This is a genomic window from Dehalococcoidia bacterium, assembly GCA_041653995.1.
Classification (GTDB): domain Bacteria; phylum Chloroflexota; class Dehalococcoidia; order GIF9; family UBA5629; genus CAIMUM01.
This window is the reverse complement of sequence record JBAZEK010000005.1, coordinates 1-57671: the sequence shown is the minus strand read 5'-3', so window position 1 is coordinate 57671 and position 57671 is coordinate 1. Positions and strand designations below refer to the sequence as shown.

Annotated in this window: 55 protein-coding genes and 1 tRNA gene (1 of these 56 running past the window's edge); 34 read left to right on the top strand and 22 right to left on the bottom strand. The window is 54.5% G+C overall.

The window, feature by feature from the left end; all coding sequences use genetic code 11:
- The 8 genes from WC359_12075 to WC359_12040 form a co-directional block, all read right to left on the bottom strand.
- Positions 1 to 2511, bottom strand: the 5' portion of a protein-coding gene (locus tag WC359_12075) for a hypothetical protein (protein MFA5401174.1). The gene continues 1272 nt to the left of window position 1, outside the view; 2511 of the gene's 3783 nt are visible here — the first part of the coding sequence; it begins with the start codon at positions 2509 to 2511; its stop codon lies beyond the left edge, outside the window.
- A gap of 414 nt (positions 2512 to 2925) precedes the next feature.
- The gene (locus WC359_12070) at positions 2926 to 4272 is read right to left on the bottom strand and encodes a hypothetical protein (protein ID MFA5401173.1); all 1347 of its coding nucleotides are present in this window, start codon (positions 4270 to 4272) and stop codon (positions 2926 to 2928) included.
- A 262-nt stretch (positions 4273 to 4534) separates the two neighbouring features.
- Positions 4535 to 5215, bottom strand: a complete 681-nt coding sequence (locus WC359_12065; protein MFA5401172.1) for a response regulator transcription factor — start codon at positions 5213 to 5215, stop codon at positions 4535 to 4537.
- Between the two features lie 184 nt (positions 5216 to 5399).
- Positions 5400 to 6101 (bottom strand): glycerol-3-phosphate acyltransferase, encoded by a 702-nt coding sequence (locus WC359_12060; GenBank protein MFA5401171.1) that lies wholly within the window; start codon positions 6099 to 6101, stop codon positions 5400 to 5402.
- A gap of 122 nt (positions 6102 to 6223) precedes the next feature.
- Positions 6224 to 7738 carry an Ig domain-containing protein gene (locus tag WC359_12055; GenBank protein MFA5401170.1) on the bottom strand — a complete coding sequence of 505 codons (1515 nt, stop codon included), beginning with the start codon at positions 7736 to 7738 and terminating at the stop codon, positions 6224 to 6226.
- A gap of 12 nt (positions 7739 to 7750) precedes the next feature.
- Positions 7751 to 8086 carry a DUF86 domain-containing protein gene (locus WC359_12050; protein ID MFA5401169.1) on the bottom strand — a complete coding sequence of 112 codons (336 nt, stop codon included), beginning with the start codon at positions 8084 to 8086 and terminating at the stop codon, positions 7751 to 7753.
- Between the two features lie 4 nt (positions 8087 to 8090).
- Positions 8091 to 8408: a nucleotidyltransferase family protein gene (locus WC359_12045; protein ID MFA5401168.1), complete on the bottom strand. Its 318-nt coding sequence runs from the start codon at positions 8406 to 8408 to the stop codon at positions 8091 to 8093.
- A gap of 119 nt (positions 8409 to 8527) precedes the next feature.
- On the bottom strand, positions 8528 to 11233 hold the full coding sequence (locus WC359_12040; protein ID MFA5401167.1) for a choice-of-anchor U domain-containing protein: 2706 nt from the start codon (positions 11231 to 11233) through the stop codon (positions 8528 to 8530).
- 295 nt (positions 11234 to 11528) lie between these two features.
- Here WC359_12040 and WC359_12035 point away from each other — a divergent pair, with 295 nt between their 5' ends.
- The 6 genes from WC359_12035 to WC359_12010 all read left to right on the top strand — a co-directional run bounded on the left by WC359_12035 (position 11529) and on the right by WC359_12010 (position 20104).
- Complete coding sequence (locus WC359_12035) at positions 11529 to 12449, top strand: bifunctional riboflavin kinase/FAD synthetase (GenBank protein ID MFA5401166.1); 921 nt, start codon at positions 11529 to 11531, stop codon at positions 12447 to 12449.
- Between the two features lie 75 nt (positions 12450 to 12524).
- Positions 12525 to 13736 (top strand): tyrosine--tRNA ligase, encoded by a 1212-nt coding sequence (tyrS, locus tag WC359_12030; protein MFA5401165.1) that lies wholly within the window; start codon positions 12525 to 12527, stop codon positions 13734 to 13736.
- A 248-nt stretch (positions 13737 to 13984) separates the two neighbouring features.
- A complete protein-coding gene (locus WC359_12025; protein ID MFA5401164.1) occupies positions 13985 to 15070 on the top strand; it encodes an alanine--glyoxylate aminotransferase family protein in 1086 nt (361 codons plus the stop codon).
- Positions 15071 to 15228: 158 nt separating this feature from the next.
- Positions 15229 to 16803: a phosphoglycerate dehydrogenase gene (serA, locus tag WC359_12020; protein ID MFA5401163.1), complete on the top strand. Its 1575-nt coding sequence runs from the start codon at positions 15229 to 15231 to the stop codon at positions 16801 to 16803.
- Positions 16804 to 16862: 59 nt separating this feature from the next.
- On the top strand, positions 16863 to 19226 hold the full coding sequence (locus tag WC359_12015; protein ID MFA5401162.1) for an endonuclease MutS2: 2364 nt from the start codon (positions 16863 to 16865) through the stop codon (positions 19224 to 19226).
- Between the two features lie 137 nt (positions 19227 to 19363).
- A complete protein-coding gene (locus WC359_12010) occupies positions 19364 to 20104 on the top strand; it encodes a Vms1/Ankzf1 family peptidyl-tRNA hydrolase (protein MFA5401161.1) in 741 nt (246 codons plus the stop codon).
- A 154-nt stretch (positions 20105 to 20258) separates the two neighbouring features.
- Here the strand turns inward: WC359_12010 and WC359_12005 are convergent, their stop codons facing one another.
- The 6 genes from WC359_12005 to WC359_11980 form a co-directional block, all read right to left on the bottom strand.
- On the bottom strand, positions 20259 to 21545 hold the full coding sequence (locus WC359_12005) for a DUF1015 domain-containing protein (protein MFA5401160.1): 1287 nt from the start codon (positions 21543 to 21545) through the stop codon (positions 20259 to 20261).
- A 38-nt stretch (positions 21546 to 21583) separates the two neighbouring features.
- Positions 21584 to 23773: a phosphoribosylformylglycinamidine synthase subunit PurL gene (gene purL, locus WC359_12000; GenBank protein MFA5401159.1), complete on the bottom strand. Its 2190-nt coding sequence runs from the start codon at positions 23771 to 23773 to the stop codon at positions 21584 to 21586.
- Positions 23760 to 24446, bottom strand: coding sequence for a phosphoribosylformylglycinamidine synthase subunit PurQ (gene purQ, locus WC359_11995; protein MFA5401158.1), 687 nt, complete (start codon positions 24444 to 24446; stop codon positions 23760 to 23762). The genes purL and purQ overlap by 14 nt, the downstream gene beginning before the upstream one ends.
- 134 nt (positions 24447 to 24580) lie before the next feature.
- On the bottom strand, positions 24581 to 25030 hold the full coding sequence (locus WC359_11990; protein ID MFA5401157.1) for a GatB/YqeY domain-containing protein: 450 nt from the start codon (positions 25028 to 25030) through the stop codon (positions 24581 to 24583).
- Between the two features lie 5 nt (positions 25031 to 25035).
- Positions 25036 to 25224, bottom strand: coding sequence for a 30S ribosomal protein S21 (gene rpsU, locus WC359_11985; protein ID MFA5401156.1), 189 nt, complete (start codon positions 25222 to 25224; stop codon positions 25036 to 25038).
- A 291-nt stretch (positions 25225 to 25515) separates the two neighbouring features.
- Positions 25516 to 26322: an enoyl-CoA hydratase-related protein gene (locus tag WC359_11980; protein MFA5401155.1), complete on the bottom strand. Its 807-nt coding sequence runs from the start codon at positions 26320 to 26322 to the stop codon at positions 25516 to 25518.
- Positions 26323 to 26489: 167 nt separating this feature from the next.
- On the opposite strand from WC359_11980, the gene WC359_11975 reads away from it, so the two are divergent.
- The 5 genes from WC359_11975 to WC359_11955 all read left to right on the top strand — a co-directional run bounded on the left by WC359_11975 (position 26490) and on the right by WC359_11955 (position 30093).
- Positions 26490 to 27041, top strand: a complete 552-nt coding sequence (locus tag WC359_11975) for an L-2-amino-thiazoline-4-carboxylic acid hydrolase (protein ID MFA5401154.1) — start codon at positions 26490 to 26492, stop codon at positions 27039 to 27041.
- A 55-nt stretch (positions 27042 to 27096) separates the two neighbouring features.
- Positions 27097 to 27171, top strand: a tRNA-Thr gene (locus WC359_11970).
- A gap of 618 nt (positions 27172 to 27789) precedes the next feature.
- Positions 27790 to 27999, top strand: a complete 210-nt coding sequence (locus tag WC359_11965; GenBank protein ID MFA5401153.1) for a hypothetical protein — start codon at positions 27790 to 27792, stop codon at positions 27997 to 27999.
- Positions 28000 to 28523: 524 nt separating this feature from the next.
- The gene (locus WC359_11960) at positions 28524 to 28721 is read left to right on the top strand and encodes a helix-turn-helix domain-containing protein (protein ID MFA5401152.1); all 198 of its coding nucleotides are present in this window, start codon (positions 28524 to 28526) and stop codon (positions 28719 to 28721) included.
- A gap of 13 nt (positions 28722 to 28734) precedes the next feature.
- On the top strand, positions 28735 to 30093 hold the full coding sequence (locus WC359_11955; GenBank protein ID MFA5401151.1) for a hypothetical protein: 1359 nt from the start codon (positions 28735 to 28737) through the stop codon (positions 30091 to 30093).
- A 399-nt stretch (positions 30094 to 30492) separates the two neighbouring features.
- On the opposite strand, the gene WC359_11950 is transcribed toward WC359_11955, so the two are convergent.
- On the bottom strand, positions 30493 to 32703 hold the full coding sequence (locus WC359_11950) for a hypothetical protein (protein MFA5401150.1): 2211 nt from the start codon (positions 32701 to 32703) through the stop codon (positions 30493 to 30495).
- Between the two features lie 277 nt (positions 32704 to 32980).
- Between WC359_11950 and WC359_11945 the strand changes: the two genes are divergently transcribed.
- The 12 genes from WC359_11945 (at position 32981) to WC359_11890 (ending at position 43103) form a co-directional block, all read left to right on the top strand.
- The gene (locus WC359_11945; GenBank protein MFA5401149.1) at positions 32981 to 33328 is read left to right on the top strand and encodes a hypothetical protein; all 348 of its coding nucleotides are present in this window, start codon (positions 32981 to 32983) and stop codon (positions 33326 to 33328) included.
- A 2-nt stretch (positions 33329 to 33330) separates the two neighbouring features.
- Complete coding sequence (locus WC359_11940; protein MFA5401148.1) at positions 33331 to 34689, top strand: hypothetical protein; 1359 nt, start codon at positions 33331 to 33333, stop codon at positions 34687 to 34689.
- Complete coding sequence (locus WC359_11935) at positions 34679 to 36052, top strand: phage portal protein (protein ID MFA5401147.1); 1374 nt, start codon at positions 34679 to 34681, stop codon at positions 36050 to 36052. The genes WC359_11940 and WC359_11935 overlap by 11 nt, the downstream gene beginning before the upstream one ends.
- Before the next feature lie 13 nt (positions 36053 to 36065).
- Complete coding sequence (locus tag WC359_11930; GenBank protein ID MFA5401146.1) at positions 36066 to 36536, top strand: hypothetical protein; 471 nt, start codon at positions 36066 to 36068, stop codon at positions 36534 to 36536.
- A 28-nt stretch (positions 36537 to 36564) separates the two neighbouring features.
- A complete protein-coding gene (locus tag WC359_11925; GenBank protein MFA5401145.1) occupies positions 36565 to 37479 on the top strand; it encodes a major capsid protein in 915 nt (304 codons plus the stop codon).
- Positions 37480 to 37599: 120 nt separating this feature from the next.
- Entirely contained in the window at positions 37600 to 38007 is a 408-nt protein-coding gene (locus tag WC359_11920) for a hypothetical protein (protein MFA5401144.1), read from the top strand.
- Between the two features lie 181 nt (positions 38008 to 38188).
- On the top strand, positions 38189 to 39472 hold the full coding sequence (locus tag WC359_11915) for a hypothetical protein (protein MFA5401143.1): 1284 nt from the start codon (positions 38189 to 38191) through the stop codon (positions 39470 to 39472).
- 2 nt (positions 39473 to 39474) lie between these two features.
- Positions 39475 to 39912, top strand: coding sequence for a hypothetical protein (locus WC359_11910; protein ID MFA5401142.1), 438 nt, complete (start codon positions 39475 to 39477; stop codon positions 39910 to 39912).
- A 46-nt stretch (positions 39913 to 39958) separates the two neighbouring features.
- The gene (locus WC359_11905; protein MFA5401141.1) at positions 39959 to 40780 is read left to right on the top strand and encodes a hypothetical protein; all 822 of its coding nucleotides are present in this window, start codon (positions 39959 to 39961) and stop codon (positions 40778 to 40780) included.
- Positions 40781 to 40836: 56 nt separating this feature from the next.
- Positions 40837 to 41127, top strand: coding sequence for a helix-turn-helix domain-containing protein (locus WC359_11900; GenBank protein ID MFA5401140.1), 291 nt, complete (start codon positions 40837 to 40839; stop codon positions 41125 to 41127).
- 9 nt (positions 41128 to 41136) lie between these two features.
- Positions 41137 to 41334 (top strand): hypothetical protein, encoded by a 198-nt coding sequence (locus WC359_11895; protein ID MFA5401139.1) that lies wholly within the window; start codon positions 41137 to 41139, stop codon positions 41332 to 41334.
- Positions 41331 to 43103, top strand: coding sequence for a hypothetical protein (locus WC359_11890; protein ID MFA5401138.1), 1773 nt, complete (start codon positions 41331 to 41333; stop codon positions 43101 to 43103). The genes WC359_11895 and WC359_11890 overlap by 4 nt, the downstream gene beginning before the upstream one ends.
- 71 nt (positions 43104 to 43174) lie before the next feature.
- On the opposite strand, the gene WC359_11885 is transcribed toward WC359_11890, so the two are convergent.
- A complete protein-coding gene (locus tag WC359_11885; GenBank protein MFA5401137.1) occupies positions 43175 to 43462 on the bottom strand; it encodes a hypothetical protein in 288 nt (95 codons plus the stop codon).
- Positions 43463 to 43600: 138 nt separating this feature from the next.
- On the opposite strand from WC359_11885, the gene WC359_11880 reads away from it, so the two are divergent.
- Both WC359_11880 and WC359_11875 read left to right on the top strand, forming a co-directional pair.
- Positions 43601 to 45403 (top strand): DUF2341 domain-containing protein, encoded by a 1803-nt coding sequence (locus WC359_11880; protein MFA5401136.1) that lies wholly within the window; start codon positions 43601 to 43603, stop codon positions 45401 to 45403.
- 348 nt (positions 45404 to 45751) lie between these two features.
- A complete protein-coding gene (locus tag WC359_11875; protein ID MFA5401135.1) occupies positions 45752 to 45934 on the top strand; it encodes a hypothetical protein in 183 nt (60 codons plus the stop codon).
- Positions 45935 to 46477: 543 nt separating this feature from the next.
- On the opposite strand, the gene WC359_11870 is transcribed toward WC359_11875, so the two are convergent.
- The 5 genes from WC359_11870 to WC359_11850 all read right to left on the bottom strand — a co-directional run bounded on the left by WC359_11870 (position 46478) and on the right by WC359_11850 (position 49915).
- Positions 46478 to 48007: a tetratricopeptide repeat protein gene (locus tag WC359_11870; protein ID MFA5401134.1), complete on the bottom strand. Its 1530-nt coding sequence runs from the start codon at positions 48005 to 48007 to the stop codon at positions 46478 to 46480.
- Between the two features lie 67 nt (positions 48008 to 48074).
- On the bottom strand, positions 48075 to 48275 hold the full coding sequence (locus WC359_11865) for a hypothetical protein (GenBank protein ID MFA5401133.1): 201 nt from the start codon (positions 48273 to 48275) through the stop codon (positions 48075 to 48077).
- A gap of 70 nt (positions 48276 to 48345) precedes the next feature.
- Complete coding sequence (locus tag WC359_11860; GenBank protein ID MFA5401132.1) at positions 48346 to 48993, bottom strand: hypothetical protein; 648 nt, start codon at positions 48991 to 48993, stop codon at positions 48346 to 48348.
- A 111-nt stretch (positions 48994 to 49104) separates the two neighbouring features.
- A complete protein-coding gene (locus WC359_11855) occupies positions 49105 to 49578 on the bottom strand; it encodes a MarR family transcriptional regulator (protein ID MFA5401131.1) in 474 nt (157 codons plus the stop codon).
- A gap of 91 nt (positions 49579 to 49669) precedes the next feature.
- On the bottom strand, positions 49670 to 49915 hold the full coding sequence (locus tag WC359_11850; protein MFA5401130.1) for a hypothetical protein: 246 nt from the start codon (positions 49913 to 49915) through the stop codon (positions 49670 to 49672).
- Between the two features lie 538 nt (positions 49916 to 50453).
- On the opposite strand from WC359_11850, the gene WC359_11845 reads away from it, so the two are divergent.
- Positions 50454 to 51095, top strand: a complete 642-nt coding sequence (locus tag WC359_11845) for a hypothetical protein (GenBank protein MFA5401129.1) — start codon at positions 50454 to 50456, stop codon at positions 51093 to 51095.
- Positions 51096 to 51354: 259 nt separating this feature from the next.
- On the opposite strand, the gene WC359_11840 is transcribed toward WC359_11845, so the two are convergent.
- Entirely contained in the window at positions 51355 to 51660 is a 306-nt protein-coding gene (locus tag WC359_11840; GenBank protein ID MFA5401128.1) for a hypothetical protein, read from the bottom strand.
- Between the two features lie 447 nt (positions 51661 to 52107).
- Here WC359_11840 and WC359_11835 point away from each other — a divergent pair, with 447 nt between their 5' ends.
- From WC359_11835 to WC359_11800, 8 genes are all read left to right on the top strand, one after another.
- Complete coding sequence (locus WC359_11835; GenBank protein ID MFA5401127.1) at positions 52108 to 52305, top strand: hypothetical protein; 198 nt, start codon at positions 52108 to 52110, stop codon at positions 52303 to 52305.
- Entirely contained in the window at positions 52298 to 52501 is a 204-nt protein-coding gene (locus tag WC359_11830; protein MFA5401126.1) for a hypothetical protein, read from the top strand. The genes WC359_11835 and WC359_11830 overlap by 8 nt, the downstream gene beginning before the upstream one ends.
- A 57-nt stretch (positions 52502 to 52558) precedes the next feature.
- Positions 52559 to 52933: a hypothetical protein gene (locus WC359_11825; protein MFA5401125.1), complete on the top strand. Its 375-nt coding sequence runs from the start codon at positions 52559 to 52561 to the stop codon at positions 52931 to 52933.
- Positions 52930 to 53214, top strand: a complete 285-nt coding sequence (locus tag WC359_11820) for a hypothetical protein (GenBank protein ID MFA5401124.1) — start codon at positions 52930 to 52932, stop codon at positions 53212 to 53214. The genes WC359_11825 and WC359_11820 overlap by 4 nt, the downstream gene beginning before the upstream one ends.
- 789 nt (positions 53215 to 54003) lie before the next feature.
- Positions 54004 to 54885, top strand: a complete 882-nt coding sequence (locus WC359_11815) for a site-specific DNA-methyltransferase (GenBank protein ID MFA5401123.1) — start codon at positions 54004 to 54006, stop codon at positions 54883 to 54885.
- Complete coding sequence (locus WC359_11810; protein MFA5401122.1) at positions 54875 to 56113, top strand: DEAD/DEAH box helicase; 1239 nt, start codon at positions 54875 to 54877, stop codon at positions 56111 to 56113. Before WC359_11815 ends, WC359_11810 begins: the two co-directional genes overlap by 11 nt.
- Positions 56094 to 56891 carry a hypothetical protein gene (locus WC359_11805; GenBank protein MFA5401121.1) on the top strand — a complete coding sequence of 266 codons (798 nt, stop codon included), beginning with the start codon at positions 56094 to 56096 and terminating at the stop codon, positions 56889 to 56891. Before WC359_11810 ends, WC359_11805 begins: the two co-directional genes overlap by 20 nt.
- On the top strand, positions 56891 to 57671 hold a 781-nt coding region (locus WC359_11800; GenBank protein ID MFA5401120.1), incomplete at its 3' end, for an ATP-binding protein. The genes WC359_11805 and WC359_11800, both read left to right, overlap by 1 nt.

The following is a 57671-nucleotide window of genomic DNA, read 5'->3' as shown; positions in this document are numbered from 1 at the left end:
GCCGAACTGGCCGACGATGTGCGGCGGGTTGATGGCGGGTGCAGGCCATGCCAGCAGCGGCTCGGCGGCGAAGATGTAGGCGTTGCCGTTGGCGGCTGCCATCATGTCGTTGTCGACCCACCTCTGGAACGAAGGAGCCGTGTTGCGATAGACGGTGCCCATGCCGGTGGCGGCCAGGGCGTCATCGCCGACGTAGATGAAGCTGTTGTTCTTGAAGTCCACGTCGAAAATGACATGCTCTTGACCGTGGCCGGAGATGGACTCGGAGCCGGAGGTGAAGCTCACGCCCTTATCGGCGGAGTAGGCCACCGGGTAGGATGAGACTGCGCCTGCGCCGACCAGTACTTTACCGTCGGGAACAGCCACGATGGTGTGGGTGGTCTCGAGGTTGGACTGGTAGGTGGGCAGGTTGGTGGACCAGGCGGTGCCGGTGTAGGGCAGCCTCTGGACCATGCCTGATCCGTTAACGGTGTACATGGTGGTGCTGGTCTCGAAGGCGAAGTCCTGGATGGCGAAGCGCGGTGTGACTGTCGCCCAGTAATCGCCGTAGTCCGGAGACCAGGCCATTGCCCTTGTATTCTGCGCGGCCCAGCCGACGATCTCGCCGTCAGGCTTGTCGGTGCAGGACGGGACGACCCTCAGTATGGGCAGGTCGCTCTGCGGTCCCGGAGGGCAGGTCATGAGGGAGGTCGGGCGTGCGTACACGCGCTCCCAGTAGGTGCCCAGCGGGGGAACCGCGGGCAGCGGGGCAGCCACGTTGGGATTGATGGTGGCGCGCCACACGCTGTCAAACGAGTTACAGGTGGTGAGGCCAAGATTGGTGTTGGACGAGGCCAGGTAGATGGTGGTGCAATCGGGCGCTACCGCCACGTCGTTGAACCAATCGATGGTGGTGTTGATCAGGACGAGCTGGTTCCAGGTCTCGCCGTTGTTGCGGGAGATGGCGAATGCAGACTCGTCGTTGACTACCGGGATTGCATACTGCTGGAGATACCAGGGTGTGCCGAAAGCCTCGGCAGGCTGCGAGCCGGTGGCTGCGTAGCCCAGTGAGCCGTCGGCGTTCCAGGCGACGATAGCTGCGCCATCGCCGGTCTTGGCTGCTGCGCAGGCTATGTTGGCGGCGCCGGTGGTCGGCTTAAGGGCCGGGTACCAGCACGGGATGGGACAGGTGGTCGGCGAGTCCGTGAACCAGGTGGGCACGGTCGCCGAGCAGGAGAAGCCGAAGCGCTCGCCTGCCAGCAGTTTGCCGCTGGCATAGGTGCCGAAGTATGCGATGGAGTAGATGCGCTTGTCAGCGATAGTGGTGGTGTCCATCAGGGTGTAGATGGTTGTGTCGTCGACACGATAGATACCACTGTTCAATACTATGCTGTTGACGTCAAGGCTGATGTATGCCCTGCGCAACGAGGCCGACTGTCCGGAGAAGTCGGACGGAAGCTGCAGGGATACGTTCCTCAGCACGGCATTGCCGGCGGGAGCCGGTCCCGTCGGGTTGGCTACTACGACGCCCGGGAATGTGTAGCCGTAGGCTGTAGTAGTGTTCATGTTGAGGTCGCGCATGGCTACGTTGAAGTAGGTGGCTGCGGGGACGGAGTAGACCAGCGCTACCGCGGAGTCGCCGCTGTAGGTCGGCGAGAATTTGAGGGCATAGATACCGGTGTCAATAGCAGCAGCGCCGCTCCACGGGCTGAGCTGCTGGTTCCAGGTGGTGAAACCGGTGGAAGACCTGACATACCAGGCGCCGGTGCCGGCAGCGGTGACGGTGCCGAAACCGATGTCACGCTTTCCGCCGTAGTCTATAGAGATGTCGAGACAGCGGATGGTCGTGCCTGCTCCCAGTGTGTAGGTCGCGGTTGCGAAGTCATAACCCGCAAAAGCCAGGTCCCAGTTGTTGCCGCCGTCGGAGGAGTACCAGATGTTGACGGGGCCGGTGCCCGCGGCAACGGCACCCACTGAACCAACGTCGGAGGTGACGGCCATGACTTTGGGGTCGTCAGGGGCGATGGCAACCTGGAACAGGTTGGCGCCGCCGGGGAAGTTGGGGCTGCGCACCAGGGCCAGGTCGCGGGTGATGGTGGCAGCGATGCCTGAGTTGGTGCTGTAGTAAAGGCCGGTGAAATATCCACCGTTGGGATACAGAGCCCACTCAGCAGCGGGGTTGTTATTCACACCGACCGTGGTGCTGGTCGGGGCTACGGCCGTGACTACGCCCGCGGACACACGGTCAAACCACGTGCGGTCGATGAAGGCGATGGTCATGCCGTCGTTGCCGGCGGCCATGCCGTTAATGCTGCTGCCCATGCCGTTAAAGTTACCGATGGTGACGTCCTTTTCATTAAGGATGTCGTTCTTTCCCGATACCGACATCGGGGTCGAGACGGTGTCCCACTTCATGATGCCCGGGTCCGCAGACACCGCTGACGGCGCTGCGATATTGACCGGTACCACGAAGGAGGCAACCATCAATATAGCTGCGAAAACTCCAAGAATGCTTGGAAACCTTGTTTTCATTATTCCTCCTGATTTTTTTAAACCCGGTAAGCCCACTCAGGGCTGTTTTACGGCCCCGGACTTATCCCTCCGGGAACCTCCGCGCAAAATTTTCGACCTCTTGCGGGAGGTTTTTTCCAGGCAACCCCCACCGTTACGGCGGCGGCGGCCCTGCAGGTCATTTAAAGCCGGCCTGACTACGGCTGTCCCCCTCGTGTCGGACGCTGCGCCCCGGGACCAGGGCAGATCTTTCTTATTGCCGCGGCAACGCGTACAGGAAACCGCAGCCTTTTCGGTTGCACATCACCTCCTTTAATATAAAATTCCCAATGCACAAGAGACAAGGATATACCTTGCCTTGATTTCAAGTATATCATATCGTGTCAATAGATAAAGATTGAGATTAAGATTGAGATTCAGATTCAGTCTGAGAAATCAATAGTAGTATCCCCTCACCCTCTGTATAAAGGCCCTCAACAGCAGGATGAAGATGACTATGAGGACAAGGCTGACGCCGGCCACCACCCAGAGGTTGACCAGGCCGACCTGGAAGGCGTAGGGAGAGAGCGCCCATTTGCTCTTGTTGCCCGACACGTCCAGGGCCTGCACGCGCCAGTAGTAGGTGCCCGGCTCGATATTCATGGTCACGCTGGTCTCGGTGATACCGCTGCGGCGCATGCCGGGCATGAGCGGGAAGAAGTTGAGGTTGTCGGCCACCTCAATTGTGTAGAGCACTGCGCCGCTGTCGTCCTTGGCGGCCATCCAGGTGAAGGTAACCGGCTGGCCGCCCATCACGCCGAAACGATCCGTGGTGGGGGAGATGGGGGCGGGAGATGTGGGCGGGTTGTTCTCCACCGGCAATTCCCAGTTGGCGATATTGCCCGCGCGGTCGGTGGCCACCAGCGTATGCTTGCCGGCCGATGTCTCGGGCACGGTGAAATTGTAGGTGAAGCGGCCGTTTTTATCGGATGTGGGGGAGGAGGTGACCACCGCATCGTCGTACTTGATGGAGACCTCGCTGCCGGGGGCAAAGCCGTAGCCGCTGATCGTGGCCGACTTGCCCGCCAGAGGCACGGCCGGCTCGATAACGATATAAGGAGAGATCTTGAAGCGCAGCGTGGCCTCCTGGTTGTACATCTTCTGGGCCGTGGCCTTCATCACATGCGTGCCCGCCATCAGGTCGGGAACCGGCACGCCGGCGGTGAAGCATCCCTTGCTATCCGATTCAAGCTCGAGGTCCAACGGCTCGCCGTCTATATAAAGCTGTATCTTGTCGGAGGGGGTGAAACCGCTGCCGGACACATTGGCCGTGGAGCGGGGCAGCAGCTTGTCGTCTTTGCAGACCAGGCCGGGCGTGACGTTGAATGCGAAATTAATCATCTGTGCAGCGCGGCCCGCCTTGATATAGTGGAAGTAGTTGGTGCCGTTGACGGCCTGGGGCACGCTCAGGCTGACGGTCATGGACTGTTTGAGGCGCTCGTTCCAGCCGTCGGCCAGCATGACCGCCGTGGGATCCGATCCGTCGTCATCACCGGTGGCGCTGCCGCTCATGGTGGCCGTCTTGCTGAACCAGATCTCGTAATTGCCGTCCAGCGGATAGCTGCCGCTCTCAATCAATATGGTCACCTGCGTGCCGGTGGGCCCCGAATTGGGGGTCAAAGTCGTGGTAATGCCGCACTTGCCGCCGGCGCAGCCCTGCCCCTCAACGGGCAAAGGCGCCAGCGCCGGCAAGAGGGCAATAAAAAGCGCAAATATACCTGTCAGATATAAGTATATCCTCATATTGACAATTTAAGCGGTTTGATTTCCTTTGTCAAGCGTTCAGATACGGAAGTGACATAATCCTAAGAATATTAATAGAACAAATGTACGCAAAATATGTAGGGGCGTTGCTTTAGCTGCGCCCTATCACCATTATGTCATTGCGAGCGAAGCGTGGCAATCTTGTGCATACAATTAGGGTGACAGAAGATTGCCGCGTCGCCTTCGGCTCCTCGCAATGACTCTTTCAATCATGGAATGTGTTCAGGATTTCGGATTTACCCTATAGCGATATGATTCCTCTTCTGACCGCCGTGATGACGGCCTGGGTGCGGGCGTTGGCGTCAAGCTTGCGCAGTATGGAGGTCACGTGGTTTTTAATGGTCTGCTCGCTGATATCAAGCATGCCGGCGATCTGTTTATTCAGGTAGCCCTTGGCCATATAGTTGAGTATCTGTGTCTCCCGCGGTGTGAGCGGCGAGACAAAGGTCTCTACGCCCTTGCCCCAGGAGAAGTCCTGGAATTGCTCCAGCACCTGCGCGGCCACTTTAGGCTGCGAGAGGAAGCTGTCATTGAGGGGGTATTCGCCGCGCGAGGCCCGGCGGATAATGGTGATGAGCTCCTCGGAGGAGATATCACGGCTGACGTAACCGGCGGCGCGCGCCTTGATGGCCATGAACAGGCCTTCGTCGTTGGGGGCGGGCGCTATAACGATCACGGCCACGCTGGGCACATGCTGCTTGACCACGCGCGCCAGCTCCATGCCTTCGCTGTTCAGGCTGATATCCAGCAGTACCACGTCGGGTATCTCGTTGACAACCCTGGCCAGCAGCTCGCTCTCGCTGCTGACCTCGGCAGAGATAATGATATCGTCAGCCTCTTTGAGGAAGAACTCGACGCCTTTGCGGAAAAGAGGCTGCCTGTCCGCAAGAATGACCTTAATTTTCCCTGATTGTACCGTCAATAGACTCCTTTTATAGTATCAATATTACATTATATATATAACGGCGGGCAATACGGGGAGGTTGAGATTTAGATTTAGACTTAGATTTAGATTAAGATTCAGACTCAGATTTTGTGCATTATTGGGACGACGCTGCGAATCCTTAAGTTTGCCTAAGTCTGAATCTGAGTCTTAATCTTTTGCTTTACATTTCGCTTCTGTCGAAGAGCAACCTGTTGAGGATGACCGTCCAGGGGTGCGGGCTTGCGCGCAGGTCGGCCGGCAGGCCTGCCGTCAGGCGGCGGATAAGTATGAGCGCGACAACGCCCGTGAAAACAAGCGTCATGTCGATCGGCCGGTCGAGCAGGGCCGAGCTGACCGGGCAGGAGGCGAATCCGATAATGACGGCCAGGGGAAAGACCAGGCTGGGCGACCCGCCCAGGCGAAGGCGCTCGTTGAGGTTGCTGCCGCTTTTCTTCCAGCGCAGGGCGGTGCGGATCAGGAATCCGGCCATGGCTATGGCCAGCGCGATGACGAAGATGAGAGGGACGCCGTAGGCAACGCTGAGCGTGAAATTGATGCCCACGCTGACCGTGTTGCCGCGCTCGCCGTCGAAGCGGCGGAAGACCGGCCACATCTGCCCGCACAGGGCCGCCAGGCCCGCCAGCCCGTTGACGATCAGCGGGAACCCCAGCAGGAATCCGGCCAGCACCGGCAGGATGCCCTTGAGTATGTCCAGCATAAAGCCGAGTATTCCCCAGGGGCGGCCGACGTTGTACCACAGCGCGTGATGCAGGTCGGGCTCATGCGAGAGGTCCACACCGCGCATGCGCCCGATCAAGATCATGAAGGGTGTTGCGCCCAGAAAGTACGAGGCGATGATGAGAAGTATATATAGATATAACATGAATCAGGGGAAATTATACCATATTGTAGGGGCATTACTGTAGGGGCGTAGCTTTAGCTGCGCCCGAATAAAATTTCAACGAATCGCCCGCATCGGGCGGATTTTTAAATCCGCCCCTACGTTTATCTGCGCCGTAACACAAACGCGATGCCCAGGCCGATGACCAGCAGGCCACCGGCGATGATGATCACAAGCACGGGGACGGCCATGCCGGAAGCCACATCGTTGCCTGATGCGTCCGAAACGGTGGGGGCAGGGGATGCCGCAGGTGGAGGTGCGGTGGTTGTTGCAGGGACGTCGGATGAAGCCGTTACCCTGCCCAGCAGGGCAAACGGGGAGAGGCGACCGACCATCCCGGTCACTTCACCGTTCTCCGTATCTACACTGGAGGAGATATCCGTCCATTGCAGATCATCGAGCTGTGCCAGGTAAAGATCGGATTCCCTGACATCGGCAGGCAGGGTGGAGGGGTCATACTTTAAGGTGACCGTGGCTGCCGGGCTGAAGGTGGCGCCGGCGGGTTCGAATAAATAGGCTTCGATAACTACGCCGTCTGCCGGCGGGTCAGGCGGGTCGTCGATCTGAGCAAGCGTGATCTGCCTGCTGCCGCCGGGAAGGGATACGGTGGTATTTTCCGCAAGGGTGAACACTATTTTGCCGTTGGAGCCGCTGAGGCTGACGGCTGAGGCCGTTACCCCCTCGCCGGTTGTAAACGCGGAGTTCGTGCCCAGCAGGTTGGTCGAAATCGTAGTGGAAGAGGCAGTTGTCGTAGTCGTAGTCGTGGTGGTGGTCGTCGTGGCCGGAGGCAAGTACCTGATGGCGAATATGGTGAAATGCGCCACCGGGGCGGAGACCTCTTTCGCGGCCGTATCTACGGTGGAGCTGAGCTTGAGCCAGGACGCGCCGTTCCAGCAGGCGATGTAAAGGCTGGATTCCAGGGCGCCGGCAGGCAGTGATGACTGCTCGTATTTGAACGTCATGGTCGCCGCCGGCGAGAAAGTGGCGCCGGACGGCATGAAGCTGTAGGCGCGAATGAGAGTGGAATTGTCATTGGCCGCCGGAGGTTTGGATTCCGTGGCCGCTCCCAGCTGAGTGGAGCCCTGCATATTGATAGTCGTATTGGCCGCCAGGTTGAGCCTGACGCGTCCATCCGGGCTGGCCAGCTCCCTGGCTGCAGGCAGGATGCCGGCGGCCAGTACAAAACTGCCGGTTTTGCCGAGCATCAGCGTCGATATCGTGCCGACAGTCGAAGCCGACGTGGAGGAGTTTATCGTAATCGAAATCGACATGGTGCAGTAATGTCCGGCGCTGTCGTCGGCCCGCACTATAAAGCTGTAAGTCAGGGGGGTGGAGGGGGTGCCGGATATAACGCCGGTGGCGCTGTTGAGCATCAGCCCGTCGGGAAGGGCTCCGCCGATCACGGTCCAGGTGTAGGGTTCCGTTCCGCCGCTTGCTTCAAGCGTGACAGAGTACGCCGTGCCGACTGTGCCGTCGGGCAATGTCGATGGGGAGATAACGCACGTGCCATCTGCCAGAGCGGTCTGTGTTAAACACGGCAATAAGGCGACGCAGACGACCGATGCTATCAGCACAACAGCGACGGCTGCCGACGGGATACGCTGCGTACTGTTGAACATATATCTATAATATCAGCGGTCTGAAAGTATTTTCTTGACTTGTTTTTTCAAAGGTGGTAAATCGTTTAGGACTGTTTTCCAGACTTCTGCAAGGTCAACATTTGCGTATTCATGAACAATAACGTTGCGTGTACCTACAATTGTCTGCCATGGTATATCGGGATACTTCTTACGTACAGATGACGGTACATGTTTGGAGGCCTCGCCAATTATTTCAAGACATCTTACTACTGCGTAATTTGTCATTGTATTCTCAACAAACTGCTCGAAAGTCATTCCTCTAATGAAAAGCTGGGCAGCTTCGATGTTTATAATGATATCTTTAAGATAAATCGAATAATCTTTCATATGTCTATATGTATATTAAATCCCTTGACACATAATCGCGCAGTTCATGGCGCAGATTGCGTCCGGGTATAACATCAACCTTGCGCCCCATAAGTTCCTCGAGATATATATATAGATCCGCGCGCTCGAAAAGGCTAATACCTTTGTTGAACGTGACCAGAAAATCTATATCGCTACGTTTTTTCTGGTCTCCGCGGGCGTATGAACCAAAAACGCCGATTTTATCAACATGAAACCGGCTCTGGAGCTCCGGCCTGTTCCGCCGGATGATCTCCCGTATCTCTTCCAGGCTCGAGACCCTGGTCCTGCGCTGTGTGGCCATGAGGGTATTATATCACCTTCACGGTCGCTGCAGGGGCGGATTTAGAAGTCCGCCCGCAAATGGGGTGATGCGTCCATATAAAGTTCGGGCGGACCTGAAGGTCCGCCCCTACGGTAGTCTTATATATGCCGTTGCCTGCCCCTCATATAGATAAAACCGCCTATCAGGGCGACCAGTATGAAGGTGGCGCTGATGATAAGCAGCAGGTCAGGCTGCGCCAGGTCGGCAACGGTAAAGCTTCCGGCCGGCACGCCGCCCGCAGATACGCTGTAGCTGCCGGGCTGCGAACGAGTGACCGTAAAAGTGAGGAGCGCCGTTTTGCCACTCTCGATAGTCACGTGACGGCTGGTTTCCTCGCCGCCGTTTACGAGCAGCTTTATTGTGGACGTACCGCCGGCGCCGCCCCGGTTGGCCACGACTGCGTTCACTGTCACGATGTCTCCCGGCTTAACGCTGGTTGCGGAGAGCGACGCGCTCTGCACGACGAGGTTGGGCAGAGTCACCGGAGTGGATGCGGGGGGTGGGATTGTCGAGGAGTGTGAAGTTGCGAGGGCGGTAGTCCTGACGGCGGGACCGCCCGGATCGACGATTGTGCCGTTGACCTGTCCGTCGCCATCGCCCAGACCGCCGTCTTTGATCCTGAGCACCAGGGTATTGGTGCCCGGAAAATAGCTCATAAGGGATGAGCAGTCCACAAATATGCCGTTTAGACACTTATAGTATCGCGCCCCTCCCGGGAGGTTGGCCGGTAGAGTAATCGTAATGGTGGCGGTCGCTCCCGGCGCAAGCCCGACGATCTCGAAGGAGAAATATCCGAACGGGAAGGTAAGATTTGAGCCTGTTGCGCAATCCATCAGGCCGAGGGCTCGCAACCCCGTGATGCCACCGACATCCGTGGTGAAAGTCGCATTGCCCTGTCCTGTGGACACCGGTATGGTGACGGACTTGTTGAGGCCGACTTCGTAGGCGCCGATGGTGCAGTTAACGGCCTGCGGCCGGGCCACTCCCCTCTGGTCAGTGGCAGGTGCGTTGCCGTTGTCGCCCCTGTTGAAGGCCGGGCTGTCGATGCCGACGGCGCAGGTAAAAGTCGGCCCGCCGTTATTCTGCAGCGGCCCAAGCAGGGGGTTGGCATTGACCTGGTCTCCCGCAGCATCGAAACCCAGCTCGTTCAGGCTGTCTATGTTATGCCCGACCGACTGCACGGTACCCCTGTTGAGGCAGTTGCGCGCGCCCTGCTGCACGGCGGTATTGTTGGCGACAATGGTATTGACGAAAATAGCCAGCGAGAGCCTTGAATTGAAAAGCCCGCCTCCGTAAGAGTTGACGTCGCTGCCGGTGCTGTTATTGGCGATGGTGTCGCTTTGAAATACCGTTAGTCCCAATATGGATGCTATGCCTCCGCCGGCATTGGAGACCGGCGGCAACTGGGCATCCCCGCTTACCCCGTCTTCCCCGGGATTAAATCCAGTTTCCGGCAGGGTTAAGCCCGGAGGCGGATCGGGATAGGTCAGGCTGTTGCCGCTGACGGTGCAGTTGACCAGGTTGCCGAGGCTTATCAGCATTCCTATGCCGCCGCCCAGCAGGCCGGTCCGGTTGCCACTGAATGTGCATCCGTTCAGCGAGTACAGGCTGAAGGCAGAGGACATGCCGCCGCCCCAGTTCAGCGCTGCATTATTGGCGACGGTGCAGTTGTTGAGCACAACCGGCGCTGCGGGTGGTTGGGGAAAGCCGTCCCCGTCAATTTGCTGGTCGAGGGCATAAAAACCGTCCAGGTTTTCATAGGCATAACCGTCACCCGGCACTGCGCCTGCAGAGAGCGCGTCCGGATTGCTCAGGTATTCTTCCACAAATCCTGACCCGAGTATGAAAAGGCCTCCGCCCCCGCCGCCGGCGAGATTGTTGCTTATGTTACAGGTGTTGACGGTCGCAGCGGCCTCCCCGATCTCAGTCAGCCCGTAGAATATGCCTCCGCCCCAGCGGCCGGCCAGGTTGCCGCTGACCGTGCAACCGGTCATATTGAGCGTCGTATCATAAACGGCAAAGATACCCCCGCCTATTCCCAGATCGCCTGCGGCCGTGTTATTGCTGATGGTGCACTGGTTCAGGTTGAGCGTGCATCCGAAGGCGGCTATCCCGCCGCCCAGTCCGCCTGATTCATCGTCGAAAACTCCCCTTTCCAATAAATCCGCCGGGGCACGGCGTCCTTCAGGTGCAAAGTCATCCACCCAGGTGGCTGTATTGTTGCTGACGGTGCAGCGGTTGAGCGTGACGATGTTGTCGTTGTCGATCCAGATACCGCCGCCATAGTCAATGCTGTCATTATGCGTTATAACACAATCATTAATGGTAATGGTGTTATTTAAAGCAGTTTCATCTACATAGATACCGTTCCAGTTCCCGTTCCGGATGGTCAAGCCGTAGATAAGTACGTTACCGCCATTTAAAGCATAAATGCCGATAACCTCATCTTCCGGATCAGCGGAGCCGTTTATTACGGTCGATGCGGCGCCGGCGCCCAGCAAGGTCAGGGATTTATTGATGGTAATAAAGTCCGCCTGGTTATATGTGCCGGCCGCAATGTTGACCGTCCCGGCGGCACACGCGGTGTCGATGCCGGCCTGTATGGTAAGCTTGGGCCCAACGTTGCCGGCGGTGTGGAGCGGCGAGCTGCCGTCCCAGGCGTCATCGCCCGTCGAGCCGTTCACGTACACGGTGTTCAGACAGTTATTTGCGCCGGCCGTCCCGGGCAGGGCAAGCGTGGATACAGCCGGTAATAAAAGCGCAGCTAACAGGATCAGGGAAAGCCGCTTCACGATTTCTTTCATAATACTCCTCCTGGAGACTAGCCGGTTATCCTCGCCCGACTATCTGCGCCGACATGTCAGCCGCGGTTTTGCCGACAAGTATAGCAGCGGGGAAAACCCCTGTAAACAGGGGGTTGTAAACACAGGGATTATGAAGGCATTGTGGATAAGTGTTAAAATATCGCTCGCCATATGCATGAATGCGGGCGCAGCTAAAGCAACGCCCCTGCAGATAAATATGAAAAACGTAGGGGCGGACTTTTAAGTCCGCCCGAAAAGAGCGGGCGCAGCTAAAGCAACGCCCCTGCAGATAAATATGAATATTGAAGCTGAACTGGCCAGATACAAGACCTCTTACCCCACGCTTCTGACCATAGGTGTTTTCGACGGCGTGCACCGCGGTCACCTGCATTTGCTGGGGCACCTGGTTGCCCGCGCGCAAGAGAGGGGCTGCCCCTCGGGCGTGGTCACTTTCCGCACGCATCCGGAGAAGGTGCTGGGCCGCCGGGACACCATACCCTGGATTACCACTCTGCGTGAACGCACGCGCCTGCTGCGCGCGGCCGGGGTGGATGTGGTGGTGCCGGTTACTTTTACCCGGGACGTGGCCGGACTTTCCGCGCGTGAATTCGTCCTGCTGCTGCAGAAGCATTTAAATATGGGCGGTTTGGTGCTGGGGCCTGATTTTGCGCTGGGCCATGGCCGGCAGGGCGATCCGGACTGCCTGCAGCGGATAGGAGAGGAGCTTGATTTCCGCGTCGAGGTCGTGAAGCCTGCCAGGCTGGGTGGCGAAGTGATCAGCAGCAGTTCCATCCGCAGATCGCTGGCGTCGGGTGATATAAATAAGGTGAAAGATATGCTGGGCCGCCGCTTCATTCTGGAAGGGAAGGTAGTTGCGGGGGACCGCCGCGGCCGTACCCTCGGCTTTCCAACTGCTAATATTGAGATGCAGCCGGAACAGGCCATGCCGAGGGACGGCATCTACGCAACTGTCGCAATCCGGGGACGGCAGAGGCTGGCCTCCGTGACCAATATCGGTGTGCGGCCGACTTTCGGCGGGTTGAAACGCCTGGTCGAGACGTATATATTGGACTTCGACGGCGATCTATATGGAAAGCGACTCTGTATTGAACTGGTTGCCAGGCTGAGGGACGAGATGAAGTTCAACAGCGCCGAGGAACTGAAGATTCAGATGGCCAAAGATACACTTAAAGCGAGGAGTATATTAGAGATGTAGGCGCGGACTTTTAAGTCCGCCCGAAACGGGCGCAGCTAAATCAGCTTTCCTACGTTATTAAAAGGAATATAGATTATGAAGAAACTATCGGACACCGAATTCAAACGCCTCTTCCGACGGGGTGTAAGCCAGATTATTAATGAGGAAGAGCTGCTCAAGATGATGCAGTCCGGCCGCCCGCTGCGTCTAAAGCAGGGCTTCGATCCCAGCTTCACGGACATACATATGGGCCACGTGGTTGGGCTGCGCAAGCTGCGACAGTTCCAGCAGCTCGGGCACCAGGTGGTGCTTATCGTGGGGGACTGGACCGCCCGCATCGGCGACCCCACGGGGCGATCGGCCACACGTCCCATGCTCACAGGGGATCAGGTAAAAGCCAACGCCCAGACATATATGGAACAGTTCTTCAAAATCGTGGATAAGGACAGGACCGAGGTGCGCTGGCAGAGCCCCTGGTTCGAGAAGGGTATATTCGGCCTGGAAGATATCATCCGGCTGACCTCGAAGTTTACCGTGGCGCAATTTCTGGCCCGCGAGGATTTCGCGCGCCGCTACGCCGAAGGGCACCCCATCGCTATCACCGAATTTCTTTACCCGCTTATGCAGGGCTACGACTCCGTCATGATCGAGTCTGACGTCGAGTTCGGCGGCACCGACCAGGTCTTCAACTGCATGGTGGGCCGCCAGCTCCAGGAGATGGTGGGACAGAAGCCGCAGCAGGTCTTCCTCATGCCGCTGCTGGTCGGCACCGACGGCGTGCAGAAAATGAGCAAAAGCCTGGGCAACTATATCGGTGTCACCGACCCGCCGGCCGAGATGTTCGGCAAGACCATGTCCATCAATGACAGTATGATCATACCGTACCTGGAGCTGCTGACGGATGTGCCTGACGAAGAGATCGAACATTTCAATGCGGGCATGGCCAGCGGACGTCTCAATCCCATGACGGTCAAGAAACGCCTGGCCCATGAGCTGGTCAAGGATTTCTGGAGCGCGAAGGACGCCGAAGAGGCGGCCGAGGAGTTCGCCCGCACCGTTCAGCAAAAGGAAGTCCCCGATGAGATACCGGTGCTCAAAATCGCAGGCGGATCGACTTCCCTGCTGTCAGCGGAGATATCGCGAGCCGGGCTGGCTAAAAGCCGCTCGGAGGCACGACGCCTGCTGGAGCAGAAGGCTATCGAGATCAACGGCAAAACGGTCAATGAAGACCTGGAGATGGGCAAGATCGACGACGGCAGCGTGATCAAGGTGGGTAAGAGACGGTATATAAAGGTCGTCCGCAGCTGATCCGTCATTGCGAACGAAGTGAAGCAATCTTGTCCACCTCGTCATTGCGAGCATAGCGAAGCAATCTTGTGTGGAATGTCATCTCAACAGAAGATTGCCGCGTCGCTACGCTCCTCGCAATGACATATAGTAGACTCTTGAAATAACATGATAAATGATGCTTCTTTCAATTTATATGCGCATATCTGAATTCCATTGCCCGCCCAAATAATCTATAATTTACGGACTAATCTTTTGGGAGGCCCTACATGCAGTTGAGAATTCCAGGCCCGACACCCTGCCCTGATGAGGTACTGAAAGCCGGCGGTCGCCAGATGATAAATCATCGCGGCAAGGAATTTGGCGAGATGCAGAACCGCATAACTCCTAAACTGAAACAGTGCTTTCAGACTAAAAACGACCTGTTGATCCTCACCACCTCGGGTACCGGTGGCCTGGAATCAGCTGTAGTGAATATGCTGTCGCCCGGTGACAAGGTGCTGGGTGTCTCCATCGGCATTTTCGGAGACCGCTTCGCCGAATGCGCAAAGGTATACGGCGCCGAGGTTATTCCGCTCAAGTATGAATGGGGCCAGGCCGTTAATCCCGACGATGTTAAAAAGGCCCTCAAGGACAATCCCGGCGTCAAAGCCGTGCTGGTGACACATAATGAGACATCAACCGGCACCACCAACCCGCTCAAGGACATCGCCGGAGTGGTGAAAGAAGCCGGCAAGCTCATCCTGGTAGACGCTGTCAGCAGCATGAGTTCCATCGATGTGCAGGTGGATGCCTGGAACCTGGACGTTGTGGTCTCAGGTTCACAGAAAGGATGGATGGTACCGCCCGGACTGGCCTTTGTCAGCGTCAGCCCGGAAGCCTGGAAGGCGCACTCACAGGCTAAAATGCCCAGGTTCTATTTCGATTACACGCGCGCCAGGAAGTTTATCCCGGACGGCCAGACCCCCTGGACCCCGGCTGTTTCTATCTACTTCGCCCTGGACGTTGCCCTGGATATGATGCTGAAAGAAGGGCTGCAGAACATCTTCGCCCGGCATGCCGGAGTTGCGGACAAGGCCAGGAAATGGGTCAGGTCCAAAGGCATGGAGCTGCTGGTGGCGGATGAGAAGAACGCATCCAATACCGTGACGGCAGTGAAAGTCCCCGCAGATATCGAAGTATCCAAATTCTCGGGTACTCTGCGTGACGAGTACAAGGTCGTCATCGCCGGAGGACAGGGCGGCATGAAAGGCAAGGTCTTCCGCATCGGCCACCTGGGCTTTGTTACGGAAAAGGATATGGATGAGGTGCTCGCCGCCATGGACAAGGCGCTGCCGAAGGCTAAGAAAGTATAGTGTGAAGATCGAATGTCATTGCGAGGAGCGTAGCGACGAAGCAATCTTGTACTATCATGCGGGAGCACAGGATTGCCGCGCCCTGCGGGCTCGCAATGACGAATTCATAAACGTGCGCAATGATAAGGCTGTGTAAATAATGGTAAGGAGCTGACAGCATGAAGGTACTTGTAGCTGATCCTTTAGCGCCGGAGGGCATGGAAAGCCTGAAGGCCATGACAGAGGTGGATGTCAAGCTCGGACTGAAGCCGGATGAGCTGAAGGCCATTATCTGTAATTATGACGCCATCATAGTGCGCAGCGAAACCCAGGTGACCAGCGATATCATCAAGGCCGGCAGTAAGCTGCAGATCATCGCCCGCGCCGGCGTGGGCCTCGATAACGTCGATATCAATGCTGCAACCCAGAAGGGTATAATGGTCGTCAACGCCCCCACAGGCAACACGGTGGCCGCGGCCGAACACACCATGGCGCTCATGCTGGCCCTTGCGCGCAATATCCCGCAGGCGCACAGCCAGCTCAAGGCGGGCAAGTGGAACCGCAAGGAATATACCGGCGTAGAGTTGCGCAACAAGACACTGGGCATCATAGGGCTGGGCAACGTCGGCTCCGGCGTGGCCGCCCGCGCCCAGGGTTTCGAGATGAGGCTGGTGGGGTACGATCCCTTCGCCTCGCAGGAATACTCCCAGTCGCTGGGCGTTACGCTGGTTCCACTCGAACAGATCTACAAGGAATCCGACTTTATCACGCTGCACCTGCCTCTCACTCAGCAGACCAAAGGAATGATCGGCGAAAAAGAGATAGCCGCGATGAAAAAAGGGGTGCGTATTATCAACTGCGCGCGGGGAGGCCTCATAGACGATGAGGCTTTGCTCAAGGGTATCGAAGAGGGCAAGGTGGCAGGCGCGGCCATCGATGTTTACGCCTCTGAACCCTGCACCGACAGCATCCTGTTTAAAAGCGATAAGGTCGTCGCCACACCCCACCTGGGCGCCTCGACCAGGGAGGCCCAGACCAATGTCTGTATCGACGTGGTGGACCAGATCATAGACGTCCTCAACGGCAAGCCGGCCAGGTTCGCAGTCAATGTGCCCCAGATAGCACCGGAGCTGCTGGAGATTTTAAGGCCGTATATGGATGTAGCTGCGGTGGTGGGCAAAATGGCGGGACAGCTCATGGGAGGGCAGCTCAAGGGACTCAAGATCAAGTACTCCGGCGAAATCGCCCAATACGATACCTCCGCCCTCAAGGCCTCCATTCTCAGCGGGCTTCTCGACACGGTAAGCGAGGAGCACGTCACGCTGGTCAATGCAGGCGTCATCGCGCAACAGCGCGGGCTCAAGATTTCGGAGCAGAAAGAGACCGATGTGGCCAACTACGCCAGCCTCATCTCGCTGGAGGTGGTGGCCACCGGCGGAAACGTGGACGTTGCCGGCACCGTGCTGCGTGATGAGACACATGTCGTCAGGATCAACCAGTTCTGGCTCGACATCGTGCCCACGGGCGGCTATTTCATGCTTTGCTATCACACCGACAAGCCCGGTCTGATCGGCGCGGTGGGCACAATCACCGGCAAGAATAATGTCAATATCTCCGCCATGCAGGTGGCGCGCATTACGCCCAGGGGCGAGGCGCTCATGATCCTGTCCCTGGACGAGCCGGCCGATGATCCCATCATCAAGAAGATACTGGAAGTGCCGTATATCACAGGGGTCAAGCTGGTCAAGCTGTAGGGGCGGGCGCAGCTAAAGCAACGCCCCTACAATCTGCCTGGGCATAGTATAATATCCGCATGGATATCAATAGCCTCCATATGCTGGAGTTCCCGCTTGTACTGAAAAGGCTGGCCGATCACACATCATTTGCGGCCGGCCGCGACCTGGCGCTGACACTCCAACCAACCTCCGATGCCGGTCATATTCAGCTTCTGCTCAGACAGTCCGCCGAAGCCAGGCGGCTGCTGTCGGTCAGGCCGGATTTCCACATCGGGGAGGCCCACGATGTGAGGGAGGACGCAGCCCGCGCCGGTAAAGGCGCTGCGCTCGATCCTCTGGCTTTGCTCAGGATACAGAGGACGCTGGCTGCCTGTCGCATCGCCCGCAGCGGCCTGCAAAAAATGTCGTCCGACCTGCCGGCCTTATGGGGCATGGCGCAGGATATCACAACGCTGCCGCAGCTGGAAGGCGATATAGGCAAATGCCTTTCGCCCACCGGAGAGGTGCTGGACTCGGCCTCGGCCCATCTGGCGGATGTCAGGTGGCGACTCAAGGATACGCGCAGGCAGCTGCAGGACCGGCTATCGGTAATAGTCAAGTCGAAAAGGGGCCAGGAGATGCTGCAGGAGCAGCTTGTGACCGAGCGCAACGGCCGCTACGTTCTTCCCGTTAGAGTCGAGGCAAAGAGGGAACTGAAGGGCATAGTGCACGATGTTTCAAATACCGGCGCAACGGTCTTCATCGAGCCTATGGAGACCATCGAGTCCGGCAACGAGCTCCGGCAGCTCGAGGTGGAGGAGCGGCAGGAGATCGAGCGAATATTAACGGCCCTCAGTGTTTCCGTGGGGGATGCATGCGGCGATATAGAACTTAATATCGGTATTCTGGCGCGCCTTGACCTGGCTCTGGCCAAAGCCCTGTACGCGGAAAAAACCCGGGCCATCGAGCCGGAGATCGTCAGCGGTACTGAGGAACGGTTCCTGAGGATGGTCAATGCCCGTCATCCGCTGCTCAGGGGCGAGGCTGTGCCGCTCAGTGTAGAGCTGGGCAGGGATTTCTCCGTGTTGATCATCAGCGGCCCTAACGCCGGGGGCAAGACGGTTGCGCTTAAAACCATCGGGCTGCTGGTGCTGATGGCGCAGGCGGGCCTGCCCATACCCTGTGCGGACGGAACGCGGATGCCGATCTACGACGAGGTTTACGCCGACATCGGTGACGAGCAGAGTATCGAGCAGACACTCTCAACCTTCAGCGCTCATATCAGCAATGTCGCGCGCATCGTAAAAAAATCTACGCCTGCCGGCATGGTGCTGCTGGACGAACTGGGCATCAGCACCGACCCGGGTGAAGGCGCCGCCCTGGCCCAGGCGACACTTACACATTTCGTCGACAAGGGCACGGCTGTAGTGGTGACCACCCATTACTCGGAGCTCAAAGCTTTCGCCCATCTCAACAAGGGACTGCGCAACGCCTCACTCGATTTCGATCCGGTTACCCTGATGCCGACATACCGTCTGAGCGTGGGCATACCGGGCGGCAGCAATGCGCTTAATATTGCCGCCCGCTTCGGCCTACCGGATGAGATAGTCGATCAGGCCCGCAGCATCATGTCAAAGGGCTCGCAGGAGGTTGAGGCCATGATGGTTGACCTGGCGGCCGAGCGAAAGAGGCTGGCAGAGGCCCAGCAGTCCATCGACCGGGAAAATGCCCGCGCTGCCGGGCTTTCCGCCGATCTGGAGGCTGAGATATCACGTATCCGGAGCAAAGAGCGGGAGATGGTTCGCGAGATACAGGACAACCTTAATACCGAGATCGCCGGCCTGTATCGTGAGATACGTGAGGCCGAGACCGAACTGAGGAAACAGAGGAAAAAAGAGAGTCTGGAGCGCGCGCGCAAGGCCCTGGAAAATATCACAAAACAGGCAGAGCAGCGTTCAGCGCAGCTGGACCGGAGGCTGGCTGCCATCAGCGATGACGAATCAGGTGTTGAAAAGATCGCGGTAGGAGACAGCATCCGTCTGAAAAATATGAATACACAGGCCACCGTGGTCTCGGTGGATGAGGGGCAGGACAGGTTGGAGGCGCTGGTGGGAGATATAAAACTGACGCTGCGTCTGGACGGCGTGGAAAAGATCGATGCGCCGGAGTCGGACGGCCCCGGAGGTAGGACGGAGGCCAGGCCAAGGACGACCCGCACGGCCGCGCCCGAGTTGGATCTGAGGGGGCAGAGGGCCGAAATGGTTGAATCCGCACTGGATTCCTATCTCAACGATGCATTCATGTCGCAGTTGCCTGAAGTGCGCATTATTCACGGATATGGAACGGGCGCTGTAAGAGGCGCAGTACGGGAGGCGCTGGCCACACACGCGCTGGTTAAATCGTTCAGGCCGGGTAGCCGTGGTCAGGGGGGAGATGGCGTAACCATGGTCGAATTAACGTAGGGGCGGTATTTCAAACACGCCCGTGAAACGGGCGATACGTTGATATTTTGCACGGGCGCAGCTAAAGCAACGCCCCTACGGAAAAATGTGGGGGCGGGTTTTCAAACCCGCCCGTGAAACGGGTATCGGATGAAAGTATGGCTGTAATCGAGCGCTTCGATCTGAGCCGATCACAGGCCCTGCGCTGGCTACGGGACATGTCGGAGCAGGACATCGTTTTTTCGGTATACATAAGACCGGCTGCCTCAAAGGCCGAGGTTGAAAAGGTGTTACAGCAGGCGCTGGATCGTGGCGAGATGCTGGACACACTGGTGGAGAAAGCGGCCGGGTCGACCACCGGCGCCGCTGTTTTTTATGCCATGGGCAAAGGCTGGGTTGTGCGGCCGCCCTTCCCGCTGGCCGGGGACGGCCTGCGCCGCGGCTGCGATCCCGGCCCGTTGAGGTCGACCCTGGAAAAGGACCGGAAGCTGGCATTGATACTGGTGAGGCTGGGGCGTTACGCAGTCGGTGTTTTTGAGGGCGATAAGCTGCTGGCCGGCAAGGCCGGCACAGGATTGGTGCATGCCAGACATCATAAAGGCGGATCGTCAGCCAACCGTTTCGCCAGGCACCGGGAGAAACAGATGGAGTATTTCTTTACCCGCATCGAAGAGCACACACGGGAGATACTCGGCCCGCACCTTGGCGACGTCGAATATGTGATATACGGCGGCGCCCGCGACACCCTGGCCAGGATGTGGAAGCAATGCGCTTTTTTCGAATTGCTGCGGCCCAGGACGCTGAACAGGTTGATTGATGTGCGCGAGCCCCGGCGTACGGCCTTCGATGATGCACTGAGGCTGGCCTACGGGAGCGTTATCTACGAGGTCATCGAGTAAAAAAAGTTAAAATCCTAATTTCAAAATCCTAAACTCTAAACAATATCAAAATCCTAATTTCAAACTCGAGTTTTGAAATTTGAATTTGTTTAGGATTTAAAATTTAGCTATTAGAGTTTTAATATTATTTGGAATTTGGAGCTTGGAATTTATCTTAGATCTCCCCGTCGGTGCGGAAGATGACCAGCCCGGAGGGCAGCTTGGGATAGAAGAAAGTTGACTTGCGCGGCATGCGGTCGTTAGAATCGGCTACCGCCTTGATTGTCTTTGCGGGGATGGGATCGAGCAGAATCGTAAACTGGAACTGGCCGCTGTCGACCATGCGGCAGGCGGATTCACCGCTGGGCGTATAGGCCAGATTGTCGGAATCGCCCGGCGGCAATCCCAGTAATTTCTCACAGATAATATGCTGCACTGCGCTGACGTCCAGCCTGCCGTACTCCTCAGAGCGCCTCTGTTTGAGAAAATCGTTGACCTTTATTCCGGGCAGCAGGGTCAGGCCGAGCACCTGTCCGGGCTCCAATCCGTATATGCGGATACTGCCCGCGGCCGCGGCAAGCGACACATTTCCTGCGGAAGCTTCCCTGACCTCGAAGTAATCGGACAGGCCTTTTTTAAATTTATCGATGGTTTCCTTCTGGATAGCGCGTACAAGCCTGTGGATGGGCAGTATGACGATACCGGGGTCGGAGAAGGAGACCAGCGCCATCATGACGTAGTTGTAGGCCTCGTTGCCGCTGCCGCCGGGATCAAGCTCGCGGCGGTACTCACGGTATTCCAGCGCTGTCTCATAACGGTGGTGGCCGTCGGCGATATAAATAGGTTTTGGAATTAGAAAATGGCTGACCCTCTGCACAAACTCCGGCTCGTTGACCGCCCAGAAACGGTGATAATCCGTCCCTGTTTGAAAATTATAGGTGGGAGTGGCTTTGACACGGTTAACGATCAACTGGTTGATCTTGCCGCCCGGGTCTTCGTAAAGCCCGAAGATGGGGCTGAAGTCTGCCGAGCAGGCCTTCATCAGGTCCAGCCGGTCAGCCTTGGCTTTGGCCATGGTGAATTCATGTGGGACGACTATTTTATTCTCCCAGGGCTCCAGGCGCACGCAGGCGTACAGCTCCAGCCTCTTTTTTTTCGCTTCGCCTATTTCGAAGCTGTGCTCATGGACATAATAATTAGGCACCTGGTCCTGTATGAGCACATTATCTTTCAACCAGCGGTTGAACTCATCGCGGGCGCGGGTGTACCTGTTACTTCTCTCGTTGTCGCCCTCCTGTTCAAGGCCGAACTCCAGGCGCACCATGTTATATTTATTTTTTTCATAAAGGGCCTTTTGCTCCTGGGCAGATATAACATCGTAGGGCGGGCAGATGATATTTTGCATATATTGCACCGTGGCAGGGTTGTAGCGCACGCCCCTGAATTCAGATATTTCAGCCAAACGTTTTCTCCAATATCATTGTGCCCTTAAAAATCTCATCAGATGCCGCCGCTCCATGCTTTTACAAGGTCATTGACCGGCAGGTCGGTCAACCCTCTGAGTACAAAGCGGCCGCCGCCAACGGTTCCCAGCCTTGTCGCCGGCACCCTGTGTTTGAATGCCATCTCCTCCAGTCTGCGCACCTTTCCCGGGCTGACGGAGACGACAGCGCGTGACTGCGCTTCGCCGAAGATCATTGTGTCCATGCGCCCATACGCCGGCAGATCTCCCTTAAATCCTGTGCCGCCAATTATACAACTTTCAGCCAGCGTCACAGCCAGCCCTCCGTCGGAACAGTCGTGAGCCGACCTGAGCAATCCACGGTCGATAGCCTTGATGAGAAGGTCATGAAGGTTTTTCTCTGCGCGCAGATCAATAGTCTGTGTACCCCTGACTACACCGTGGATCAATTCAAGGTATTCACTACTGCCCAGGGCCCGGTCATTCCCGAAATCTCCCAGTAAAAAGACCGCGTCTCCTTCGCTTTTGAACCCGGCTGTACAGTGGCGTTTAACGTCTTTAATCAGACCTACCATGCCCACCACCGGCGTGGGGAAGATAGCCACACCCCGGGTTTCGTTGTACAGGCTGACGTTGCCGCTGACCACCGGTGTTTTGAGCTTGCGGCAGGCTTGCGACATGCCCTCGATGCAGCGGTGCATCTGGTACATCACGTCATTTCTTTCAGGATTACCAAAGTTGAGGCAGTTGGTGATGGCCATGGGCCGGGCGCCCATGCAGGCGGTATTGCGCGCGGCTTCAGCTACAGCTATGACTCCGCCGACCAACGGATTTACATAACAATAGCGGCCGTTGCCGTCGGTCACCAGGGTATATGCTTTTATTGTTTCCTGTATGCGCAGGACAGCCGCGTCGCCGTCACCCGGTAAAACCACCGAGTTGTTGCCCACCTGGTGGTCGTACTGGCGGAATACCTGTCGCTTGCTGCAGATATTGGGTGAAGCCAGCAGGCGAAGGAGAATTTTGCCGGTGTCTGCGGGTGTTATATCTTTGATTTTCTTGAGATCGAGCTCCTGGAGGTCGTCCAGCCAGGAGGGACGTTTGGGACGGAAACGATATACAGGCGGATTGTTGAGATATTTTACGGGCGCGTGCGCGACAATCTTTCCACCATCGCGGATAGTGGCCATGCCGTCGTCCGTTACTTTACCTATAATATCCGAGTGCAGGCCCCAGCGATCAAAAAGGTCGCTGACCTTGTCCTCGCACCCTTTCTTCACGATGACGACCATGCGTTCCTGCGATTCCGACAGCATGACTTCGTAGGGCGTCATCCCCTTTTCCCGTCTGGGTACCCTTGCCACATCGATATCCAGGCCTGAATCTCCCTTGTCGGCTGCTTCAATGGCAGCGCTGGTCAATCCTGCGGCGCCGCAGTCCTGCAGACCGACGATCCATCCGGTGCGTGTTAACTCCAGGCAGGCCTCGATAAGAAGCTTTTCCATGAAGGGATTGCCCACCTGCACGGCGGAGCGGAGCTCGCGCTGCTCCTCGAAAGTCCGTGAGGCCAGTCCCGACGCCCCGTGCAGTCCGTCGCGGCCTGTATCGGCGCCCACCAGCATGACGAGATTTCCCGCTCCCGAGGCGCGCGCCCTGGTCAGGTCTTCCCGGCGTCCGATACCCAGGCAGAGGGCGTTGACCAGCGGGTTGCCGCTGTAGCACTGATCGAAATATATCTCGCCGCACACATCGGCGATGCCCAGGCAATTGCCGTAACCCGCGATACCTCCCACCACACCGCTCATCAGGTACCGGTTATGCGGATCGGACATGGGGCCGAAGCGCAGGGAGTTGGCCAGGGCAATGGGCCGCAGCCCCATGGTGAAGATGTCGCGCACGATGCCTCCCACGCCGGTGGCGGCGCCCTGGTAAGGCTCGATATAGGACGGGTGATTGTGAGACTCGATCTTGAATCCTATGACCTGGCCGTCGCCGATATCGATAACTCCGGCGTTCTCCTCCCCCGGCTTGATAAGGACGTATCTGCCGGATGTGGGGAAACGTTTCAGCAGGGCCTTGGAATGTTTGTAGCCGCAATGCTCGCTCCAGAGTGAGCCGAACATGCCGAGCTCGACCTCAGTCGGCTCGCGCTCCAGCTTGCTTACAATCAGGTTATATTCCTTGCGGCTGAGCGCAATCTCTTCCAACTGCTCTTTAGATGCCGGCAATTATGGACTCCCAGATGATATTTCCATCGGTGCTGCCCAGTATGTCCTCGCAGGATCGCTCAGGATGGGGCATCATGCCGAGCACGTTGCCCTTTTTATTGATAATGCCTGCAATATTGTTGAGCGCTCCGTTTGGATTGGCTTCCGCGGTTATCTCCCCGCCCGGTGTGCCGTAGCGGAAGGCCACGAGTCCGCCGTCCTCCAGCTCCTTGATAACGTCATCGCCGGCGTAGTAGCGGCCCTCGTAATGCGATATGGGTATTTTAAGCACCTGACCTTTTTTACATTTATTGGTGAAGGGTGTCGAGCTATTTTCGGTTTTCAGGTATGTCCACTGGCAGCGATACTGCAGATGCTCGTTCTGCCGCAGCACCCCTGGCAGAAGGTTGGCCTCGCAGAGCACCTGGAATCCGTTACAGATGCCTATAACGGGGCGACCTTTTTTGGAAAAATCGGCAACGGCCTCCATGACAGGTGAAAAACGGGCGATGGCGCCGGTGCGCAGGTAGTCACCGTAGGAAAATCCGCCGGGAAGTATGATGCAGTCGCAGCCGGCGAGGTCGGTCTCTTTATGCCAGATGTAAGCAGCATCCTGTCCGCAGATATTGTGCACCGAGTAATAGCAGTCGCGGTCGCTCCAGGTGCCGGGGAAGACAACGATGCCGAATTTCATACTTGCTTTTATTCTCGGGCGGGTTTAAAAACCCGCCCCTACGTTGATTCCGTTTTCTCAGGCGGATTTAAAAATCCGCCCCTACATAATCGAATTGTAGGGGTGTTGCTTCAGGTGCGCCCGAAGGAGATAATTCAGAGTTTGCCCAGCAGGTCGGTGACGATGCTGTTGACCTCGCCTCCGTCTGCCTTGCCTTTGACCTGCGGCATGAGCTTCTGCATGACCTTGCCTTTGTCGCCGGGGCCTTTGGCCCCCACTTCGGCTAAAACGGCCCGGACGATTGAGATAATCTCGTCACGCCCCATCTGGGCGGGCATATATTCCTGGAGAATGGCCATTTCAGCCTTCTCCTTTGCCGCCAGGTCAGCGCGGTTGCCCTTCTCGTAAGCTTCGATGCTTTCTTTGCGCTGCTTGATCTCCCTACCGATGACCTCGATGACACCACCGTCGTCCAGCTTTTTCTGCTTGGCTATCTCGGCGTAGTTCATCGATGACAGCAGGGAACGCAACACCAGCATGCGCAGCTCGTCACGGGCACGCATGGCGGTCTTAAGATCTGTGTTGAGCTTTTCCTGTAAAGACATAGAGATTACGAAGTTTTATTGCTTTTGCGGCGCTTGGTTGCCTCTTTGCGCTTGCGCTTGATGCTGGGTTTCTCGAAGAAGCCCCTGCGGCGTACCTCGCTGATTATTCCTTCCTGTTGTACTTTACGGGTGAAACGCCTCAATAGGCTCTCGAAACTTTCCCCTTCTCCTAATCTGACTTCGGGCACAAGCATTCAACTCCTTTTTTAGTTTCTGGCCGCCTTGGAGGTTAGCAAGTAGGCAACTGACAGAGAGAAATTCTAAACTCTTTAGCCCATCGTGTCAATAATGATCTCGTATTATTACGAACTTTGACACACGTCATTGCGAGGAGCGTAGCGACGCGGCAATCTTGCGAGTGATGACGGAACATCAGATTGCCACGCCCTTCGGGCCCGCAATGACGATGCGGAGGAAATATTGCTTCGCCGCCTTTCACGCCTTCGGATCGCAACGACGGCTCGCCGCAATGACATGGTTCTGTTTTATCTGCCTGTAAACCTGGGCGTCCGCTTCTCCAGGAAGCCCATCACACCTTCTTTCACGTCCTCGGACTCCATGCAGACCTGCTGCATAAAGTTCTCCACAGCCATCTGGGTCATGACCGAGTTGGATTTAAGGCCGGCGTAGGCCATGCGCTTGATCATCTCTATTGCCAGCGACGGACCTTTGGCCAGGCCCTGTGCGAATTCGAGTGCCGTATTCATGAGATGATCCGGAGGCACCACCTTGTTGACCAGGCCGATGCGTAGGGCCTCCCGGGCGTCGATCTTTTCGCCCGTCCACATCAGCTCCAGCGCCTTGCTTATTCCTACCAGGCGCGGAAGATAGTAAGATACACCGCAGTCGGGCACCAGGCCTCGCTTGACGAAAATGGCCGAAAAGGCGGCGTTCTCCGATGCTATACGTATATCGGCCGCCAGCGCCAGCGCCAGTCCGCCCCCGGCCGCCATGCCGTTGACTGCGGCTATGACAGGCTTGGTGAAATCCTCGATATGCTTGACCACCCAGCCGAAGCTGACGAACGGCGTGGTGTGCTCGGCGCGGCTGATGCCCGGCTGGTTCTTATCAGTTCCGTACGGCTGCTCGGCAAGGTCGGCGCCCGAACAGAAGGCGCGGCCCTCGCCGGTTAAAACAAGGGCTTTTATACCGTCATCGGTGTTGAGCTCACCCAGGGCTTCCGACATCTCATGCAGTATGGCCGCGTTGAGACAGTTCAGCTTGTCCGGCCGCTTGAGCGCAAGCGTGGCCACTTCATCCTTAATCTCTACCTGGATCAGTTTGTAGGGCATCTTCAACCTCCGGAGTGAATATTTAAAAATGCGGCTATAATGATAACACTACATTACGCGTTATTGCATGTATGAGCGGGCGGGTTTGAAAACCCGCCCCTACGGAAATGTAGGGGAGGACCTTCAGGTCCGCCCGTTACGGACATAGTTTAGAATGGAGGTTTAGAATGGGCGATCTTGAACGTGAAAGGAAGCAGGGATTCGATTGGGACTACATGGCCGACGTGCTGGATAAGAAGGCCGCGGCGGCCAAGTACCTGATACCGGGATTTGGATTGGGCGGGGCGCTTTTCGGATTCGTAGCCAGGGCCGTGATACAGGAGCTCGGCCAGGAGAAGGGCGAGGCGCTGCTGAAAAAGGCCATAGATGATTTCGGCAGGGCCAGGGGAAGGCGTATAGCAACCATAGTTAAAGACCAGGGGCAGCCGCTCACGCTCAAGAACTGGCTGATATACAGCGATATCGATAGCTCCAATTTCGACCCGCACCCCGACCTGGACAACGATGACCTGGTGGTCAAAGCCGGCGAGTGCACATTCTGGAACGGCTCGAGGGAGCTCGGCGTAAGGGAGTACAGCAAGATCTATTGCAAGTATGCCGACTACGCAATTCTGGACGGCTATAATCCGGACGTCAAGCTGGTGCTGCACGATCGCCACCACGTGGGACAGGCCGAGCACTGCACGTTCAGATATATCATGAAAGATGCGAACAGATGATACATTTGCGGTGATCTTGCCCGCAATCGTCTTTGCGCTGTATACTATGCTCCGTGCCAGCGTAGCTCAGTGGTAGAGCAGCTGTTTCGTAAACAGCTGGTCGTCAGTTCGACTCTGACCGCTGGCTCCATTCAAACCCCTCATTTTTGCTAACGGTTTGCTAACGGATTCATTTTCCCGTATCTCCGCCTGAAGCATGTCGTCCAGCCGGCGCATTGCCGCTTTCTGCAGTCCGCCTATCACGTGGCTGTATGTGTCCAGGGTCAGTGTCACGCTGGCATGCCCCAGCATCTCGCTTACTATCTTCGGGTGGACCCCGCCTAAAAGCATCAGGCTGGCGAACGAGTGCCGCAGATCGTGAAATCTCACATGCGGCAGCCCGGCTTTTATCAGCGCCTTACCCAGCTGGTGCGTCAGCGTGGACGGATCCACGGGCGTCCCGTCCGTTTTGCTGAATACCAGGTCGTCGTCCGACAATGGCGCACCGGTCAAAATGTATTCCGCTTCCCGTTGCGCCCGGTATTTGCGCAGGTAAAGCGCCAGCGACGGGGAGAGGTCCAGGCGGCGCCGGCTGTGCTCGCTTTTAGGCTCTTTGAATATGCAAACGCCGCGCCTTTTATAAAGCACCTGGTTTACGGATAGCGAGGCCAGCTCCAGGTCGATATCCCTCCACCTCAGCCCCAGCAATTCCGCCTGCCTTAGCCCGGTATTCACGGCTGTGAAGAATATAGGATAGCACGTGCTGTCCTTGGTTGATTCAAAAAGCCTGGCCACCTCGGACGGTATGAGCGTCCTCATCACGGATTTCCTCACGCGCGGCGGGTCCGCCAGGTCGGCCGCGTTCTGCATCAGCACACCCTGCCTCATGCCGTATTTAAGCGCCTGGAATAGGATGCGGTGGACATGCAGCACCGAGCTTGCGGATAAGCCTTTGCCGTCCTTATATAGCCCAGCGTAATAATCCTGAATCTGCTGGGGCCTCAGTTGGGTGAGCGGTATTTCCCCCAGTCCCGGCGCAAGGTGTTTTTTCACAATCGATTGATAAGCGTCATACGTTCGCAGGCTGCAGTTGGTCTTCACGTATCCTTCCAGCCAGGTGTTCAGCCAATCACCCACCGTTAGCTTGTTCGGCTTCACGAAGGTGCCCTTTTCCTTGCTGTCCAGAAGCTCCCGCATCTTGCTCTCCGCTTCCCTCTTCGTCCCCTTCACCGTGTACCATTGCTGCCGCCTTTTCCCCGTGGCCGGGTCCTTTCCGATATCTATGACGATGCTCCATGCCCCCTTTGACCTTTGCTTGATATGACCTCTCATTACTCACCCCTTATACGATTTGTATCGCCCCCGGCCTTATTAATTCGAAGCTGCTTTAAAAATGAACAGTACGTAAATCCCAGCGACCTGACAAAACCATATGGACAATTAGAACACATGTACGATTATAATATACAGTCCAATATAAATCAATACGCATAGGAGCATTAATTGAACGTTGAAAGAAGGACTATCACCGTTGAGCAGGCCGGCGTCATGCTTGGGGTCAGCCGCGCCCTGGCTTACCAGATGGCCAACAACGGCCAGCTGCCAATCATCCGTTGTGGCCACCGGCTACTTGTGCCTGTGAAGGCCTTTGAAACCATGCTTGAAGGCGTTCCGGTGTCCACTAAGCCGCAGCCGGCATGAGCGAAGGCGCCGCATGCCGAAAAAACAGAAAAAGCAGTCAACCAGGGATAAACCTGTCGCCGAAAAATTGCCTTCCGCGCCTGTCCCCGGCTTCATATGCGGCGACACCATCGGCGAGCTGGTCGTCCGCAAGGACGGCTCCAGCTGCTTCATTATCAAGCGCAAGGGCGCCATATCCACCACCCGCGAGCACCGCACCCCGCATTTCGTCCACGTCCCGCCCGCCGATTCTCTTGCCGGCTCCATAGTACACTTTGCCAGCGACTTTGCCCGCTACTGCGACCTGCAGGAGCTGTTTCAGCAGATCAAAGCCTATATCAATAAGTACCTTGAGCTTCCCCTGTCCTATGATGACATCTCCGCCCTGTATGTCCTGTTGTCCTGGGTGTACGAGTTCGCCCCCTCTCTTCCCTACCTGCGCGTGCTGGGCGATTGGGGCTCCGGCAAGACCCGCTTCCTGCAGGTAGTCGGCTCCGTCTGCTTCCGGCCCATCTTCGCCTCCGGCGCAGCAACCCCGTCACCCATCTTCCGCATCCTCGACCAGTACCGCGGCACCCTGGTGCTGGACGAGGCGGACTTCAAAGACTCCTCTCATTGGACGGATATGGTCAAGATCCTCAACAACGGCTATCGCCCGGGCTTCCCGGTCCTGCGGTCCGATAAATCCAACGGTGCATGGCGACCCCGCGGCTACCAGGTCTTCGGTCCCAAGCTCATCGCCACCCGCTTCCGCTTCGCCGATGAAGCGCTCGAAAGCCGTTGCCTGACCGCTTCTATGCTCACCCTTACCCGCCGCGATATCCCCCGCGTGCTTCCCCCTTCCTTCCAGGATGAGATCGACGGCCTCCGCTCTAAATTGCTTACCTTTCGTTTACATAATCTATTCAAGCTCAAAGGCTGCGATTTCTCCAACGATATGCTGGAGCCTGGCCTCCAGCCCCGCCTCCAGGAGATCCTCATCCCGCTCAAGGTCTTGGCGGGCAGCGATCCATATTTGTCCGATATGCTTACCTCTTTCATCCGTGGTCAGCAGGAGTCTATTTATTCACGGCGCCGTGAAAGCGGCGACGGCCGGGTCCTGGCCGCCATCATCCAGTTGCACGAAGAGGGTGCTGTATTGACCGGATCAGCAGTTTCCCAGCGCGTAAAAGAGCTTGACGATGACGCTGAAATGTCGGCCATCAAATCCGGCCTGATCGCCAAACGCCTCGGTTTCGTTAAAAGGCGCATACCCAAGGACGGCCGCCATATAGTTATCTGGGATGAGGAGATAGCGATTCGTTTAGCTGTTCAATACGGTATATCCCCACCCTCTTCCGTATCCCCGGACAACTTGTCACCCTCGTCACCCTTGTCACCCTTGGCTACATAAATGGGGTGACAGGTTGTTCTGGCCTTTTACCTTGTCACCCGACTCGTCACTCCTTATTTCGTATCTGGGGGTGACGAGTGTGACAAGTGTGACGAATTGGATGGCATCTCTCAATTTATTTATCGCCAATGGTTGATTTAAAAATAATAGTGGCTATCATTGCTAATGATAGCCACTATTATGGACGAGATTATTGTTAAAGACTAAATTATTTTGTAATATCTAAGCAGAATGTTAATAATCTCCAGAATTACTAATGCTAGTGATACGATTATTTGAAAGATCATCATTTAATTTATACATTTCACTCCTTTACACTAGACTGTGTATAGTAACAAAGGCATTTGTTACCTTGCTTTTATTATACCACATTACATAATGCTATTAAAACATGTGAATTTATATATGCAGTAGTTTGCCTGATTTTCCGGGTTTCTGCCCCTTATTATTGTATCTAATGTTCTGTATTAATTCATTCAATATATGAACATAATTTTCAGGCAATGGATTTGTACTTAAATAGTCTCTACATATATCCCTAATTACACCTGCAATTTGGCTGCATGCTTTCTCGTCCATTTCTATGTTCACCAATACAGGCTCATTTTTATTGATTAGTATGCCTATGTGAAATTGGCCTCCTATTTTTTTATGGCATAAATATATATCATTGGCTTTTCTATCCGGTATTACTGCTGACCAGGGTAATTCCTTCATTTTTCCCTTTTCATTTTTGTCGGATTGCCAATACTCGTTTATTGGTACGGTCCGCATTTCGTAGTCAAGCATCGGTGGGGCCTTGAGGTCGAATAGTTGATCCATTGCTTCTTTGGCGTTGGTTATTTCGGTTTCCATTACAACTCCTATTATCTCTATAGTGCCATCCACAAAAGTAAGAATTCCATAATCATTCGAGTTACTTGCCCTAGCAGGCAACTTCCGTAATCCAAGTGCCAGATTGAATCTGTCGTTGATAAAGTTATTCTGCCTCATGGCCTCAACTGCATTTTTTGTTGCGTATATTGTCTCAGGGACTCCTTGCAAAGCCGCTGAATAGACAGATCCAAATATCTGTTTTAGTGCACCGGGGAAATGTTTTCTTCGCCCATCATTCGTAATGGTATAGTTTTTAATGAACATGGACTCTTTATATGTAGCCCTGCCGTCTTTTTGCAATTCGATATAATTTTTTGGATATACAGGTATTGCATTAATTTCTGTCTCATCTTTTACTATTAGAAATCCGTTTGGTGCGCCAATGTCGTATTTGACGTTCGTTGTTATTGAAAGAAGTGCTGTATTAGCTATGGTTGTTACGCTTATAATTACGGTATTGCTATTTAAGTCAGTATGGGAACAAAGATTTTGACAGGCTAACCACAAGACTTTTAATGCGTTATCATCTTTACTCCACCAAAATTCAGGCGTTTCGGCAGATAGATTTCTCAAATTTATTTTTGGAATCGCTGACGCAGGTAGATCGTCCAGGATAATTGGTCTTCCTTGTTTATTATTTTGTTCGTCAAAAGAGCTTATTGATACGATAAATAGATAGGTCGGCATTGTGTTAATGCCATAATTATCATTGAATATTATTATTCCAGGTGACTTCACGCATTCTTCTGTCAACCAACCGGATTGTTCGCCAATGTTGAAAATTATCATAAAGCTATCAGTACCGTTCCACAATTTGATGACACACCCAGATACTTGTTGTTCTTGTTGACTAATCAAATTCCACTCATCTGCTCCTTCTGGTCGCACAAACATATATGGTGGAGTGTCCGGGTGGCAATCAAATTTTTGACGGTCAAGCATCAGTTTCGATGCATTTTTCCAGAAAGGCTCGAATTTCAGAGTTAATTCAGCTTCCGCACGCGAGATTACTTCTATCAGGGCTGGGTCATTGTCCCATTGTTTTACCATCCCTGTTTTTACCAAATCAGTATTTCGTTCCTCAGCAATCATCCTTCTGATTATTATTTCTCGTCTCATTAATTCTTTATCTAGGATGATATCGTTTTGTTCGCTCGTATATACATATACAGGCACCTGATCTGCGCTATTGCTAAATAATGTTGTCGTGATGTCCGATACAGAAGGATTAATAGTTGAGAAGACTCTTTTCAGTTCTGTCTTAATTGATGGTTCTTCAATATTGTTCAGATTATCCGTTATCAGTTTGACTACGAATTTTCTCCAACTGGCTGATCCTAATTCGCCGGATAGATGTTTATCAAACATATTGCCGTGCATATGTTTACGAAATATATTTTGGATATGTTGTTCCTGTGCGTCACTACACGCAAATGGTGCAATATATGTATTATCTATTTTTCCTTGAATCATTCGGCATATTGCTACAAGGGAGCTTTCACTTGTTTTCTGAAAAAAAGTTCCTTGCACCGTGCGAAGTTGCAGTGTCGGCAAAACAAATATTGCAAGGTCCCCCAATGCGTTGAAGGATAACATCGCATCATGTCGCGGAATTATTTCTCTTTGAGTGGTTAAGATTGGGATCCATATATTTTTTTCGTGGTCATGTTCTACGTTCATAAATGGTGTGGTTTTCGCTTTGCTCTTTATGAAAAGCTTATCAAATATAGCCATTGTCCTCCCCCCAAAAATATTGATTACTAGCCGGTTATGCTTCCGTCATCCGTTTACCCCCGCTTCCCGAGTTCGCATATTGGAGTAGGATCTGTCGTACAGGATAGATTCATGGTAGGTATTTGTCAACAGACCCTGACAAAACCCTCTTTTTTAATCAACGCATGTGTACTATCATGATATCCAACGGCTATGTCTTTACTCGAAAAAGCGCTCAGGAAAGGTAACTACGAGCTGGCGGCTAAGACAATCGTCTACGGTATGCTCAAAGTGATTCATGATAGAAAAGAAGCAGAGAGGTGCGCCCAGGGGCAACCAGAACGCCCGGAAGCACGGGTTCTACAGCCGGGTTCTTGACGAAGCCCAGAAACTGCAGCTTGACGAAGCAAGGGAGATTGAAGGTTTAGATGAGGAGATCGCTATCCTGCGCGTCAAGCTTCTCGCTCTCATGGACGAGCATCCCGAGCGCATCGACCTCCAGATGCTCGCCGCCGCTACCATCACCCGCATGGTTCGCACCAAGTTTCATATCAGCTCGGGGGGTAACAGGTCGTTAAAGGATGCCATCTCTAAGGTGCTTACCGATATCGCCGTCCCCCTGGGAATAAAGGCCTTTATTCAGTAGCCATGGAGTTGCGCCCTTACCAGCAGGAAGTGGCCAGGGCCGTCTTCGACAGTATCTTGCACGGCAAAGGTTTGACGTTTTCGGTTGAGATCGCCCGGCAGGGCGGCAAGAATGAGCTTTCGGCGCATATTGAGGTTCTTTTGTTGACGATGTTCATAGCTAAGGGCGGCACTTCCATCAAGTGCTCGCCCACCTTCAAGCCGCAGACCTTGATCAGCATGAACAGGCTGAAAGACCGCCTCGATGAGTTCGGATATGACGGCATGTGGCAGGCCGAGTACGGTTATATCATGCGGCTCGGATGCGCCCGCCAGGTGTTCCTCTCCGCCGATGAAAGCTCCAACGTTGTCGGCCATACCTCCGACCTTCTGCTTGAGGTGGACGAGTCTCAGGATATCAACCAGGACAAGTATTCCAAGGAGTTCCGCCCCATGGCCAGCTCCACCAATGCCACCACGGTGCATTACGGCACCACCTGGGACGACGGCACCCTCCTCGAGCAGACCAAGCAGCACAACCTTGACCTTGAGAAAGAGGACGGCGTGAAGCGCCATTTCCGCTTCCCCTGGGAGACGGTCGCGGCCTGCAATCCCGGCTACGCCACCTTTGTTGAGTCGGAACGGCACCGCCTGGGCGAGGACCATCCTCTCTTCCGCACGCAGTACCGCCTGATGCCCCTCCCCGCCAGCGGCCGCCTGTTCAACCGCGTACAGCTCGCTCAGCTTACGGGCACTCATTCCCGCCAGCGGTCGCGCGTTAACGGCGCAATCTATGTCGCCGGCATCGACTACGCCGGACAGGACGAGCAGCTCGACGGCCTGGTGCTCACCCGGCCGCAGCGCGACGCCACCGTCATCACCATCGGCGCCGTGTCTTTTGACGGCGGACGTGAGCCGTCGGTCAAAATCGTCGATCACTATGCCTGGATAGGCACCCCGCACCACGAGCTCCACCCCCAGATCGTGGAGCTGGTCCGCAACAAGTGGAATTGCAGCCGCGTCCTCTGCGACGCCACCGGCATCGGCGAGCCGCTTGCCTCCTTCCTGCAAAAGTCCTGCGGATCCCGCGTTGTGCCTTTCAAGTTCACTCAGCACACCAAGTCGCAGCTCGGCTTCGATTTGATCGCCTTCGTGAATTCGGGACGTGTCCAGTGCTACGCCGGCGACGGCAGCCGTGAGTTCGCCGAGTTCATGCTTGAGATGGAAAAGGCCCGCAGCCACTACCGCCCCAACCAGACTATTAATTTTTACGTCGATCCCCTTGAGGGCCACGACGATTATTTAATGAGTCTCGCCCTCATGCTCAAAGCCAGCGAGAATAGCCGGCCCCGCGTGGCCACCGGCGGTGTCCGTGCCGACTGATTTCAAGGTGCAGGACCTGGCCCAGCTCGACCGCGACCGCTTCAGCGCCTATAAGGCCGCCCTCGATTTCTACAATGGCGCCCAGTGGGAGCGCACAAGCAAGAACCGCCAGCTCGTCTTCAACTACTCCCGGATCTCCGTCGACAAGATAACCAGCTACCTTATGAATGAGCTTAATTTTTCCTTTGAAGCCTTGCCCGGCGGCAAGCCCGACCTGGCCAAACAGGCCGAGGATTTGATCTACCTGGTGCACGACCAGAACAACGCGCAGGAGCTGGACTATACCACCGAGATCGACACCGCCATCCTGGGCGACGGCTGCTACAAGGTCACGTGGGACGCCGTCAATAAGCGGGTCCGCATCACGGCGCCGGACGTCAACGGCATCTACGCCTGGTGGACCGGCGACGACCTCAACCAGACATATAAAGTAGCCAGCCGTTACCAGCTCAGCGCCGGGGAGATCCTCACCCTCTATAAGAAATCCACCACGAAAAAGTCCGCCTTCATCACCGAGCTTTGGACCGATAAGGATTTCACCCTTTACCTTGAAAACGATGTCATCGACAAAAAGCCGAACCCCTACGGCTTTATCCCCTTTATCATCTTCCCCAACCTGCGCAGGCCCAAGCAGTTCTGGGGCGTATCCGATATCCCGCAGCTCATCGAGCCTCAGAGGGAATTGAACCGCGCCCTTTCCCAGCTTTCCCGCATCCTTGAGGTTTCCGGCAACCCCATCGCCGTGCTTGAGGGTGTTGAGGCCTCAGAGGATATACAGGTCAGGCCCGGCGCCGTCTGGAACCTTCCCGCCGATACTAAGGCCTACCTGCTGGACCTGCTGCAGGGCGGCGGGATCCGCCTGCATATCGACTACATCGACCTGGTCTACCGCACCATGCACGATATCTCGGAGTCCCCCCGGGCGGCTTACGGCGGCATCCAGCATGAGCTTTCCGGTGTCGCCCTTGAGGTGGAGCTTCAATCTCTCCTGCAGAAAGTCAAGCGCAAGCGGCTGATCAGGACGAATGTATATAAACGCCGCAATGTGATGATCTTGAAGCTGTGGGCGAAGTTCATGCGGCAGGATTTCACCCATGTGTCCCACCGTGTCTGCTGGGGACAGGTGCTGCCTCAGGACAAGGCTCGCGACGCTCAGAATGAGCAGCTGTGCGTCCAGTCGGGCGTCCACAGCCGCCGCACCGCCATGGATAACCTCGGCGTGCGCGACCCCGAGCTGGAATTTACCAAATGGCTTGACGAGCGCCGCCGCATACTCGAAATGAATAATGAATTTAAAGCCCCCTCCACCCAGGGCGGAGCGAGAGAGCGAAAAGTCGCCCCGGAGATGGAGCCGGTGCTTTAGACAGGAGTAGATCATGGAAAATGAAACGAAAACCGCAGGGTCCTCAACGCCCGAGGCCGCGCCCCCTCCGCCCCCCGCAACACCGGCCGCGCCGGAGCTTTCGGAGCGCATCGCTTCGCTTGAAGCTTCGCTTGCAGAGCGCGATACCTCCCTGGCCGAAGCCGTCAGCGCAAATGAAACCTTGAAAAAGGATTTGGCTGCTCTTGACACAGCCCACAAAGAGGCCGTCGTCGAGTACCGCAGGCTGGCCGTCAGCTCCAACCCCATCTTCAACCCGGAAATGCTGGCCGGCAATTCCATCGCCGAGATCAATGCGGCCATGGCGCGTGTTACCGACCTCGCGGCTAAAGTTCGCTCCAGGATCGAGGCCGATATCAAGGCCGTCTCCGTGCCTGCCGGCGCCCCCGAAAGGTCGGGCCCCGACATATCCGGCCTGACAGCCAGGGAGAAAATCAGGCACGCCATCGAAATGGACAAGAAATAAACCGTAAGGAGTTAATAATTTGGGAACTGTGCTATCCGAATACGCCAAACTCTCGAATGACGTCATGCTGCAGGGCGTTATTGAAACCATTATCAAGGACGATCCTCTCATGGCGCTCCTGCCCTGGGTCGAGATCAACGGCAACGCGCTCACCTATAATCGTGAATTGACCTTGCCCTCGGCTGAATGGCATGCCGTTAATGACGACTGGACCACCAGCCCGGCCGTCACGTTCGCGCAGAAAACGGCCACCCTTGCCATCCTCGGCCAGAACGCCGACGTGGACAACTACGTCAGGCAGACCCGTTCCAATATCAACGACATCGAGTCGGCCATCATCGAGCTTACCGCCAAGGCTATTAAAAATGAGCTGTCGGACAAGTTCCTCTATGGCAATAACACGTCCGATCCGAATCAGTTTGACGGGCTGATCAAGCTTATCGATACCGGCACGGCTTCCGACCAGCTCATCGCCGCCGGCGCTTCCGGCGGAGCCGCCCTTACCCTGGATATGCTGGATTCTCTCATCGATGCGGTCAAAGGCGGTAAACCCGATCTGCTCCTGATGAGCAGGCGTTCCCGCAGGAAGATCAACGCGCTGGCCAGGGCGGCGGGCAATAATCTGGAGCACAACAGCTCGCTGCTCGGCATGTTTGTCGAGATGTATAACGGCATCCCGATCGGCGTCAGCGATTTCGTCAAGGATACCCATGCCGTCAGCGGCTCGCTGGAAACCGCTTACATCGGCGGCGCCAGCTCCACCATATACGGCATTTCCTTTGGTGAGGATGGCGTTTGCGGTCTGACCGGACCGGGCGGACTTCAGATCATCAAGATCGGCGAGATGGAGACCAAGGACGCCTCCCGCACCCGTATCAAGTGGTATACCAGCCTGGCCCTGTTCAGCAACGTCAAGGCCGCTGCCTTGATAGGTGTCGCGTAAATAAAAATATTTTCCGCTCCCCCATAGGGTGTCGCAGAGGGACGCAGTCCCTCTCGAATTAAAAAACCACCCCCTCTCCTCGAGGAGAGGGGGCAGGGGAGAGGTAAAAGGAGTGTTTGAATGTCCTTTGCGGATCCTCAAATTGGCAGACATGTCATCTGCGGCCCCGGCCCTGCTGCCGCGGCCGTCACTTTGGCTGGCGCTTGCGTCGAGGGCGATATCCTCGGCTATTCCACCGGATGGAAGCGCGCCCTGGCTACCGCCGGCAGCGTTATCAATCCCCAGGTCGTTGCCCTTAAAGGCGGCGTCAGCGGCGAGGTCATCCCCGTGGCTCTCGTCTGCGTGGTCACAGGCTACACCGGCGGCACGCCCGGCGGCCTTATTTACCTGGCCGAGGGCGCGGATAGCGGCAAAGTAACCGATACCGCCCCCAGCACCACCAATGATGTCAACACCGTAATCGGCGTGTTGCTGGACGCCGCCACCATCTCCTTCAACCTGACCGGCAAGCAGACCCTTTCCTCTTAGGCTTAAAGGAGTGACTGCCCTTTAAGTAGCCTCCTCTGAATACTGGGAGCGGCCGGCCTGACCACCCCGGCCGCTCCCCGGCAATCCCGATGTCAGGCATGTTATGAGAAAGTTGTTGAATAAGCGTGCAATCGCTACTGAAGCTCGCATAGTCTCACATATGGCAGGGGGTGAGGGATAGATGACTGCTTATTTGGCTGATCTCGTGGCGCAGCTCCGCATCGACCTGGGCGATCCGTCGGGCGGCGCTCCACGATGGTCGGATCCCGACCTTCAGCACGCCGTTGCCCGCTCACTGGCTATGTTCTCACGCCACCACCCCTACCAGCAGAAAACCACTGTCGCTACCGTATCCGGCGATTACGCCGTCAGCCTCGCTGCCTGCATCAGCCGAATATCCGTTGATAAACTGGAGTTCCCCGTCGGCGACAAGCCCCCAACTTTCAAGCCCTTCTCCATCGTCCAGGACACGCTTTACATGCAGGAGCCGGGCGATGGCGCAAACTGCTATGTCTACTGGTCGGGCATACACACTCTGACCGATGCTTCCCGCACCTACGACGCAAAATACAGCGACTTGATCGAGCTGGGCGCTCTGGCCTTTGCCCTTGAGCAGTATGCCGACGCCACCCTTGCCGGTAAGATCACCTCCGCCCTGGAGTCCGCCAACACCGCAATCGCCAAAGTGACCGGCAAGGTCACGCTGGCGGAAACCGCCCTCACCAGTGCCGCAGGCGTGGCTGCCGATATAGCAACTCAGCTCACCAACGCCGGCTCTCAGCTTACCGCCGCCGTCGCCGCCCTGGCCGCCGCCATCTCCACGGCCGGGGGCAGCATCGATGCCGCTATCGCTGCAAAGTTGACCGATGTTTCTATCCGCGTCGCTTCAGCGGGCGCTTCGCTCACCGCGGCGACCACCGCTATAACAGCATCTACCGCAAGGATAACCGCCGCCGTCGCCGATCTGGCTGCCGGTGATGACTATATCCCCACGGCTAATACCGGCGATGACCCGGCGGGCGAGTGGGCTGACTATGCCGGCAAGGATATCGATGCCTCGAATTCGTATAACCAGCAGGCCGGTCAGTTAATCCGGCAGGCCTCTGAATACCTTGCTTCCGCCCAGGTGGAGCTTGCCCATATCAAGGCGCTCGATGATAAGCGCAACGCCTATGTCTCCGCAGGTGCGCGGTATATTGAGGCCGCCTCCGCCTATATCCGGATGGCCTCGGAATTGAATCTGAAACGCCAGAGCTATGTTCAGATCGCGGGCCGCCATCTCGAAAGCGCCGGCTCGCACATCCAGGAAGGCCGTCAGCTCCAGCAGATCGCCGCCGGTTATAAGCTTGAGGCCGTCGCCATGGCGGCCCAGGCTAAATCAAAGATGGCCGCCTTTCAAAAGGAGATCGCCTTGGGTTCCGTCACCCGTTCGTTGAGATCAATAAATCTGTTGATAGAGGAGTAAATATGCCGAAGAAAGCCACCGAACCTGAAAAAGTCACCGATCGCCGGGGCGCGGCGCCGAAAGGCAAATTCAACTGCAAAAACGTCATTAAGCGCATTGCCCTTTCGGGCCGCCCCGGCCGCCCTGCTGTTCAATGTCCTTTAAGGGCTTTGTTCAAGGACGGTCTGCCCGCCGAGGCTTACGCCGTCTGCGAGGATGAGTATGATGCCTCCACCTGGCAGCTTCCTCATCATACCTGCGAGATCGGGCGCCGGCCCCTTGAGCAGACCGTGGATTTTGCTCTGCTCGACCACGCGAGCCGGTTGCTCAGCCGCTGGGGCGACAACGGCGTCCGCTGCCATGCCCGGCCGGAGCTTATCATCCTGGCAGCCCGCCATCTGGCGGACCATTACCGCGCGGCAAAGCGGCAGGTTCCCGTATCCCTGTGCGTGCTCATATAAATAAACGTAGGGGCGTTGCTTTAGCTGCGCCCGAGGAGAAAGAGAAATGGAAACCACACCCCTGGACGGCTACAAAAAAATCATCGTAACCCTTCTTACCCTCATCGCGGGATCCCTCGGCCTCTTCATCACCGACCCGGCCAAAGCCCAGACCGTCGGCCAGTTCCTGATCGATGTTCTCGGTCCGGTCGCTGTCACCCTTGTCGGTATTATCTACACCATCGTGCAGGGCAATATCGATAAGGAGAAGGTCAAGGCCGCCCCCACGATCGCTGCTGCCGCCGCCGCGAGCGAAGCGAAGCAATCCCCAAAAGCTGAAAGCGTAGCGGTTCAGCAGCCTGCCGCTGCGCCCGTTATCCCGGCTGCGCCTGTGGAGACCTACGTCCCTGTCGACCTCGATGCCGCGGTCGGCTCCGCCGAGGAGTCCTGCCGCAAGGACGGCGTAGAGGTTACCCCCGTCAGCCGTGCCTTTTACTTCTATCCGCAGGTAACCCGCTTCGACCTGCGGGAGGTGCCGCGGGAGAAGCGCATATGCGAAGCGAAACGCCTGGTCGATAAGGCCGTCGCCCTTTTCTGCGAGGCTTTCAAATACCAGACGAGACTATCTAAGCCCCCCACCCCGGCCGAGGCCAACAATTACCATGCCTTCATGCTCAAGCTGAAAAAGGATTACGAGAAGGCCAACAACCTGGCCTGCAGCGATAAGACCTTCGAGGAGCTGCGCAACCTCGTATCCTATTTCAACGAGCTGTACAACGCCCAGGACGGCCTGGCCCAGCTCAGCGGCAAGACCGTGGACTGGTCGATCTACGGGGGCGGCGCTTATACCCCCACCCAGGTCGGATGGGACTACGTTAAGTTGCTTTGATCGGCTGCGGCGCCGTCGTAATAATGGCGGCGCCGCCTGTAAAAGGAGGCGGAACCGTGTGCAAATTAAAAGATCCGTTGGTTGTGGTTCATCGTGATCGCGGCTGTAGCCTTTTCCCGTCATGCCTTGAATGCCCTTTGCCCCGCTGTATCGAGGATATGCCTTTCGGCAAGGCGGGATTGCGCATATCGTCCCGTAACGTCGAGATGCTTAATCTGCGGAAGCAGAGCTGGTTGATACGTGAGATCGCCGCGCATTTCAGCGTGTCCGACCGTACGGTTTACCGGTCGCTGAGTTTATTTAAATCCCCCGAAGTGTGCGGCGAGGGTGTGCCGCTGTCTAAATAAGGAGTTGCCGTGCCGGATGATTTTACATTGCTCCGTTTTCAATGCGGCCGGTGCGCTTCGGCCTTGAACTTGATTGCGGTCGACCGCACCCGGGGCAAGGTAATCGACATTGAGTTCCTTTGTTATAACTGCCTGATCGAATCGGACCTCGTGACCGCGGATAAGGCGGTGTTTCATGATGTGACGGGAGTTAAATCAGCTCCATGAGGACGCTCTCAGCAGCCTTATTAGCCGAACAGCGCAAGGCTAACCTCCGCGTTCCCCTGGTCAAAATTGAAATAGCCGCCTATGGCCACCCGGCCGCCGTAGCCGATGCTTCTCTGCGCTGGTCTGATTTCGCCTGGGAGCGGCTCACCCTGGCCACCGATTCAACCGCCGTTGGCAAGCATGCCGTCGCCGTTCCCGCCGACGGCTCCGTTTGCCGGGTCCGCGCCGGCGCCACTATCTATTATCAGCGCGTCACTTCCCCGTCCTCCGGCTCCACCTGGACTTCCTGGACCTCCTGGGGCGGCGGGCTGGCCAACTCCCCGGTCGCAATCGCCGCCTCCGGTACCGAGGTCATAGCCTTCAGCTCCGACGGCGTATACCTCTACTACAAGAAGAGTACCGACAGCGGCGCCACATTCGGCGCATGGACCGCCATGAACAACGCCCGCCCCTGCGAGCGTGGCTGCGCTGCGGCCTTCAAGGCAAACGGCGATGTCGCGGTCGTCCATGCCACCGATTTCAACGATCCCACATCGCTCTATATCCAGAAGCGGGTATCAGGCACCTGGTCCACCGGACTGGGGCAGATCTCCGGCGACCATGCTATTTCCGCCCTGGCCCTCTATCACAACGGCGACTGGAATATACTCGCACTGCTTCTGGACGGATCGTATATCCGCCTGGCCCGCGGCATCTACGGCGACGGCGGCTCTTACACCGTGGGCACCTGGTCCGGTTGGGAGTTCGTAAATTCCTATAAAGCCCGCGTGGATTTCAGCTCCGCCATGCGCCTGCGCCAGTTCCGTACCGGCCGTGCCGGCCGCTATGTTCCCACCTATTACGAGCAGGTCAGCTCGGTCATGCAGCAGCAGGCCGCCGATAATTTGGGCGTGGACGATCCCTATCTGGCCTATCACTCATCGTTGGGAGCGGTTTTCAGCTTCGCCAAGGATAACAGGCCGTGGTTCTATCGTCTCAAGCCCGGTACGGTATTCAAAGATAGCGATTGGTCCCGTGCCTGGCCGCTCGATGTCACCGCCACTTACGGCCTTGCCCTTGCTTGCGACGGAACGTATCTCTATGCCGCCGCGCCCAACCAGGTCTGGCGTACCACCATTCCCTCTTCCTGGACGCCGCCATCGGCGGGTGCGGGAGCCGGGACCTATTACGAGGTGCCGGTCGCCGATATCTACAAGGTCACGGAGCAGGTCAAACCGCTCAGCCCATCCAATCTTACCGTCCTGCTTAATAATGTCTCGCAGCGATATGACAGCCCCGGCGGAGGCGATGCAAATTACGCCGGCGCGATCAAACGCGGCAGCATCGTCAAAATGTCGATCGGCTATACGTCCGGCGGGGCCTTGCTCAGCCCGGCGGGCTATTACTTCATCGAGGAGCTGGAGTACGCTCGTCTTCCCGGCAAGCGGCTCTTCGCCATCCATGCCGTCGATGCCTGGGGTCTGCTGGAGAAATACGGCTTCAACAGGCCCGTGGAGTGGAACGCGTACTCGGATGAAAAGACCGTTTACCAGCTCGTCGAGCTTATGTTGCAGTCCGTGGGCGGAGCTATCAACTATGTATCCCGCAGCTCGGCCATCACCGCCACCTATCCGCATATCACGGTCAGCCCCGGCGAGAATGCCGCCACCGTGCTGCGCCGCCTGCTGGACCTGGTCCCGGATACGATCTATTTCGTCGGCCTTACCGGCTATATCGTCTATCCGCAAGCTACAGATCCACCGTCTTATTATCTGAGTTTCCCTGTGTGATCTGTCTGTTTACATTGAATAATTCTAAGTTTTTCAAATGCTTAGGCGAAATATTAAGAATGTTCATTAATTTATTTACATTTTTTACATTTGCCAGCTATCCACCACACTGCAAATGTGATTATCCAAATTATTATTATGGCCACTATTGAAGGTATTACATTTGCACAATTACTGTCAGATTTTACGATATACAAAATTGCTCCTGAGGTGATAATAATGGATGCATCAAAAATAAGAACCGTCCCCCATCTTTTTTTATTGTCGGTAGTATCAGTTATAAGAGGTATGCCTAAACTTAGTAGTGTGATACCAATGCCTGTCATAGATAAGAACAGAGCGAGATCGCTTGTAACCATTTCCCTTACCTCCCTTACGAATAATCCGCACGGATTATACTACTCGATTGTGGATGTGTAAATGAAAATCAGCATCACTGAGCCTGCTAAGCCGCGGCTCACATTGTTGTTCAGCCGCCTTTCGTCAGGAGTCTCGTAATGGCGTGGCTTGAAGGCTGGCTCAATCGCCGGGAGATCACCATAGACAACGCCTATGTTGACGCAGCTCTCTCCAATTTCCCTGTCATCGTCAGGATGCAGAATCTCGCCGTCAACGGGAATTTTGAATCCGGTGTAACGTCCTGGTCGCCCTCCAACTGCACCGCTACCCGCGTTGGCCACATGAAGAAGGTCGGCTCTTACTGCCTGAAGCTCACCGCCTCCGCTGCCGGCGGTTACGCTTACCAGCAGTGCGGCGGCACCATCTATCCGGAATTTGCCGGCAAAGTTTATTCCGTCTCCGCCTGGGTATGGGCTGACACCCCTAATACCGCGCGTGTCGGCATACATCCCACTTCCACCGGTTATTATTCCGCTTATCATCCCGGCGACTCAACCTGGCGCCTGTTGACTGCTTCCTGCACTGTGCCTTCATCCCCCACCCGCCTTTTAGCCACTCTGTGGATTAATGTAAACGGAACTTCCGCTTATTTCGACGGGGTGTTTGTTCATGAAGGCATCCCTTTGGATCCCTGGCATTTTTTCTCCCGCTCGCTCAGCACCGGCTATGATACCCGCTTCACTTCATCGGATGGTACTACCTTGCTAAAGTTCGAACGTGCCCGTTGGGATTCCGTAAACGGCATCGCAGAGTTTTACGTCAAAGTACCCTCCGTGTCAGCCTCCGCTCCCACTAAGATTTATCTGTACTATAACAATCCCTACGCTGTTAATAATGCCGATCCCACTAATGTTTGGGATGCAAATTATAAGGCCGTCTGGCACATGGCCGATGCCACCACCTCCACCATCGCCGATAGCACTGTTAATGCCCGCACGGGCGCCAAGAAAGCTGCCAATGAGCCTCTCCAGGCTAATCATCGCTTCGGCCTCGGTCAGAATAACGACGGCGTCGACGATTATATCGCCACCTCCGGGACCGGCCAGTCCGGGTCCTTCACCATCAGCGGCTGGCTTAACAAGCAGGGCGTCTCCGGCACAACTCCCGGCTACGGCACTTTCATCGGGTCAGCCTCCGCCAACAGGCTGCTTATTCCCGATGGCGGCGCTGATTTGTTGGCGCAAATGGGCGCAGGCAATCACAATGCAGGCTTGGCCTTTCCTTTGCTCGCCTGGGTGCATGTTGCTTATGTTTACAACAGCTCCACCACCACTGCGCAGTGGTTTGTTAACGGCGTGGCGGGAGCGACCAAAGTGGGCGCGATTTCCCTGGCCGCCTTCCGCATCGGTCATTATGGGACAGCCGCTTATATGTGGAACGGTTTTATCGATGAGGTCCGCCTTTCAAACACCAACCGCTCCGCCGCATGGATAAAGGCGGATTACTACGCCTCGGAGGGCGGCCTCCTTTCCATTGGCGCTGTGCAGTATCCCGATCAGCACCTTATACTCGAGGCTTCGTATTTCGCTTCCTCTCAGGAGATCAACCGCGTGTTCATCGCCGGTGAGGACCGCTCCGGCAGTCCGGTCAGCGGAACGGCCAAACTGGACGCGGAGATCTCCCTGGTCGGCGAGCGCCTCGAGATGCGGCATAACCCCGCGGCCTATTCTGCTGCTGTGTCCGGCGCCGTGGCCACCGCCATGCTGTCCAGGAACCGCCTCGATCAGCGGCGGGCGGAGTTGCTTATCCCGCCGCATTGCGGACTGGAACTGTGGGACGTGCTGGCCGTCTATGACCCTGTCGCCAACCAGGAAACCTTCTACCGCGTCGCGGGCTATCAGCTTGAGTATGACACTTTCAAAGGAGCCTATTTCCACCGCCTCCAGCTCTGCGCGGTTTGAGTGAGGATATTGATGAAACGTAAATACGCCCCTCTGTTTGTTATGCCCCCCGCGCCCCGCTTACCCGCGCCGTTTACCCGGTGCCCTGTGTGCGGCGGCACCACCACCATGGGCGATCACTATGTTAACGGTGTCCGGCGTATCTGTTTATTATGCTATTCGTGCGACACCCGCTGGGATCTTCAGGGCGTTCTTATTCATCACGGTGCCGTTGTCCGTTTGCCCCTCGTCCATAATCTCACTCTTACTGACGCTGACGCTGAATACAATCCCGCCGTTGTGCGCACCCGCAAAGGATGAAAAATGTTGGGGCGTTGCTTTAGCTGCGCCCGTGTAGGAGATGTTAATATGAAAGACTTTTTTATCTGGTTCTGTGTAGTCTTTATCGCCGTATCTGCCTGTATCGTCAGTTATCGTTGCGGCTTCGATGCCGGCCAGGCTGCTTGCCCGGTAAAATACGCCGTCTGCGAGAACGGCACTTGCGTTTTAACTGAAACACCGCCGCTAAGGTATCTATCCCCATATCCTTAAACCCTGTGTTCCAGTTTCACGGATTTAGACAAGAAAATTAGTTGTACAAGTCGTATACTAAGTGTAATTAAATATCTGCCTCTTATTTAAATTGGATTATTTACATGATCTCCAATGAGAGGGTAATCCCGATATCCTACATATCTGTGGCTTTCTGTGTTCTGTTGTATATTTACCAGGATGACCACAATATTGATGGCATTTTTCACAGACATATAAACGAGTTTTAGGGTTGTTATTTCCACGTCCCCGCGTATGATGTGCCTGTATCTTAAAGTGAAGTTGCCCACAACATTTACATTGCATCGGCTTGTATTCTGGTTCAGGGAATGGTTTGCGAGTAATATTAGGACACGTTCTTTTTGTGTGTGACCTTCCACCACAAACACTACAAGCCATTTATGACCTCCCTATGCGTTGTTTCCCTAAGCGCTACTTGATTTTAGTGTAGGAAATATTCTACTTAAGTACCAGGGTTTATATGCTGGGCGAAGGCCAAACTCAACCAAGTTATTTTGTAGGATGCGAGTGTTTGTCAGTCCGTTACCGCGGCATTATTCCCCATTTATCAAATATTTCATTGCCTTTTGTATTATCTTCAATCGCTTCTGCTGTCTTACCAATTCTTGAATATGCTTCTGCTCGATTATAATACACACTGTAGTCATATTCTGAGTTTTTCTCTATGGCTATGGTGAAATCAGCTACTGCTTTGTCGAATTGTTCCATGAAATAATAGGCTACTCCACGGTTGTTATAAAGGACATAATCGTTCTCGTATAGCTCAATCGCTCTAGTAAAATCGTCAACTGCTTCGTTGTATTGATGTAGTTTTATATAAGTACTGCCACGATTTTTATAATATATGGCATTCCTTGGATCGATTTCAAGCGCCTTACTGAAATCCGCAAAAGCTTGCTCGAAATTATCATTAGTAAAATAAACCATACCACGCATATTGTATGCCTCGGCATATTGCGGGTCTATCTCAATGGCTTTAGTATAATCTCCCAGGCTTAAATAAGCTCGCGCATTCTTTGGGTCAAGCTTTATTGTGTTGGCGTCTACCCCAAGTCCGTATGCCGCAGCAAGTTTCGGATCCAAATCTAGTGCCTTCCGAAAATCTGTACCTATAGTAGAATCCGGGTAGTTAAGGCTAGGTCTTGTGCTTAGGTGCCCAATATATCTTGATGCTATTGCAGACATTAGGCTCATAGGGCCTGTATATTGAGTGCCTATTTCAAACTCAATTTGTAATGCTGGAGCCATGATCTTATACCCACGATCCGTTATTGTTGTATCTAAATCACGTTTTTTAATTTGGGCAAGGTAGCGATTGATATATCCTTGCGCATTATTAGGTTCTATTTCAATCGCCTTTGTATAATCAGCGATGGCTTTATCGAATTTCATAGAATTATAATATAGCAACCCACGGCTATTGTAAGCCTCTGCATATTGCGGGTTTATCTCAATTGCTTTGGTGCAATCGGCCATCGCTTTGTCGTACTCAAGCTGTTTATTGTAGGTTAGACCCCGTTTGTTATATGCCTCAGCAAGCTTCTGCTTTAACTCCGTTATGATACCCTTAGTATCAAGGTCAATCGCTTTCGTATAATCAGCGATGGCTTCATTAAATTTATTCACATTATAATAGGCAATTCCACGGCTATAATAATTCTTGGCATCTTTAGGGTCTAATTCTGTGACTTTAGAGTAATCCGCAATTGCCTTATGGTATTCGCCCTTTATTCCAAAGGTGTCACCACGTTGGCTATATGCCATGAGAAACTTCGGGTCGAGTTCAATCGCTTTAGTGTAATCCGCTATTGCATTGTCATATTCGCCTTTATGGACAAATGCAATACCACGGTTGCTATAAGCCGGTGCATATTTGGGGTCCTGCCCCATTCCTGCAGTATATTCAGCAATAGCTTTGTCCCATTGCTTCTGTTCAAGGTAACTGTTGCCCTTGACTACATATTCTTTTGCAGGACTTGCGCAGCCCAAAACCAACATTATGGTCGCTAATAGAATACCAATAATCGACTTTGTCATTTGAATATTCCGCATATGCGCCTCCTAATTAAAGTACCCAATTTCGCTTCAAATGCTTAACCTCATTTTCCCAATCCATGGCTCACGGCCACGGCAACATCTTTGTACTTAAGCGCAGCTCTTTTATTCCCGCCAGGCTTGCTTTGAGCTGCCTTTTCTGCGCCCCGGTCAGCCTGGAAAGTACCTGCGTCGTGCCTCTCAGCTCCATGGCTTTTTTAAGAGCTTTTTCGACTTTGGCGGTCAGTGTTATGCGGATTTCGTTTAGGTCTGTTTTATATGCCATGTTTTCCTTTCCGCTTTGCATTGTACTGTTTGGCTGATTTCGCTGGCTGTATGTCTCGTTTCTGTGGTGTCTAATTACTATTATTTCTCAATTCATCGCTATCGCTGCCATGCTGCTTGCAATTTGATAATTTATTCTCATATTTCTCTAACCTTCTCGTGCCAAATATAAGGCAGGTTAAACTTGTTATGCTATAAACTATAACAATAACCGCCGCATTATTTTCATTGGTATTATTTAATGATGAAAGCGTCCAAATTGTAAATGCAACGACTCCCATTAAATAGATGAATCCAATTGTCATTAAAGTCACACCCTTCTTCTTCGTATTCCATGACCAAAATATGCTGCCTATAACAGCATATGTGCTTAACAGCAATGCAAAACCTTTAGCAAAATCTCCTTTTCCCATATCAGAAATCAACCCGGCAATGAATTGGAATGGATATAGAAAAATCCCCGCAATAGACATGAAAGCAGTTTGTACACCAGAAGCAATATCTCCCGTCCCCATCTCTTGGAGAAACTTTATGATTGTTATTACAACTGTAATTGGGAATTTTGTGCAATCAAATATACGCCAAAATATCCATATAATAAATTCGAGTATAGTCGTGGGGGCAATTACTAATATGACTACGGCAAAGATCACGAATAGTATTGCAACGCTACTCCAGAATATATTATTGAATGCCCATTCTATTATTAGGCGTTTCATCTCATCTTTCTCCCCTATTCGTCTGTATTCTTGGGTTATATTATGATTGATTTTGCAGCACATATATTTTTCTGCGGTCCTGCTCCTCCCACATCAATCCCCTTTTGTACTTTACGGCCAAAGGAGCTCCTTAGGGCTAAGATGGAGCTCTTTCTTTCCAGCTTCTTTAAGTATACTCAACGTCTTGGCGAGCTGCCTTTGCTGCTCCCCGGTCAGCCCGGAAAGTACATGCATCGTGCCTTTCAGCTCCATGGCTTTTTTAAGAGCTTTTTCGCCCTTGGCGGTCAGTGTTATGCGGATCTGGTTGCTGCGCTTCATGTTCTTGGTCCTGTCGATCAGGCCGTGCCCTTCCATTCGCTTGAGTATGCCGGATACGGAGTGCGCCTCGCGCAGCATCATCCTTCCAATTTTGGCGGGTGTTATATCCTTGCCCATGGCGTTCACCAGGAAGAGTATGTCCGCGGCTGTAGCCGACAGTTTCTGTGGCAGCAGTTCCCGCTCCCGCACCTTAACCAGTATGTCCGCAACCTGCGTTATCTGCGCGACAAGGGTGTAATCCTTATCCGCCTTGATTTTCTGTGCCAAACTTCACCTCCGCACGCCCTCGTTTTTGATGTTATTTGACGTGGTTTGCTCTCGTTTTATGCGGTAAGGGTATATCATATCCGTACAGATGTCAATGCTTTGCTGATACGCTCAGTTTCCTAATGCTTTTAATGCAGCCTGCCGGTATTGTCATCCGGCCCAGCACCTGGGTGTCGGTGATCGCCAGCGCTATTGTTGTGTAATCGCTGTTATCCTCGATTATGAACCCTGCCGCGCGGCATTCGCCCGGCAGCATCGGCTCAATCTCATCGAGGTATTCCCACCTCTCCATGCCCTTGCTGTCGAGCCATTCTATTAGGACAATATCCTTTTCCATGATTTTTCGCCTCAGCCTCATGCTATCCCCGCAGTATCGGCTGGTTCTACTGGTTTATGTCGCTTCTTACAGCCGCGTTCTGTTTGAATAACCCTTGACCGCCGCGATGAAATCGGTGCCGGCATCCACCCCCTTATATATATATGATATGAATGATGATATGACTGGATGTTAAAAGGTTCGTGGGGGGTCAAGATGGGCGTATCCTTAAGAGTGCAATTCTGCTATTGTCACGCGCCTGGCAAACAAGGCAAAGCGATAACCCCGGCCGTATCTATCGCCCTGTATTATCCCGCCCCGTACTCCTGAATGTTGCAGGCCGCCGAGCGTTGCGCCTCCCCTCCCCGCCCCAGTCCGCCGTCATCGCCTCCATCGGACCGCGGAGCGTTGCGGGTAACCCCCTCCAGCGTTCAGCGGAGCGCCGCGCCGCAAACCCCCTCGGAGCGTTGCGGATCCCCGTCCGCGTCGGCCGCTGGAGCTTCGCCCGTGGCCTCCCCTCCTCCGCCCCGGAGCTGCGCGAAGGCCGTCCCCCGGAGCGTTGCGGTTTCCCCGCGGCGGCGAGCCGCAGAGCCTGGCGGGTCCGCCCGGGTGCGCGGCCTTCCCCATGCCCCGCCCCGCCCGCCCGCGTGTCCGGCGCCGCGCCCGTTACGGCATCCCGCCCCGGCCCCTTGCCGGCCTCACCGCCGCCCGGCCGGACTACGGCCCCGGTGCCCTCGCCCCGCCCCGGAGCGTTGCGGAGCGTGCCGTGCATCCCGTCCATTATCCTGCGCCCGCAGCTGAGCGGAGAGCGGCCTGCTTCGCCTGTCCCGCCGTCCCCGCTTATCCCGGCGCTCCCGCTATTCCCCCGCGGAGCGGCGCCCCCGCTGCCGTCATACCCGTTTCCTTGCGGGCGTCGCGCGCTTATCATATTCTTTTTTTCCCTGGTGAAAAACGGTTTCCGGCTTTCAACTGCGCAGCCTCGTTATGCCGTCCTGTTTTGATCACGTTCCAGGAGCGCGGGGAGAGCGGGGACCGCTCTTTATCTGCCCCGCCCCCGGTGCACGGGCTGCTTAATACAGCGGGCAGCGTGCCCTTGCCTGAAATGCACTTTGCAGCCGGCTCCGCTGTGGGGGTCGCCCCGGCGTCAGGACACCGGCGGGTAATGAGAGGCCGGCAGTCCGCGCCTGGGCGCAAGGCATAGCTCCGCCGGTGCAAACAGCATTTCATGGGGCGGTTTTCATAGATCAACAGCGGAAAGCACGCGCCTTACCTGAAATCCACTTTGCCGCGGCTCCGCCAGGGTTTCCGCGGCTTCAGGGCACCAGCAGGTAATTAGGAGCTGGCAGCCCGTGGCCGCGTCAATAGGAGCTCCGCCGGCGGCAAAGAGCATTTCATGGGGCGGTTTCCAGCTTGTACTCGCTTCCTCCGCTCGCCTCCGCTTGCAAAGGTATACCTGCAAATTACGGTAAAGCTTCCATCGGTATACCCTTGCAACTCCGGCTCGCTCCGTATAGCTCGGACATCTTTTCATGCGTGCTATCCCCTGTTTCCTTATCGTGCCCCCGCCCGTATATGGGCGCCCTGCGCGGGTGATGTTCGGGCGCAGTGGCGATGGTAAAGCTACGGGGTACGCCCCCCACCCCCCTCTTTTTTTTCTCTTTCCCCGCCCCGCCCCATCTCCGCCTCGCCCTCTCCCGTCCTCTTCGTTCGTCTCGCTTCCTTATCCCGCCGTCCGTCCCGCTCGTTTCTGTACTTTCTTTGATCATGCGGCGGCAAAGAAAGTACCAAAGAACACCGCCGGGACGGTGGAGCGTCTGAGCCTTACTTTTTTCCGTACGAAATTATATCCCGGCCGCCTCGTTGCGCAAGGGGCGGGGGCTGAAGCCTAAAAATAAAAAAAGTCTCATTTATCCTGTCGCCGTTCGTCCTTTACCGCTCGTCCGGTGACTTTTTTTATTTTTACCCCTTGCGCACGCGTGCCGGCGGCTGGCCGGGGATACGGCTCCGCTAAGAAAAAAGTAAAGGTAAAAAATAAAAAGTTATTTGGAGGTGATTAGGATGAAGCTCAAAGGCATGTGCGGCAGGTCCAAACCGTGCAAACAGCTGTGCGCGCGGTCCAGCCGTTGCACCCTGGGCTTGATCCGCAGGCGTCAGTTGCTGCAGGCGCTCAGGTCGAGGCGCTTGCAGCTTAATAAACAGGGGAGGTTGTTTTAATGCCTCATATCAAGGTAGTCAGGCCGGGCGCGGCGTTTGACCGGTCGGATGCCGAGGGCAGGTACTGGGAGAGCGACATAGTCGACGTCCCTCTCTATCTGCTCTATGGCTGGTTGGGCGATTACTCCGCGGTTGAACGTGATATCGCCTGGGATGAGTTCTTTTCCCGCCGGCTGGAGGAGGTCGTCTGTGCTTGACCTTAACAGCACCATCCATCACTCGCACATCATGGTCGGCAGCTCCGATGTCGAGATTGCGCCGGTGTTTACCGACTCGGTCAAAATCACCGTCCGGCGCGATTTCCACTGCGTCACCATTTACCTGGACTGCGCCACCCTTGAGCGCGTCTTCCAGGCGTGGACGCCCGTCGTTGCTGAGCCGCTCCCTTTTTAATCCCGCCGCCTGCCGGTGGGCGTTATCACCGGCGCGAATAAACGCAAGGAGAATTGTATGTCGAACAACGGTTCCCGCTTCCACATCGAGGTCACTAACATCAAGGCCGAGGACGAGATGTCCGTCCGCTTCAACATCTTCGGCGATACCTTCGCCCAGGTCACCGCGGATCTGGAAAAGGTAATAGCTTACGTCACCGGCTCTGCCCCTCTGCTGTCAAAATCCCCGCGGCCTGTCGTCAACGGGGCTGCCGGCGCGGCAGTGCTTCCCCCTGCGCCCAAACCGCCTCCGCCGCCCGCTAAGGTCGGCGCCTGCGTCAATTGCGGCAGCGATGCCCTCGAATGGGTCACAGGCACCCGCAAGGATAACGGCAAGCCGTTCGCCGCTTACAAGTGCCAGGAGTGCGGCAAGTGGCAGCCGGAGGCCAGATGACAACACCCTGCAATTGCACCTGCCCGAGCTGCCTGCACTATATCCAGTTCGAGGCCGGCAAAGGTTTTCCCCTGCATACCTGTTCCGTCTGCGGCCACCGGTTCACCGCCTGGGACGTGTTCTCTTCCATCACCCCGGCCGTGGCGCAGCGGATCACCCTGGTGCTCGAGCCCTTCGATTGCCTCGAAAATCCCAAACGCCACCGCCACCCGGACTGGATAGAGCAGGAGGAGGAGATGATGCTTCGCGATCTTGATCACGGCCCCTGGCGCCGCATCTGATGGAAAGGAAACGGGCGGCCTGGTCACCCGCCCCCTCCTTCCGTTCGCCTACCAACTACAATCCACCGTCTGCCTCTTCCTCAACCCGTATAACCGCCACGCCGTCCTTAAGTCCTCCTCCACCCGTCCCTAAACCCTATTTGTTTCTTCAAATCAAATGCCCGGCTGCGGCCCGCCTGGCCGCCCTCCACCCCGTCCCCGGGCCCGTTTCCGCAATCAAACCCCAGCCCATCTCTCGCTCCGTCCGAGCCGCCCCCCGATTTGTTTCTCAAAATAAAAAAACAATTCAACAACCCCTCCCCCCTTTCTCCCAGGTTAAATATTCAAATATCGACATTGTTCGTTTTGGCTTGTGGTGAAGTCTTGTTGTATCGTCAGTTGAGCGTCGTATATGGGGTTTTCCAGATAAATATCTGTCTGTGAGATTTCATTACATGTCTACAAAAAGGGGCTTTCCTAGATCTATCATTAAAATACAGTTTCAGGATACTAACGAAGCGGAACGTTTAGTTCTTGTATCATAACTTGAATGTCGCCGTCCGCCTAGCCATAGTGTAGATACTATTTGTTAGTATCAATGCTATTCTATTCTTATTTATAATGGAAACCCGGGTTATAACCGTATTCAATGATAGATATTGACAAAAGAACATATCCGATATAATCTCTTGGTGATATTACCCCGCTATTATAATAAGTGGAATTATTACGCAATTGGTTCGAAGTGGTAGAAATAAATCGAGTGATCCTGCCAAGTTGAGAGAAGCCTACAGAACCTCACGCGGAATCATGTACCTCGGGACTGCCGAGGAAATCTTAACTTCTCCAATTGGAGATGCTTATAAAAGCAAGGTACAGTTGATACTCACCTCGCCACCATTTCCGCTTAATCGCAAGAAAGCTTATGGCAACCTTACTGGTCAAGCATATATCGATTGGCTTTCCAGCACAGCGCAGATATTTAAAGATTTGTTGACACCAGATGGCTCGTTGGTTATTGAGCTTGGCAATGCATGGGAAAAAGGAAAACCTACAATGTCCACGTTGCCACTGCGTGCTTTACTTTCATTCTTGGATCGCGGTGACTTCTATCTTTGTGAGCAATTTATATATTACAATCAGGCGCGCCTGCCGACCCCTGCTCAATGGGTCAACATCGAACGTGTCAGAGTAAAGGACGCTTATACGCATCTTTGGTGGATGTCGCCTTCTAGTAGACCTAAAGCGGATAATCGAAAAATATTGAAAAAGTACAGCGCGGCGATGTTAAATCTGTTAGAGAAGCAAGAGTATAATGCAGGCAAGAGACCTTCTGAGCATCACGTGGGAATGCAATCATTCCTACATGATAATAACGGATCGATTCCCTCTAATGTTTTGATTTTTGCAAATACAAGCGCTACTGATCCATATCAGCGGTACTGCCGCAACAAGAGTCTCAAACCACACCCAGCGCGGATGGCCTATGGGGTTGCTGAATTTTTTATTAAATTCTTAACGGAGCCTGGTGATATTGTCCTTGATCCCTTTGCTGGTAGCAATACAACTGGTGCAGCAGCTGATAAATTGGGCCGCCATTGGATATCATGTGAGCCATTGGTAGATTACATAGAGGGTTCGAAAGGTCGATTTTCTAATAATATATTAAAGGTTCAACGTAATGTCCGGTGAACCATCTAAGTGGAACCTCTCACTGAAACCACGTCAATGGCAACTTTCGGCGCTTAAGTTATGGACGGCTCAAATGAGGGGAATTGTCCGTGTGGTGACTGGTGGAGGAAAGACTGTTCTCGCTGAATTGTGTATGAAGCATTTTTTAGAAAATTATCCAGATGGGCGTATTAACATAATTGTGCCAACGATCGCGCTTCTTGATCAATGGTATGTGAGCCTCATAGAAGACCTTGGAATAGCTACGCACGAGATAGCATGTTATTCGGGTGACAGCCATCCCGCAACACCAGGTACAGTAAATATATTCGTACTGAATACAGCACGTGTAGCGGCACCATCTATTGCTGCTTTATATAATTGCCTACTTATTGTTGATGAGTGCCATCACGCTGCCACCACGGCAAACTCAAAAGCGCTGCATGGTAACTACGGTGCAACTCTTGGACTATCAGCCACCCCAGAACGTGAATATGACCACGGACTGGAGTCTATGCTAATACCGCGATTAGGAAAAGTAATATTCGACTATGATTATATACAAGCTCGTCATGACGGTGTCATTGTCCAATTTGATCTAATCAATGTATCAGCGGAATTGTTACCAGATGAACGTGCACAGTACGACAGGCTCAGTAAACTAATCGCAAAAGCTGCACATATTATGGCTAATACAAGTGAACACCAAAAACGTGAGCATATGAAGCGTTTGTTACAAAAGCGCGCAGCGGTCGCTTGTACAGCAGTGGCTCGTATTCCCGTGACATTGCGTCTGCTTGAGGAGCATAGGGGGCAGCGTGCTTTGGTCTTCCATGAGCGCATTGACATGGCTGAGACCATATGTAGGTTATTAATCGAGCGACACTATTCTGCAGCATTGTATCATTCCCGTATGAACCCCGTGATACGTAGGGATAATCTTCGGCTATATAGACGCGGGCTATTCGATGTTTTAGTTACATGCAGAGCATTGGATGAAGGTATGAATGTCCCCGAGACTACTGTGGCAATTGTTTCGAGCTCCACCGCAAGTTTTCGTCAAAGAGTCCAGCGACTCGGCCGTGTGTTAAGACCAGCACTGGGGAAGGAGAAGGCTACGATATACACGATATATACAACTAAAGTTGAAGAAGAGCGACTTAGAAATGAGGAATTAAATATCTCTGAGGCTGCTTCAATACAATGGAAACGGAGCTCATTTCATTTTAATGGCACGCATACTGTTTAATGATGTATGGTACGAAGCAATATCTTCGTCATCATTATATGAGGACGAGTTTGAACAAATTGTTCTTGGACGCGCTCATATACTGTATCCTGGGTATTTTGCAGTACCGTTTAAAAAATTAGTGCAATCAGACACGGATTCAACGATACCAGACATGGCATTGATTGACCTTCAATATCGGATATGGTGGATAATAGAGGTTGAAATGGCGCATCATTCGCTGCAACAGCACATAATACCTCAGGTGCAAACACTCTCAAAGGCAAAATACGGTGAGGAGGAAGCGGATTTTCTTGCAGCAAAGAATACTCTACTCGATCGACATAGACTACTTGATATGGTGAAGGGAGTACAACCTCGTGTACTTATCATAGTAAACAGCAGCATTCCTGGTTGGAAAGAGGCACTGAGCAAATACGATGCCCTTTTGCAGATTGTTGAAGTTTTTAGATCAGAGACTAATCATCATATTGTAAGGGTAAATGGTGAAAATCCAACTACTGTGGAGGAGAACCTAGTCTCGATATGTCATGCTGATCGTAATATGCCACGGCTTCTTGTAGTATCGTCTCCAGCAGGTTTAGATATCTCTGCCGGACAAAAATGTGAGATTGAATACGAAGGGGGCATTACTGAATGGGAACGCATCGATGCAAAGACTAGTGTATGGCTAAGTCCACTTAAACGTAGTCCTTTAAATTCATCCGATGATTATAGGATAGTTCGAGATGAGACTGGTGCTCTTCATTTTAAGACAGTCCGCAAAAGGAGGATATGATGGCTATCCAGCTGATATTGGGCCTAGAGGTGATTCAATCCTATAAACGCCTCTCCTACACTCCATGGCATGCTATAGCTGAGCTTGTTGATAACTCGACGCAGTCCTATTTCGATCATAAAACAATACTTGACGAGGCATATTCCAAAAACAAGGAATCTCTGGAAGTATCTATAGTTTATGATAGAGAAAATGGTGGTTTATTAAGGGTAGCTGATAATGCTTTAGGCATGTCATACGAAGAACTGGATAATGCATTGCACGTTGGAGCGAAGCCCCTAAACTGCAACGGGAGATCACAATATGGCATGGGACTAAAGACTGCTGCCTGTTGGCTCGGAAATTCTTGGAATATCCGCACAAAGAAACTGGGGGAAACAGTAGAATATAAAGTGGCGGTGGATGTAGATGCGGTATCAAGAGGAGAGAACATCCTACCATATGAGCACGTTGAGAACCGTCCAAAGGAAAAGCACTACACCATAGTAGAAATTACAAATCATAATCGAGTCTTTCACGGCCGGACAATCGGAAAGATTAGAGATTTCCTTGGTTCGATGTATAGGCAAGATTTAAGGAATAAACTGCTTGTACTAAACTGGAATGGTGCCGAGTTGAAATGGGAAGATGCCGATGATCAGTTTTTACAGGCGGCAGATGGTACCCGCTACAAGAAAGACTTTGCTTTTTCTGTGGGCGGTAAGCATGTTACCGGTTGGGTTGGAGTACTGGCTAGTGGCAGCCGTGCAAAAGCGGGATTTTCTATTATGCACGCTTATC

What these genes read in the sequence shown, in the direction of transcription:
- WC359_11875 (MFA5401135.1), top strand. Translation starts at nt 45,752, where the DNA reads ATGAAAGACTTTTTTATCTGGTTCTGTGTAGTCTTTATCGCCGTATCT.
- WC359_11975 (MFA5401154.1), top strand. Translation starts at nt 26,490, where the DNA reads ATGGGCGATCTTGAACGTGAAAGGAAGCAGGGATTCGATTGGGACTAC.
- rpsU (MFA5401156.1), bottom strand. Translation starts at nt 25,224, where the DNA reads ATGCTTGTGCCCGAAGTCAGATTAGGAGAAGGGGAAAGTTTCGAGAGC.
- WC359_11820 (MFA5401124.1), top strand. Translation starts at nt 52,930, where the DNA reads ATGACAACACCCTGCAATTGCACCTGCCCGAGCTGCCTGCACTATATC.
- WC359_12015 (MFA5401162.1), top strand. Translation starts at nt 16,863, where the DNA reads ATGGATATCAATAGCCTCCATATGCTGGAGTTCCCGCTTGTACTGAAA.
- WC359_11950 (MFA5401150.1), bottom strand. Translation starts at nt 32,703, where the DNA reads ATGGCTATATTTGATAAGCTTTTCATAAAGAGCAAAGCGAAAACCACA.
- WC359_11910 (MFA5401142.1), top strand. Translation starts at nt 39,475, where the DNA reads ATGCCGAAGAAAGCCACCGAACCTGAAAAAGTCACCGATCGCCGGGGC.
- WC359_11990 (MFA5401157.1), bottom strand. Translation starts at nt 25,030, where the DNA reads ATGTCTTTACAGGAAAAGCTCAACACAGATCTTAAGACCGCCATGCGT.
- WC359_11955 (MFA5401151.1), top strand. Translation starts at nt 28,735, where the DNA reads ATGCCGAAAAAACAGAAAAAGCAGTCAACCAGGGATAAACCTGTCGCC.
- WC359_11890 (MFA5401138.1), top strand. Translation starts at nt 41,331, where the DNA reads ATGAGGACGCTCTCAGCAGCCTTATTAGCCGAACAGCGCAAGGCTAAC.
- WC359_11835 (MFA5401127.1), top strand. Translation starts at nt 52,108, where the DNA reads ATGCCTCATATCAAGGTAGTCAGGCCGGGCGCGGCGTTTGACCGGTCG.
- WC359_11945 (MFA5401149.1), top strand. Translation starts at nt 32,981, where the DNA reads ATGATAGAAAAGAAGCAGAGAGGTGCGCCCAGGGGCAACCAGAACGCC.
- tyrS (MFA5401165.1), top strand. Translation starts at nt 12,525, where the DNA reads ATGAAGAAACTATCGGACACCGAATTCAAACGCCTCTTCCGACGGGGT.
- WC359_11905 (MFA5401141.1), top strand. Translation starts at nt 39,959, where the DNA reads ATGGAAACCACACCCCTGGACGGCTACAAAAAAATCATCGTAACCCTT.
- WC359_11850 (MFA5401130.1), bottom strand. Translation starts at nt 49,915, where the DNA reads ATGGAAAAGGATATTGTCCTAATAGAATGGCTCGACAGCAAGGGCATG.
- WC359_11860 (MFA5401132.1), bottom strand. Translation starts at nt 48,993, where the DNA reads ATGAAACGCCTAATAATAGAATGGGCATTCAATAATATATTCTGGAGT.
- WC359_11920 (MFA5401144.1), top strand. Translation starts at nt 37,600, where the DNA reads ATGTCCTTTGCGGATCCTCAAATTGGCAGACATGTCATCTGCGGCCCC.
- WC359_11815 (MFA5401123.1), top strand. Translation starts at nt 54,004, where the DNA reads ATGTACCTCGGGACTGCCGAGGAAATCTTAACTTCTCCAATTGGAGAT.
- WC359_11940 (MFA5401148.1), top strand. Translation starts at nt 33,331, where the DNA reads ATGGAGTTGCGCCCTTACCAGCAGGAAGTGGCCAGGGCCGTCTTCGAC.
- WC359_11885 (MFA5401137.1), bottom strand. Translation starts at nt 43,462, where the DNA reads ATGGTTACAAGCGATCTCGCTCTGTTCTTATCTATGACAGGCATTGGT.
- WC359_11805 (MFA5401121.1), top strand. Translation starts at nt 56,094, where the DNA reads ATGGCACGCATACTGTTTAATGATGTATGGTACGAAGCAATATCTTCG.
- WC359_11865 (MFA5401133.1), bottom strand. Translation starts at nt 48,275, where the DNA reads ATGGCATATAAAACAGACCTAAACGAAATCCGCATAACACTGACCGCC.
- serA (MFA5401163.1), top strand. Translation starts at nt 15,229, where the DNA reads ATGAAGGTACTTGTAGCTGATCCTTTAGCGCCGGAGGGCATGGAAAGC.
- WC359_12050 (MFA5401169.1), bottom strand. Translation starts at nt 8,086, where the DNA reads ATGAAAGATTATTCGATTTATCTTAAAGATATCATTATAAACATCGAA.
- WC359_12070 (MFA5401173.1), bottom strand. Translation starts at nt 4,272, where the DNA reads ATGAGGATATACTTATATCTGACAGGTATATTTGCGCTTTTTATTGCC.
- WC359_11840 (MFA5401128.1), bottom strand. Translation starts at nt 51,660, where the DNA reads ATGATCAAAGAAAGTACAGAAACGAGCGGGACGGACGGCGGGATAAGG.
- WC359_11915 (MFA5401143.1), top strand. Translation starts at nt 38,189, where the DNA reads ATGACTGCTTATTTGGCTGATCTCGTGGCGCAGCTCCGCATCGACCTG.
- WC359_12045 (MFA5401168.1), bottom strand. Translation starts at nt 8,408, where the DNA reads ATGGCCACACAGCGCAGGACCAGGGTCTCGAGCCTGGAAGAGATACGG.
- purQ (MFA5401158.1), bottom strand. Translation starts at nt 24,446, where the DNA reads ATGAAATTCGGCATCGTTGTCTTCCCCGGCACCTGGAGCGACCGCGAC.
- WC359_12035 (MFA5401166.1), top strand. Translation starts at nt 11,529, where the DNA reads ATGAATATTGAAGCTGAACTGGCCAGATACAAGACCTCTTACCCCACG.
- WC359_11930 (MFA5401146.1), top strand. Translation starts at nt 36,066, where the DNA reads ATGGAAAATGAAACGAAAACCGCAGGGTCCTCAACGCCCGAGGCCGCG.
- WC359_12055 (MFA5401170.1), bottom strand. Translation starts at nt 7,738, where the DNA reads ATGTTCAACAGTACGCAGCGTATCCCGTCGGCAGCCGTCGCTGTTGTG.
- WC359_12060 (MFA5401171.1), bottom strand. Translation starts at nt 6,101, where the DNA reads ATGTTATATCTATATATACTTCTCATCATCGCCTCGTACTTTCTGGGC.
- WC359_12010 (MFA5401161.1), top strand. Translation starts at nt 19,364, where the DNA reads ATGGCTGTAATCGAGCGCTTCGATCTGAGCCGATCACAGGCCCTGCGC.
- WC359_11980 (MFA5401155.1), bottom strand. Translation starts at nt 26,322, where the DNA reads ATGCCCTACAAACTGATCCAGGTAGAGATTAAGGATGAAGTGGCCACG.
- WC359_11810 (MFA5401122.1), top strand. Translation starts at nt 54,875, where the DNA reads ATGTCCGGTGAACCATCTAAGTGGAACCTCTCACTGAAACCACGTCAA.
- WC359_11880 (MFA5401136.1), top strand. Translation starts at nt 43,601, where the DNA reads ATGGCGTGGCTTGAAGGCTGGCTCAATCGCCGGGAGATCACCATAGAC.
- WC359_12040 (MFA5401167.1), bottom strand. Translation starts at nt 11,233, where the DNA reads ATGAAAGAAATCGTGAAGCGGCTTTCCCTGATCCTGTTAGCTGCGCTT.
- WC359_11870 (MFA5401134.1), bottom strand. Translation starts at nt 48,007, where the DNA reads ATGCGGAATATTCAAATGACAAAGTCGATTATTGGTATTCTATTAGCG.
- WC359_12025 (MFA5401164.1), top strand. Translation starts at nt 13,985, where the DNA reads ATGCAGTTGAGAATTCCAGGCCCGACACCCTGCCCTGATGAGGTACTG.
- WC359_11825 (MFA5401125.1), top strand. Translation starts at nt 52,559, where the DNA reads ATGTCGAACAACGGTTCCCGCTTCCACATCGAGGTCACTAACATCAAG.